The sequence below is a fragment of the Pseudomonas sp. GW821-FHT07G10 genome (genome assembly GCF_059418545.1).
In genome coordinates this window covers 1-56233 of sequence record NZ_JBWKQB010000027.1, presented here as the reverse complement: position 1 = coordinate 56233, position 56233 = coordinate 1, and the positions used below count along the sequence as shown (strand labels likewise).

Genomic DNA, 56233 nt, shown 5'->3' with positions numbered 1-56233 from the left:
TGGCCCGTCAGCAAGGTTTGCCGCAGCCCTATGCGCCGACGGTGATTGCCGCGCAGACGGAACCGGTGATGTCTTCAGCCGGGCTGGCGCTGGTGGCCGATCCGCTGCCGGCGAAGGACTGGCCGTGCGACACACTGATTATCGCTGGAGGCTGGGGCGTCTACGCGGCGGCCGAAGACGCCAGCCTGGTTGAGTGGGTACGCCAGCAGGCATCGGTATCGCGACGGGTTGCTTCGGTCTGCACCGGCGCTTTTCTACTGGCTGCCAGCGGTTGGCTCGACGGTCGGCGCGTGGTCACCCACTGGACCCGCTGTGAACAGCTTGCGCAGAAACATCCGCAACTGCGGGTCGAGCCCAACCCGATCTTCATCAATGACGGCCCGGTCTGGACCTCGGCCGGGGTGACCGCCGGTATCGACCTGGCACTCGCCCTGGTCGAAGAAGACCTCGGCCGAGCCATGGCCCTGGAAGTTGCACGGCAACTGGTGGTGTTTCTCAAACGCCCAGGTGGGCAGTCGCAATTCAGCGTGACCTTGTCCCTGCAAAAAGACGGCAATCGCTTCGACGAGCTCCACGCCTGGATCGCCGAAAACCTGGCCATGGAACTCAACATCCCGACCCTGGCGCTACAAGCCGGGATGAGTGACCGCAGCTTTGTGCGGCATTACCGGGCCGAGACGGGTCAGACTCCGGCTCGCGCGATTGAGTTGATTCGGGTGGAGACCGCGCGGCGCTTGTTGTGTGATACCGGCGTGCCGATCAAGCGGGTGGCGGCGCAGTGCGGGTTTGGCAGTGAAGAGACGCTGCGGCGCAGTTTCTTCAGGGCCATGGGTGTGACACCTCAGGCTTATCGCGAGCGGTTTTCAACGGAGGACGTCGGGCAGCAGAGTGATCATCGAGATTCTTGACACTGCACCATCGGCTTCTCTAGGATGCTGCTCATGCGCCGATTTAAACAGCTACTTGCGGGGCGCCAGGTGACTCAAAGGGTTACCGACAGAAGCTTGAAACAGGCTTCGAAATACCGCTAAAGCGCTGGTTCGGTGTTGCCTCTCACCTGCCATGCAGACTTTTGAGGCAGAGACTCGACACGATGAATGCACTTCGCCCCCTTATACGTCTGGCGCCGATCACGGCGGACCTCACCCAGCGCAATCCAAAAATCCTTCTTGGCGGTAAACATCAACCCACTTTGCTGCGCTATCTCGATGGCTGGCCGCGACGCACCGGTGGTCCATCGGCTTTTCTGATTCAGTTTGTCGAAGACGGGGAGTCGCTGGCGCGCTTTGCCAGCAACAGTTTCGATCTGGCGGTGATTCAGGCACCCAGCGCCGAGCACGCGGCAGAAGTCATCAAGCAACTGACGCGAATCGCCCGGCAAGGGTTGATTACCCGCCGCTGAGGCCAGTGGGTTCAGGCCTTGGTGCTACTGCGTTGCAGCATGGCGTTCAACGCGTCCTTGGCTTCGGTGCTGTTCAGACGTTCGATAAACAGCAGGTTTTCCCTGCGCAGGGTTTCCTCCAGTTCCTTCAGCACTGGCTGCTTAAGCAGCCGTTTGCTGTGCAACAGGGACTCGCGAGGCAGGGCCAGCAGTCGATCGGCCATCCGTTGTGCTGCGGCCAGACATTGTTCGCCGTCGTCCAGCACTTCATTGGCCAGCCCCCAAGCCACCGCCTGAGTGCCGTCCAGGCCGTCCCCCCAGAGCAGCAGTCGGGCGGCTCTGGCATGGCCGAGCATGCGCGGTAACAGCAGGCTTGCACCGAATTCAGGGCACAAGCCAAGGTTCACGAAGGGCATGCGCAGCTTGGCATTACGGGTGACCAGCACCTGATCGCAATGCAGCAGGAGGGTGGTGCCGATACCGATGGCAGCGCCGCAGACCGCGGCGATCAACGGCTTGTCCAGATGGATGACCGCGTCCATGAGACGGAACGCCGGGCTATTCAGATGGGTCGGTGGATCCTGGAGAAAGTCCTGCAGGTCGTTGCCACTGGTAAAGCACTGTTCGCCCCCGGTGATGATGACCACGGCAGTCTCGGGGGCTTCGGCGGCAGCAAACAGCAGGTCGGCCAGACGGGTGTACATGCTGTTGCTCAGGGCATTGAGCTTGTCCGGACGGTTGATGGTCAGGGTCAACAGTCCGCCGCTTTGGTTGCACTTGATCAGGTCGTTCATGGGGGTCGCCTTTGCTGGATTTCACTGTCCGGAACACCAGGGGTTCCGGCAGTTTCTTGTTGTTTTTGGCGCTTCAAAAGGTCGGCGGGGTGATTACCCAGATCACCACCGCATCGACCTCACCGGGATTGCCATAACGGTGAGGTTCCTGGCTGGAAAAACTGAAACTGTCGCCTTCATTGAGCTGAAAATAGCGCTCGCCGACCCACAGCTCAAAGTTGCCGGAGAGCAGGTATCCGGCTTCCTCGCCTTCATGGCAATAGCTCTGCTGGCTGTAAGTGCCTGGCGGAAAGCGCGAATGCAGGATCTCCAACTGACGATTGGGTTGCGGGGTCAGCAACTGGTCAACGATGCCGTCTTCGTAATGCACGCTCATTCGGCTGTTCTTGCGGACCACGTAACCACTGTCCTCGGGGGCCGTGCTGGCTTCGCTGGCGAAGAACCACTGGATGGTGACGCCCAGGCTGCGGGCGATGTTGAACAACGCCGGAATCGAGGGGTAAGCCAGGTTGCGTTCGAGCTGGCTGATATAGCCTGCCGTCAGCTCGCTCATCTCAGCCAGGGCGGTCAGGGTCATGCCCCGGCGTTTGCGCAGCCCGCGAATCCGCGTGCCCAGAAAGTGCGGCTCTGTTGCGCCGCTCTGTTTGGCGGACGCGGCGCTGGCAGGCGGCAGGTTGCTGCTGTTGCTCATTGCGTGCTCCGAACCGAGTGTTGGCTGAGCGTCTGAAACGCTCGAGCCTGCCGATGGCTCGTCAGCGAGGGCGCTGACAAAGGCCCGGAGTATAAAGCAGCCTCAGAGGTCCCAGGCAACCTTCAACCCTTCATAAATCGCTTCTTCGGCCGTGCGCGGTGCCAGGCAGTCGCCGATCCGGCGAAATTCGACTAATCCCTGCAGTTGCGCGCCCAGCGTATCCACCGGCTGATGGCCCTGGCACAGCACCAGGGTGTCGATGTCTTCGAACATGATCGGCTCTGCACTGGCGGTGTGTTGCATGTAGACGGTGCTGTCATCGCAGCCGTACAGACGGGCATAGGGCGTGATCGGAATGCCCAGCCGATGCAGCTCACCGACCAGTTGATCGCGCACGTACAGCGGCAGGTTTTCCCCGCAATGGGTGCCGTTGACCGCCAGCTGCACCTGATGCCCTGCGCGCACCAGACGTTCGGCGACGCCGGGGCCGATCCAGTCGCAACGCCAGTCGACGACGAGCACCGAACGCCCGAGCTTGACCTCGTCGCGCAGCACCTGCCAGGCATCCACCACTTGCAGTTCGCCGCCGCGTTCGAAAGCCGGCCAGTAGGGTTCGGCACCGGTTGCAACGATCACCAGATCCGGCCGTTCGCGCTCGACCAGTGCCCGGTCGACGCGGGTGTTGCGCACCACGCGTACGCCGGCCAATTCCATTTCCCGCTGCAAGTTGGTGCTGGCGCCGCCGAACTCACTGCGCCGAGGCAGCAGTTGCGCCAGCAGGACCTGCCCGCCGAGCTGCGAACTGGCTTCATAGAGCGTGACCTCATGCCCGCGCTCGGCGGCCACGGCAGCCGCCTTCATCCCGGCCGGACCGCCGCCGGCGATCATGATGCGCTTGCGTTTGACGGTCGGCTGCAGGGAGCCGAAAACCAGTTCACGGCCGGTTTCCGGGTGCTGAATGCAGGAAATCGGCAAGCCTTTGTGGAAGTGCCCGATGCACGCCTGATTGCAGGCGATGCAGGCTCGGACATCTTCGCTGCGCCCGGCGTCGGTCTTGTTCGGCATTTGCGGGTCGCAGATCAGTGCGCGGGTCATGCCGCACACATCGGCCTGACCGCGAGCAATGATCAGTTCGGCCTCCTGCGGCTGGTTGATGCGTCCAGTGACGAACAGCGGAATCGACAGGCTGGCCTTGAACGTCCCGGCCTCCTTGGCCAGATAGGCCGGTTCGATGGCCATCGGCGGCACGATATGCACCGCACCGCCCAAAGACGCCGAGGTCCCCGCGACGATGTGCACGTAATCCAGGTACTGCTGCAGTGACTTGACCGCCGCCAGCGACTCGTCTTCGGTCAGGCCCTCGGGGTCGCGTTCGTCGGCGGAGATGCGCAAGCCGATGATGAACTGCTCGTCAGTGTTCGCGCGCACCAGCGCAATGACTTCGCGCAGAAACCGCAGGCGCTGTTGCAGGTCGCCGTTGTAACCGTCGGTGCGTTGGTTGACGCGTGGGTTGATGAATTGCGCGGGCAGGTAACCATGGCTGGCGACCACTTCCACACCGTCCAGCCCGGCTTGATACAAACGTCGGGCCGCTGCGCCATAGCCGGCGACGATGTCGTCGATCATCGCCTGATCAAGCGCGCGCGGCATGACCCGAAAGCGTTCGTTGGGCACCGCCGAAGGCGAGTAGGCGACGGCCAGCAGGCCATCGCTGGACTCCATGATTTCCCGCCCTGGATGGAAGATCTGCGAGAGCACCACGGTGCCGTGGGCATGACAGGTTTCGGCCAGTTTTCGATAGCCCTCGATGCAGGCGTCGTCGGTGGCCATCAGCACATGGGAGGTGTAGCGCGCGCTGTCATGCACCCCGGCAACTTGCAGCACGATCAGGCCCACGCCGCCCTCGGCACGCGCCCGGTGATAGGCGATCAATTGCTCGTTGACCAGATTGTCGGTCGGCATCGACGTGTCGTGACCGCTGGACATGATGCGGTTTTTGAGGCGCTTGCCACGGATCTGCAGCGGTTCGAAGAGGTGCGCAAACGCTTGGTTTGAAGTCGGCATGGTGTGGTACTCCAGGCTAGCCGAGGCCGGTAAACAGGATTTTCGGCATTGTTATTATTACGCTATAGAAATTTACCCTCAGTAAAAAATCAACTTGTTTTTTTAATTGTGGTTGAGTAGCTTCAATCCGCACCCACTCCTGGGGTGAACCTCACCAAAATAAAAACGGGTCACGGCAGCGCTCGCTGAGTGATACCAGCACGAGGAACCACTGATGAAGTCGAATACGCTCAAGCACGGTTTTTATCCTTTGATTCTCACCCTCGCCATGGGCCTGGGTAGCGCTCAAGCAGAACAGGACATGGTGGTGGTCGGTTATGGCGGTGCCGGTCAAAAAGCCCAGGATGTGGCTTTCTTTCAACCCTTCAGCGCAGCGGACGGCAGCAAGCTGATCCAAAGCGAATACAACGGCGAGATGGCCAGGATCAAGGTGATGGTCGACACCGGCAACGTCGATTGGGACGTGGTGCAGATCGAAGGCCCGGACCTGATGCGCGGCTGCGATGAGGGCATGTACGAGCGACTCGACTGGAAGACCCTTGGGCGAGAAAACCAGCTGATTCCCGATGCGGCACAAGCGTGCGGTTCTGCCGCGTTGGTGTGGAGCGTGGCGATTGCTTATGACACTGACAAATTGGCGCAGGCACCGACCTCGTGGGCGGACTTTTGGGATGTAAAGAAAATCCCCGGCAAGCGCGGGCTGCGCAAACGTGCGGTGTATAACCTGGAGTTCGCCTTGCTGGCGGACGGGGTGAAAGTCGAGGACGTGTATTCGGTATTGAGCACACCCGCGGGCGTAGATCGGGCGTTCGCCAAACTGACTGAACTCAAACCCTATATCCAGTGGTGGGAAGCCGGCGCGCAACCGGCGCAATGGCTGATCTCCGGAGACGTGGTGATGACCTCAACCTACAGCGGGCGCATTGCCGCCGCCGCGCAGGGCGGCAGTCATCTGGGGCTGGTCTGGCCTGGGAGCCTGTACGGCATGGACTACTGGGCAATCATCAAAGGCTCAACACATGTGGACCAGGCCAAAAGGTTCATTGCTTTCGCCAACCAGTCCGACGCGCAGATTAAGTATGTCGAGCAGATTCCTTACGGGCCAACCAACACGCAAGCGGCGGCGCGCCTGGATCCCAAGCTGGCCCAATGGGTGCCGACCGCACCGCAGAACCTGATCGGTGCACTGTCGATGAATGTGCCGTTCTGGGTCGATCACGGTGAAGAACTCGAAGAGCGCTTCAATGCCTGGGCGAGCAAATAGGCGCAGACCTTAATGCCCGTAGCAGCTGCCGAGCTTGCGAGGCTGCTGCTACGGTTCGCGTGGCAAGCCCCCTCGCCACAGTTCGAGTTCCTGTTGTACAGTCGTTCAGCTTAGTGGCTGCAAACAACCAGCCCAACGACTGATCCCAGGAGATTAACCACAATGACTCAGGAAGCCCGCTTTTCCCGAATGGAGCCGGAGTTGCGCAAGGCCAACCTGATCGAGGCAACGCTGGTGTGCCTCAAGCGCCATGGCTTCCAGGGCGCTTCGATCCGCAAGATCTCCGCGCAGGCGGGGGTTTCAGTCGGGCTGATCAGTCATCACTATTCAGGCAAGGATGAACTGGTGGCCGAAGCCTACATGGCGGTCACCGGTCGAGTCATGAGCCTGCTACGCGAAGCCATGGAACAAGCCGCACCCAATGCGCGCGAGCGTTTGTCGGCGTTCTTTCGCGCATCGTTCTCGGCCGAAATGCTTGATCCGCAATTGCTGGATGCCTGGCTGGCGTTCTGGGGCGCGGTCAAGACCGCCGAGGCGATCAACCTCGCCCACGAGCATTCCTACGGCGAGTACCGCGCCGAGTTGCGCAAGGTGTTGAACGATCTGGCTCAGGAAGAGGGCTGGGAAGACTTCGATGCCGACCTTGCCGCTATTGGTTTGAGCGCACTGCTCGACGGCTTGTGGCTGGAGTCGGGACTCAACCCCGGCACGTTCACCCCGAATCAGGGCATCCAGATTTGCGAAGCCTGGGTCGACGGTTTGCAGGCGGGCGGTCGCCAGCGTTTCCGGCAGCAGACGGAGGGCTGTTGATCGATCGTTCAGCAATGGATACTCTCTGCCGCTGATGCAGGAAAAACTCTAATAAGAAACGCGCCTTCGGGCACAGGCAGGACAACAAGCGATGACTCCTCGGGTACTGATCGTCGACGACGATCCGCTGATTCGCGAACTCCTTCATGCCTACCTCTCGCAGGAAGGCTACGAAGTGCACTGCGCCGCAACCGCGGAACTGGCCGAAACCTTTCTGGCAACCACCCCTGTCGATCTGGTGATGCTGGACATCCGGCTGCCGGGCAAGGATGGCCTGACCCTTACCCGCGAGCTGCGTGTACGCTCGGAAGTCGGGATCATCCTGATTACCGGGCGCAACGACGAAATCGACCGCATCGTCGGCCTCGAATGCGGCGCCGATGATTACGTGATCAAACCCCTCAACCCGCGTGAACTGGTGTCTCGGGCGAAAAACCTGGTGCGCCGGGTTCGCCATGCCCAGGTGCACAAGCCGGCGACGGTGCTGCCTCGTCAGCAAGTCAAACAGTTCGCTGCCTGGGCGCTGGATACCGATCGCCGACGCTTGATCGATCAAGCCGGTGGCGAAACCCTGCTGACCCATGGTGAATACCAGTTGCTCAGTGTGTTTTTGCGCAACAGTGGCCATACCTTGAGTCGCGACCAGTTGATGGATCAGATCCGCAACCGTGAATGGGTGCCCAATGACCGCTCCATCGACGTCCTGGTGGGGCGCTTGCGGCGCAAACTGCATGACGATCCCGCCGAACCGCAATTGATCATTACCATCCATGGCGCAGGTTATTTGTTCACCGCCAGTGAGGCTGCCTGAACGGCATGTTGCGGCTGCTCTGGCTGCTGTTGGCGCTGGCGGGTACAAGCGCTGCGGCGGCCGAGCGAATTCGTTATTGCGATTATCCGGTCTACCCGCCGATTTCCTGGAGCGACGGCAAACAGGTGCGCGGCCTTGCGCCCAGCGTGGTGAAAAGCTTGTTTGGTCAGCTGGGTTATGAGGTCGACATCGTCGTGCTGGGCAACTGGAAGCGCTGCTTGCTGGACGCCGCCGAAGGCCGCGTCGACGTGGTCCTGGCCTACAGCACGGCGCAACGCGAGCAGAGCATGCGCTTCTCGACGGTGCCGGTGTTGCGCGAAGAAGTCGCGGTGTTTGTCAATCGCCAACATCCGGTGAAGTTCGAACGGCTTGAAGACCTGGGCAACTACCGTGGCGGTTTACTGTTCGGTGAAAGCTATGGGCTGGACTTCGATCGTTTCGTCGCTCAGCACGGCAATATCGAATGGGTGTCCGACAGTCGACAGAACTTCGGCAAACTGATTCGCGGCAGGATCGACTTCATCACTCAGGAGCGACGCACCGGGCAGCTGTTCGTTGAACACTTGCCGGGCGCCGCAGACATCGAGGCATTGCCCAATTCGTTGAGTGTGGACTATTTGCGGGTCGCGGTGTCACGCCGTTCCGCACTGGCCGAACGCATGCCCGATATCGACGCCCAACTGCAGCGGATGGTCGACTCCGGCGAGATCGAACGTTGGCTGAACGAAAGTGAAGCCACCTACCGAGACATGATCAACCTGCCGGCGGATGCGCAATGAAACGCACCAATCCCAGCGGCCTGTTGCGGCGTTTGCTGCTGTTCATCCTGCTGTTCAGCCTCTGTTTCACCCTCCTCGCCAGCACCGTGCAGTTGTACTTCGAGTACCGCCGTGAAATGCGTGATATCGATTCGCGCATGGAACTGATCCGGGCCGGCTACCTGGCAAGCCTGGAGCGCAGCCTCTGGGATCTCAACCAGGAGCAGTTGAATGTGCAATTACGCGGGTTGGTGGATTTTTCCGATGTGGCCCGCGTGCGTTTGAGCAGCCCTGACTTTGACCTGCTGCAAGGCAGTTCATCTGCACCGGGGGCATTGCGCATCGAGCGTTTCGAGCTGAACTATCAGCCGCCGGCCGGCCCATCGCGGCATCTGGGCGAGCTGGAAGTCAGTACCGATCTGGGGGCGGTGTATCGCCGTTTGTACGCCACCGGGCTAACCAGCCTGTTATGGATGAGCGTGTTCCTCTGCGGTCTGGCGGTTGCGCTTTCGGGGTTGTTCTACCGTTTGGTGACCAGACATCTGCAGGTCATGGCCGATTTTGCCCGGCGAATTGCCGCCGGAGACTGGCACGAGCCGTTGCGGCTGGATAAAAGCAGCACCGGTACCGAGGACGAAATCGATACCGTGGCCCACGCGCTCGATGACATGCGCCGGGCAATCCTTAGCGATATCGACCGGCGCGAAGTCGACCGTCTGGCACTGCAAGACAAACGTGACGAACTGCAGAAAATGGTCGAGCGGCGCACCGCCAGTCTGTTGCGTGCCAAGGACGATGCCGAAGCGGCCAACCTCGCCAAGTCGCGCTTCCTCGCCACCATGAGCCATGAACTGCGCACGCCGCTCAATGGCATTCTTGGCATGGCTGAACTGCTGCGCGGCGCCCGCCTCGAGGAGCGCGATAGTAAACGTCTGGAAGCTTTGTATAAGGCCGGCGAAGGTTTGCTGACGATTCTCAACGAAGTGCTGTATTTCGCCCGGCTGGAAGAAGGTGAAAGCCATCCGGAGCTCGTCGATTTCTCCGTCAGGCAACTGATCGATGAAGTGCTGACGCTGCTTGAGCCGAGGGCGTTGAGCAATGGCACTCAATTGCATTGCCGGTTTGATCCGCAGGTCGCAGATCGTTGCCACGGTGCCGAGCAGTTTTTGCGTCAGGTGTTGAGCAATCTCCTGGCCAATGCCGTCAAGTTCACCGAGGCAGGGCAGATCACCGTTGACGTCGCGCTGCTGGCTGCTGGTGATCTGATAACCGGACAGCGCCTGCGTTTCAGCGTGACCGACAACGGCATCGGCATCGCGGCAGCGGTGCAGGAAAAGATTTTCGAGCGTTTCACTCAAGCCAGCGAAGACGTGGCGCAGCGTTATGGCGGCACCGGATTGGGATTGGCGATCAGTAAACATCTGGTGGAAGTTCTTGGCGGGCGCATCGGTGTCGACAGCCAGGAGGGGCAGGGCAGCTGTTTCTGGTTCGAGTTGACCCTGCAACCGGTCGTGGGGGTTGCGAACGCCACCGCCGCCAGTGCGCCGGGCCAGGCCCTGAGCATTCTGGTGGTCGAAGACGTGGCGCTGAACCGCGATGTGGTCAGCGGCTTGCTGGAGCGGGACGGGCATCGGGTCCGTCTCGCCGAAGATGCCGAGCAAGCCCTGGAGTGCTGCCGCAAGCAATCCTTCGAGTTGATTCTGCTCGATGTGCACCTGCCGGGAATGAGCGGCGTCGAGCTGTGCAGACTGATCCGCAGCACGTCTGGGCCCAATCAACACAGCCGCATTTTCGCCCTGACCGCCAGCGTGCAGCCGACCTTGGTACGCGGTTATCTGGATGCCGGTATGCAGGGCATTCTCGCCAAACCGTTGAAACTCGAAAGTCTGCGCCAGGCATTGGCCGGTGAATCGCCCATGCCCGAGCCTGCGCTGGAACACGAGTTGATGGACTGGCAGTTGCTGCACACCCATCGCACCTTGCTCGGCGAACAAAAACTTCACGGCCTGCTGAAGGTGTTGCGCGACTCGATTGCCCAGCATCGCACGGCGCTTACGGAAGCCATCGAGGCGGGTGACTGCACGGAAGTGGCGCATCTGGCCCATCGTTTGGCCGGGAGCAGCGATTCGCTGGGGTTCCGCGCCCTGGCCGATGTCTTGCGAGCGCTGGAGGAGGCGGCACTGAGCAACGACGCATTGGCGGTCAAAGCGCTGGTGCCGCAGTTCCTTGGGTTGTTGCTGCGTTCGCAAGGGGTGCTGGCAGACGTGTTGAATGCCTGACGCACAAATTCGTTACGACTTTTTACATCTTTGATCTTTGCGTACAACGCGAACTTACATGGCTTTCCAATAATCGGGACAACCGCGCCGGACGCGGTCTTCGAAGCTTATTGGAGATAATAATAATGAACTGCCGTAAAGCTGATCTTTCCCCGCGCGATGACCTCCTGTCATCCGCCATGCACCTCGCCCAGTTTTAAGAGGTGCTGTCATGAGCGAATCTATCGAACGTAAAGGCATACAGCTGACCCGTGCCTTGAAAAGCCGACATATTTTCATGCTGTCGCTGGGCGGGGTCATCGGCACCGGGCTGTTCATGGGGTCGGGCCTCACGATCAACCAGGGAGGGCCAGTGGGCGCCATTCTGGCTTACCTGGTGGCCGGCTTTCTGATGTATCTGGTGATGGTCTGCCTCGGCGAGCTGTCGGTGGAAATGCCGGTTTCCGGATCCTTCCAGACCCACGCCACCAAGTACATCGGGCCTGCCACCGGCTTTATGATTGGCTGGGTTTACTGGATGAGCTGGGCAACCACAGTCGGTCTGGAATTCACCGCGGCGGGCATGTTGATGGTGCGCTGGTTCCCGAGTATTCCGATCTGGTACTGGTCGGCGCTGTTCGTGGTGGTGTTGTTTGGACTGAACGCCTTGGCGACCCGTGCTTTCGGTGAAGCGGAATACTGGTTCTCCGGCATCAAGGTGGCGGCAATCCTCGGCTTTATCATCGTTGGCGTGCTGGTGATTTTCGGCGCGATACCGCTGACCAGTGGTGCCCCGGCGCCGATGATGACCAATCTGATCGGTGACTCGCTGTTCCCCAACGGGCTCTCGGCGGTGTTCGCGGTGATGATGACCGTGGTGTACGCCTTCCAGGGCTGCGAAATCATGGGGGTTGCCGCTGGCGAAACCGATCAGCCGGAGAAGAGCATCCCCCGGGCCGTGCGCAATGTGGTGTTCCGCGTGCTGATCTTCTACGTGCTGGCGATTGTGGTGCTGTCGGCCATCGTGCCATGGCAGCAGGCCGGCTTGATGGAAAGCCCGTTCGTGCAGGTGTTCGACATGGTCGGCATTCCTTACGCCGCGGACCTGATGAACTTCGTGATCCTGACGGCGATTTTGTCGGTCGGTAACTCGGGCCTGTACGCTTCGACCCGTATACTTTGGGCCATGTCGAAAACCGGTATGGCGCCGAAAAGCCTCTCGCCATTGAGTTCGCGTGGCGTGCCGTTGCGCGCTCTGAGCATCACCCTGTGCTTTGCGCTGGTGTCGCTGATGACCAGCTTTGTTGCCGCCGACACCCTGTTCATGGTGCTGATGGCCGTGAGCGGCATGTCCGGCACTGTGACCTGGATCGTGATCGCCCTGGCGCAATACAAATTCCGCCGTGCGTACATCAAGGGCGGCGGCAAACTCAGCGATTTGAAATACCGTGCGCCGTGGTTCCCGTTCCTGCCGCTGCTGTGCATCGCTTTGTGCTGCTCGCTGTTCGTCTTCCTGGCCCTTGACGAGACCCAACGTCCGTCGCTGTATTGGGGCTTTGGCTTTATCGCCATCTGCTACGGCGCTTACTTCATGACCAACCGTAAACGTCAGGCTGCTCTGGCGCAGGCCCTGCCAACGGTTTAAACCAACAAACGAAAAACCAATGTAGGAGCGAGCTTGCTCGCGATGGACTTGAAGCTGACGCGTTTCATCAGGAAGCACGCGTTAACCTTAACGACCATCGCGAGCAAGCTCGCTCCTACATTTGGATCTCCTTGACCTCAAGACCCTCGCAAGCAGCCTCCGTAGTCAGTTGTTCAAAGATGTAACAACTTTTCCGCAACTCCTTCAGAACTCCATATTTTATCTATTTAAATCAATAACTTATTGATCGTATTGGGCTGTTACAGGCAGCTCGGCCGCAGGATTGCCGCCTTACTGAACAGTCGTTTAGTATTGGTGCCATGTCGTCAATCACAATAATTCGAGGACTCGTATGACTACTCAATCTTCTCTGCTCAGTCAGGTCGAAGCGGGCGTTGCCTGGATCACCCTCAACCGCGCACCGCAACGCAATGCGCTGGACATCCCGACGCTGAAAAGCCTTCACGCCTTGCTCGATCAATACAACGCGGATCCTGCTGTGCGGGTCGTCGTTTTGACCGGCACTGGCCGCAGTTTTTGCGCCGGCGCCGATCTCGCGGAATGGGCTGAAGCCGAGGCACGTGGCGCACTGGAAAGCTACGGCTGGACAGAAACCGCCCACGCCATGATGAGCCGTCTGCACAGCCTCGATAAACCCACCATCGCCGCGATCAATGGCACCGCCGTCGGCGCCGGGATGGATTTGACGCTGTGCTGCGATGTGCGTCTCGCCGCGCAGTCCGCCCGGTTCAAGGCCGGTTACACCAGCATGGCGTATTCGCCGGATGCCGGTGCCAGCTGGCATCTGCCGCGTCTGATCGGTACCGAGCAGGCCAAGCGTCTGTTGTTCCTTGATGAACTCTGGGGCGCCGATCGCGCCTTGGCGGCAGGCCTGGTCAGTGAAGTGTGTGCCGATGAGCAACTGCTGAGCGTGGCTGGCGAACTGGCCGCGCGTCTGGCCAGCGGCCCGACCTTCGCCTTCGCCCAGACCAAGAAACTGATGCGTGAAGGCGCCCAGCGCAGCTTGCCTGAACAACTGAGCGCGGAACTCGCCGCCGGTTTGCTCTGCGGTCGCAGTGAAGACGGCGCCGAAGCGTTGCGTGCGGCGATGGAAAAACGCGCGCCGGCCTTTGTCGGTAAATAGGTCGGCCAAACAGGGTCGACAACCAGGCGGGCTTTCCAGCCAACGAATAGAACGTCATCGAATACTCGGTTATCGAAGAGCAGGTAGCGCAATGAATTTCCAGCTGACCCAAGAACAAGAAATGTTGGTGGATGCGGTTCGCAGTTTTGTCGCCAAGGAACTGCTGCCCCATGAAGAAGCGGTCGATCGCGCCGATGAAGTCTCTCCGGAGCTGGCCGCACAGATTCGCGGCAAGGCTGTGGCGGCGGGTTTCTATGCCTTCAACATGCCGGAAGAAGTCGGCGGCGGCGGGCTCGACTACCTGTCCCAGGCGCTGATCGAACGCGAGCTGTCCAAGGTGTCGTGGGCGCTGCATGTGTTTGTCGCACGTCCGTCGAAAATCCTCATGGCTTGCACCGGCCAGCAGATTCAGGACTATCTGTTGCCGTGCATCCAGGGTGAAAAGATTGACTGCTTCGCCCTGACCGAACCGGGTGCCGGCTCTGACGCCAATGCCATCAAGACCCGCGCGGTGCGTGAGGGCGACGACTTTGTGTTGAACGGCAGCAAACACTTCATCAGCCATGCCGGGCACGCCGATTTCGCCATTGTCTTCGCCGTGACCGATACCTACGAACACAACGGTCGCAAGCGCAATGCCGTAACCTCGTTCCTGGTCGACCGCGACACGCCGGGCATGACCATTCGCCGCGGGCCCAAGTGCGTCAGCAACCGCGGTTATCACACCTATGAAATGTTCTTCGACGATTGCCGCGTACCCGCCTCCAAAGTGCTGGGCGAAGTCGGCAAGGGCTGGGACGTGGCCAACGCCTGGCTGACCGCCGGGCGGGTGATGGTTGCCGCCAACTGCGTCGGTCAGGCCCAGCGTGCGCTGGACGTGTCGCTGCAATGGGCGGCGGATCGCAAGCAGTTCGGTCAACCCATCGGTACCTATCAGGGGGTGTCGTTCAAGCTCGCCGACATGGCCACGCAAATCCGCGCGGCCGAACTGTTGACCCTGCACACCGCCTGGAAAATGGATCAGGGCTCCATGACTGACGGCGAAGCCGGGATGGCCAAGTTGTTCGCCAGTGAAGTGCTCGGTCGCGTGGCTGACGAGGCGGTACAGATTTTCGGGGGGATGGGCTTGATGGACGAAGGTCCGGTGGAGCGCATCTGGCGTAACGCCCGGATCGAGCGGATCTGGGAAGGCACCTCGGAGATTCAGCGCCACATCATTTCCCGCGAGCTACTGCGGCCGCTGCTGCGCTGATCGGGTCGGAGAACGGTTATGTCCCAACACATTCGCGACAACCTCAAACGCCTGCTCGCGCCGCGCCACCTGGCGTTTGTCGGCGGCCGAAGCATGGCCCGTTCGCTCAAGCGCTGCGCTGAAGGCGGCTACCAGGGCCAGATGTGGCTGGTCAACCCGCAACACGACAGCCTTGAAGGCGTGCCGTGTGTGCGCAGCGTGGCAGAACTGCCGTGCGGCCCGGACGCGGTGTTCATTGCCACCAACCGCGAACTGACCTTGACCTGCGTCGCCGAGTTGGCGGCCAAAGGTGCAGGCGGAGCGATTTGCTACGCATCGGGTTTTGCCGAGACCGGCGCTGAAGGCCAGGCCTTGCAAGATCAGCTGCTCAAGGCCGCCGGCGACATGGCCTTGCTCGGCCCCAACTGCTATGGCTTGCTCGATTACCTGCACAGTTGCGCGCTGTGGCCGGTTGCCCATGGCGGCAAGACGGTCGAGAAAGGCGTGGCGGTACTGACCCAGAGCGGCAATTTTGCCTACAACCTGTCCATGAGTGATCGCTCGTTGCCGGTGGCCTACATGGCTTCAGTCGGCAACCAGGCGCAATTGGGCATCGCCGAGCTGATGGATGTGTTGCTCGACGAGCCGCGCGTCACGGCAATCGGCTTGCACCTGGAAGGTCTGAAAAACGTTCCGGGGTTTGCCCGCGCGGCGCACAAGGCGCTGGAGAAGGGCATTCCGATCATCGCGCTGAAAACCGGTGTGTCGCAGCTCGGTGCTGAATTGGCCCTCAGCCATACCAGTTCGCTGGCCGGTTCCGATGCGCTGTACGACAGCCTGTTCGATCGCCTGGGGGTGATTCGCGTCAGTGGTCCGGTGAGTTTTGTCGAGACCCTGAAAGCCGCGGCTTGTGGCAATTTGCCGGCTGGTAAGAGTCTGATCGCGCTGGCCTGTTCCGGTGGTGATGCCGGGCTGATCGCCGACTATGCCGAACGCAACGATTTGAGCCTGCCCACACTCGACGAAAGCCAGCGGCTCGAGCTGGATCAAGTGCTGCCCAGCTACGCCAACCTGGTCAATCCGCTGGATTTCACCACGGCGATCTGGGGCAACCGCGAAGCGCTGGACAAGATGCTCGACAGCGCCTTGCGCACCGAAGCAGACGCCGCCATGTTGGTGCTCGATTACCCTTCTGAGGCGACCGGCGAGCGCAAGGAATGTGATCTGCTGCTGGAACTGTATTGCGCGGCGTTGACCCGTCACGGCAAGACCGGTTTCGTCACTTCAGCCTTTCCCGAGCTGCTTGCGGCCAGCGCCCGCGAGCGTTTGCATGCCCATGGCGTGGCGGCGTTGCAAGGCGTGGAAGATGCTTTGGCGGCGTGGGGACGGATTGCCGGTTATCAGCACAATCGTCAGGTATTGCTTGCGCGCGGAGAGTCGGCGTTGGTGCCGATTTGTCCACAGGCGCTGGAAGGTGAGGGGCAGTTGCTGGATGAATGGCAGTCCAAACAAGCCTTGCGCGCCTTTGGCCTGCCGACGCCGCAAGGCCTGCTGAGTACCCCAAGCGACGCGCTGACAGCGGCGAATTCCCTGGGTTATCCACTGGTGCTCAAGGCTGTCAGTGCCCAATTGCCGCACAAGACTGAAGCCGGTGCGGTGGCGCTGAACCTGCGCGATGCGCAGGCATTGAGCGACGCGCTGGAACAGATGCGCGCACGGATTGCCGACTACGCACCGGGGGTGCCGTTCGATCAAGTACTGCTGGAGCGCATGGCAACGCCGCCGTTGGCCGAATTGATCGTCGGTATCAAGCGTGAAACCCACTTCGGGCTGGCGCTGGTCATCGGTACTGGCGGGATTCTGGTGGAACTGCTCAAGGACAGCCGCAGCCTGCTGTTGCCGACCACCGACGGCGCCATTCGCGCTGCGTTGTCGAGCCTGCGCAGCGCACCATTGCTGCAAGGTTTTCGCGGTCGTGAAGCGGCGGATCTGGATGCGTTGGTCGCAGCGATCCGTGCTGTGGCGGACTACGCCTGTGAAAACACGGTGCAGTTGCTCGAACTCGATGTGAACCCATTATTGGTCGGTGCCCAAGGCACGACTGCGGTCGATGCGTTGATTCGCCTCGGTCAAGCGTGAGGATATGAACATGCAAAGCAAAACCTTGACCGGCGGCCAGACTCTGGTGCGCCTGCTGGCCAACTACGGCGTCGACACGGTGTTCGGCATTCCCGGCGTGCATACGCTGGAGCTGTATCGCGGCTTGCCCGGCAGCGGCATTCGTCATGTGCTGACCCGTCATGAGCAAGGGGCCGGTTTCATGGCCGACGGCTATGCGCGTGTCAGCGGCAAACCGGGCGTGTGCTTCATCATTACCGGTCCCGGTGTGACCAATGCCGCGACCGCTATCGGTCAGGCTTACGCCGACTCGATCCCGATGCTGGTGATTTCCAGCGTCAACCATACGGCCAGTCTTGGCAAAGGTTGGGGCTGCCTGCACGAAACCCAGGATCAGCGCGCCATGACGGCGCCGATCACGGCGTTTTCGGCGGTCGCCTTGAGTGCCGAGGATTTGCCCGAACTGATCGCCCGCGCTTATGCGGTATTCGACAGCGAGCGGCCGCGCCCGGTGCATATTTCGGTGCCACTGGATGTGCTGGCCGCGCCGGTGACGCGTGACTGGAGCCATGAAGTGGTGCGCCGTCCAGGGCGCGGCGTACCGGCTGCCGAGGTGCTGGATCAGGCGGTAGCGAAACTGCAGGCGGCGCGCCGCCCGATGATCATCGCCGGTGGCGGTGCGCTGAATGCAGCACAGACGCTTGAGGCGTTGAGCACGCGGCTGGCGGCGCCGTTTTTCAGCAGCGTCGCAGGGAAAGGTTTGTTAGCGCCGAATGCGCCACTGAATGCCGGCTCCACCTTGTGCGTGGAACCTGGCTGGAAGCTGATCGCCGAAGCTGATGTGGTGCTCGCGGTCGGTACCGAAATGGCCGACACCGATTACTGGCGCGAGCGTTTGCCGCTGAATGCCGAGCTGTTACGGGTGGATATCGACTCGCGCAAGTTCAACGATTTTTACCCGTGCGCGGTGGCCTTGCAGGGCGATGCTCAAGAAACCGTGGCCGCCTTGCTGGCGCGTCTGTCCGAGCCCGCACGCGACGCCAGCGCCGCCATCCAAGCGGTCGACATGTTGCGTAAGGCGGTCAAGGCCGGGCACGGAGCCTTGCAGTCGATCCATCAGGCGATCCTCGACCGGGTCTCGGCCGAACTGCCGGACAACGCGTTTATCAGCAGCGACATGACCCAGCTGGCCTACACCGGCAATTACGCCTTCAGTAGCAATGCGCCGCGCAGCTGGCTGCACCCGACCGGCTACGGCACTTTGGGTTACGGCTTGCCGGCGGGTATCGGGGCCAAGTTTGGTGCGCCGAACCGACCTGGTCTGGTGTTGGTCGGCGACGGCGGTTTTCTCTACACCGCGCAAGAGCTGGCAACCGCCGTGGAAGAGCTGGACAGCCCGCTGGTGGTGCTGCTGTGGAACAACGATGCCTTGGGGCAGATCCGCGACGACATGATCGGGCTGGATATCGAGCCTGTTGGCGTGCTGCCGCGTAACCCGGATTTCGCCGCGCTGGGCCGTGCCTTCGGATGCACCGTGACGCAACCGCAGAACCTGGATCAATTGCAAGCCGAACTGCGTGCCGGTTTCAACCGAAACGGTGTGACGCTCATCGAACTCAAGCACGCCTGTGCTCTGGTCGGTTAAAAACATACACAGGGAATACATCACCATGCGCTTTTCCGATCTGACCCAACGTATCGCCGGTGACGGCGCGGCTGCCTGGGAAATTCATTACCGTGCCCTGGCGCTTCAGGAACAGGGCAAAGACATTTTGCTGCTATCGGTGGGCGACCCGGATTTCGATACGCCGGTGCCGATCGTACAAGCGGCCATCGACAGCCTGCTGGCGGGCAATACCCATTACGCCGAGGTGCGCGGCAAGCGTGCCTTGCGAGAAAGCATTGCCAAACGCCATCGGCAACGCAGCGGCCAACAGGTCGATGCCGATCAGGTCGTTGTGCTGGCCGGTGCGCAGTGTGCGTTGTTCAGCGTCGCGCAATGCGTGCTCAATCCCGGCGATGAAGTGATCGTTGCCGAGCCGATGTACGTCACCTATGAAGCGGTCTTCGGTGCCTGCGGCGCGGTGGTGATTCCGGTGCCGGTGCGCTCCGAGAACGGCTTTCGCGTGTTGCCCGAAGACGTCGCCGCGCGCATTACACCGCGCACTCGGGCGTTGGCGCTCAACAGTCCGCACAATCCGTCTGGCGCCAGTTTGCCGCGCAAAACCTGGCAGGCGCTGGCCGAACTGTGCATCGCTCATGATCTGTGGCTGATTTCCGATGAGGTCTACAGCGAGTTGCTGTTCGAGGGTGAACATATCAGCCCGGCCAGTTTGCCGGGCATGGCCGAGCGTACCGCGACGCTCAACAGTCTGTCCAAGTCCCACGCCATGACCGGCTGGCGCGTCGGCTGGGTGGTCGCGCCGCAGTCACTCGCCGAGCATCTGGAAAACCTTGCGCTGTGCATGCTCTATGGCTCTCCGGATTTCATTCAGGACGCCGCGGTAGTCGCGCTGGAAACCCAACTGCCGGAGCTGGAAGCCATGCGCCTGGCTTATCGCCAGCGCCGGGATCTGGTCTGCGAATGCCTGGCGGACTGCCCCGGCGTTCGCGCATTGAAACCCGATGGCGGGATGTTTGTGATGGTCGATATCCGCGAAACCGGGCTCAGCGCTCAGGCCTTCGCCGACCGCCTGCTGGATCGGCACGGTGTCTCGGTACTGGCCGGTGAAGCGTTCGGGCCCAGCGCCGCCGGGCATATTCGCCTGGGGCTGGTGCTGGACGCCGGGCCATTGCGTGATGCTTGCAGGCGGATCGCTCGCTGTGCCAATGAATTGATGGAGATACTGGTTGATGCGTGAATACACGGCTCTTTTTATTGACGGCGCCTGGCAGACGCCTTCTGGTCAGGGCATGGCCGAGGTGATCAACCCGGCCACCGAACAGGTCGCAGGCGTGGTGCCATTGGGTGACGAGCGTGATGTCGAACGCGCCGTGGCTGCGGCACGGAAGGCCTTCGGTCCGTGGTCGCGGACCTCGTCCAGCGTGCGTGCAGCCTATATCCGCGGATTGGCCGATCAGCTGCGAGCGCGGGCAGACGAGATGGCGGATGTGGTTACCGCCGAACTGGGCATGCCGGTGCAGTGGTGCCGCTCGGTGCAAGTCGACGGGCCGATTGCCGGACTTGAGCAGTACATCGAAATCGCCGGGTTGATGGATGAGGTGCGCGAGGTCGGTAACTCATTGGTGATCCGCGAGCCGGTCGGCGTCTGCGCCTTCATCAATCCGTGGAATTACCCGCTGCATCAGTTGATCGGCAAACTCGCGCCGGCGCTGGCGGCCGGTTGCACGGTGGTGGTCAAACCGAGTCAGGAAACCCCGCTGCATGCTTTCTTGCTGGCCGAAATGATCGAAGCCATTGGCCTGCCGGCCGGGGTGTTCAATCTGGTTAGCGGGCCGGGTTCGAAGGTTGGTGAAGCGTTGGCCAAACACCCGGACGTGGACATGGTGTCGTTCACCGGCTCCACCGGCGCTGGCGTTCGTGTGACGCAGGCGGCAGCGCCTTCGGTCAAACGGGTCTGTCTGGAACTGGGCGGCAAGTCGCCGTTGCTGATCGGCGAAGATGCCGATCTGGCAGCAGCCGTGCGTTATGGTGTGCAGGACGTGATGATCAACTCCGGGCAGACCTGCACCGCGTTGACCCGTATGTTGCTGCCCGCCAGCCGCTACGTCGAGGCGTTGGAACTGGCCCTTGCCGAGACACTAAGCCTGCGTATGGGCGATCCGCTTGACCCGCAGAGTTTCCTGGGGCCGATGTGCTCGGCGGCGCAACGACGCACCGTGCGTGACTACATTCGAATCGGTCAGCAAGAGGGCGCGCGCCTGCTGTGTGGCGGCGAAACGGCTGACGGGTTCGAGCGCGGTTTTTACGTCAAGCCAACGCTGTTTGCTGATGTCGACAACCGGATGCGCATCGCTCAGGAAGAAATCTTCGGCCCGGTGCTGTGCCTGATTCCCTATACGGACGAAGCACACGCGATACAAATGGCCAACGACTCGCCGTTCGGTCTGTCCAGCGGTGTATGGGCAGGCAGCACTGAACGCGCACTCGGGTTGGGCCGGCAAATGCGTGCCGGGCAGTGCTTTATCAACGGCGGGGCGTTCAACTATCAGGCACCGTTTGGTGGCTACAAACAGTCGGGCAACGGCCGCGAGTGGGGTGAAGAAGGGCTGGCCGAGTTTGTTGAAGTGAAGGCGATGCAAGTGTGATTTCGCCATGACCGTTGCCCAGCCTTCGCCTTCCAGGTTTGAAAACGTCCAAGGAACTCCTATGAATGTATTGATCGTCCACGCCCATCCGGAGCCCAACTCCTTTACTGCCGCCTTGCGCGAACAGGCGGTAGAAACCCTGAAAGCCCAGGGGCATCAGGTGCAGGTCAGTGATTTGTATGCCATGAACTGGAACCCGGTGGCCAGCGCCGATGACTTCTCCTCGCGGGAGAATCCGGACTATCTGGTCTATGCGCTGGAGCAGCGTCTGGGGGTCAAAAGCCAGTCGCTGGCAGCGGATATCCAGCAGGAACTGGACAAGCTGCTGTGGGCCGATCTGCTGATTCTGAACTTCCCGATTTTCTGGTTCTCGGCGCCAGCGATGCTTAAAGGCTGGATCGACCGGGTATTGGTTTCCGGCGTCTGCTATGGCGGCAAACGCTTCTACGATCGGGGCGGGCTCAGCGGCAAGAAGGCACTGGTGACGGTGACGCTGGGCGGCCGTGAGCACATGTTCGGCGACGGTGCGATTCATGGCCCGCTGCAAGACATGTTGCGACCGATCCTGCGTGGCACGCTGGCCTACGTCGGGTTCGATGTGCTGGAGCCGTTCGTGGCCTGGCATGTGCCGTACATCAGCGACGACGCGCGCAAGGAGTTCCTGCATAGCTATCAGCAGCGCCTGGAAAACATCGCCCAGGACCAACCTATCGAGTTCCCGCGCTTGTCGCAGTTCGATGAGGCGCTTTATCCGTTGGTCGAGAAAGCTTGAGCGGGTAATCAGGACGAAGAAATTGCTGCGAGCCCCGGGTTTTCAGCGAACTTCTGAGTGGTAAGCTGGCATCCGCGCCAGGAAAAGCGAGCAACCCATTGAGCACGAAAATCATCACGAAGGAAGGACATGAGGCCCTTAAAAAGGAGCTGGATTACCTTTGGCGAGAGAAGCGTCCCGACACCACCCGGAAAGTCACGTGGGCGGCTTCCTTGGGCGATAGAAGCGAGAACGCAGACTACCAATACAACAAGAAGCTGCTGAGGGAGATAGACCGCCGCGTCCGTTACATCCGCAAGCGCCTGGAAGATATGCGGGTGGTGGAGTATTCACCTGAACAGGAGGGGCGCGTTTTCTTCGGCGCCTGGGTTGAGATTGAAAATGAAAAGGGTGAAACCAAGCGTTTTCGAATAGTCGGCTACGACGAGATTTACGAACGCATGGATTACATCTCCATCGATTCGCCCATGGCCCGTGCGTTGCTGAAGAAGGAAGTCGGAGACGACGTTGTCGTTCCTACACCCCATGGAGACATGGAGTGGTGGGTGAACAAAATCGAATATGTGAAATAGGTTGTCGCACGGGCCGCAGCTCAGGAGCGCGGCCCGAGCCAGTCAACCCTCGCGCAGGACCGTCAGGGGGCTGGCGTTCAAGGCCCGTCGGGTACCGAACACCCCGGCACCACCCACCAGTAGCGCGCCGATTACCGGCAACAGCAGCAGCCACGGATGCGGGTGCCAGGCCAGATCGAAAGTGTAGCGGTACAGCACCAGGCTCACCAACTCCGACCCCAATGCTGCCAGCATGCCGCTGACCGCGCCCAGCAGACCGAACTCGATACGCCGCGCCTTGACCAGCAGTTGTCGCTCCGCGCCGAGGGCCCGCAGCAGGGCGCCTTGACGAATGCGTTCATCGAGGGTCGCCTGCAAACCGGAAAACAGCACCGCCATCCCCGCGGCGAGAACAAACAACAGCACATACTCCACCGCCAGCGTGACCTGGGCGAGGATGCTGCGCAGCTGCGCGAGCAAGGCTTCGACCTGAAGAATGGTCACCGCCGGGAAGGCGCGCGCGAGATCGATGATCTGTTGGTCGTGACCGGCGGACAGATAGAAGCTGGTCAGGTAGGTCGCCGGCAGATCCTTCAAGGTCCCAGGCTGGAAGATCATGAAGAAGTTCGGCTGAAAGTTATCCCAGTTGATCGTACGCAGGCTGGTGACCTGAGCTTCGCGATTGACCCCGCCCACAGTGAAGATCAGATGGTCGCCTAGTTTGAGCTTCAGGCTTTCAGCCACTTTGGCTTCGACCGAAACACCCGGTATGTCACCGGAAGGCTGTTCAGACCACCACGAGCCCTGCGTAAGGACGTTGCCTGGTGGCAAATTGGCAGCCCAGGTCAGGCTCAGATCGCGCTGGATGGCCCGATCACCTTCGGAATCCTTGCTGGCGATTGCCCGCACCGGTTCGCCATTGATGCTGATCAGCCTTCCCGGAACCACCGGATACAGCGGTGCCGATTGTGCGGATAACTCAATCAAACGGCTGGTGAAGGCCTCTTTATCGGCGGGCAGGATATTCAGCGCGAAATAGTTGGGGGCGTCTTTGGGCAGCTGGTTTTGCCAGGTGTCCAGCAACTCACCGCGCAGCAGTGCAATCAGCGCCATCGACAGCAGAATCAAGCCGAACGCCAGCGATTGACCCGCAGCAGCCAGCGGATGGCGTAGCAACTGGCCTAATCCCAGACGCCACGGCAGGGAGGCACGCACCAGCAATCGGCGCAGGCTTTGCAGCACTAGCAACAACAGGCCGCCGAGCACCAGTGCGGCAATTACCCCGCCGCCGAGCAGGGCGAAGGTCAGCACCAGGTCCAGGCTCAAGCGCCACATGATCAGCGCAAGGGCCGCCAATGCCGTGCCATAGACCATCCAGGTGCTTGAGGGGATGGGCAGCATGTCCCGGCGCAACACTCGCAGCGGTGGAACACGCCCCAGGGCGGCCAATGGCGGCAGAGCGAACCCGGCCAAGGCCACCAGCCCGGTGCCGATCCCGGCGATCGCCGGCAGCAGGCCACCGGGCGGTACATCGGTCGGTAGCAGGTCATGCAACAGATAGAACAAGCCCAGCTGTGCGAGCCAGCCGAGCAGGGCACCACTGAGGCTGGCCAGCAGGCCGAGTACGGCCAACTGCACGCTGAACAACTGCATGGTTTCCCGGCGAGACAAACCCAGGCAGCGCAGCAATGCGCTGGCGTCGAAGCGTCGGGTGGCGAAGCGGGTAGCGCTAAGTGCGACCGCCACGCCGGAAAGTAACACCGCCACCAGGCTGGCCATGTTCAAGTAACGTTCGGCCTTGCCCAGGGCGCCGCCGATCTGCCGGTTGCCATCGCGCGCGTCCTGCAATCGCTGGTTGGCGGCCAGGCCGGGTTTGATCAACTGTCGATAGCTTTCCAGGGCGGGCGCTGTGCCGCGCCAGAGTTCACGGTAGCTGACCCGGCTACCGGGTTGCACCACGCCAGTGGCCTCAAGGTCTGCCAGATTGATCAGTACCCTGGGCGTCAGGCTGTAGAAGTTGCCGGCGCGATCCGGCTCGTAGGTCAGCACCCGGGTCAGGCGCAGGTTTTTCATGCCGACATCGATGCTGTCGCCGATCTTCAGATTCAGCGCCGGCAACAGGCGGGCCTCGACCCAGGCTTCACCGGGTTTCGGGCTGCCCCCGGGTTCTTCCGGGGCGTAAGGGGCGACGGCGCTTTTAAGCTCGCCGCGCAACGGATAGGTGTTGTCGACGGCTTTGATACTGGAAAGCTGAATGCCGTTATCCGTGGCGATGACGCTGGAAAATTCAACCACCCGGGCATGTTCGAGGCCCAGCTCGATGCCGCTTTGAATCTGTTCGGGGCGCGCTGGCGAGCTCCCCTCGAGCAGCAAGTCGGCCCCCAGAAACTCGGTCGCGCGCAACAGCATGGCGCCATTCAGACGAGCGCCGAAATAGCCGATGGCGGTACTCGCCGCCACGGCGACCAGAATGGCGAAGAACAGCACCCGCAGCTCACCTGCACGGGCATCGCGCAGCAATTGGCGGATGGCAAGGCTGAACAGGCGCAATAGCGGCAAGTGTGCCATCAAGGCTCCAGTGGGGCGACCAGCAGGCCGGCTTCAAGGCGGATCAGGCGCCGGCAGCGATGTGCCAGGCGTTCATCGTGAGTCACCAGTACGAGGGTCGTGCCACTTTCTTTATTGAGTTCAAAGAGCAGGTCACTGATGCGCTCGCCGGTGTGGCTGTCGAGGTTGCCGGTAGGTTCATCGGCGAACAGTACAGTGGGCTGCGCAGCAAACGCGCGGGCAATCGCGACCCGTTGCTGTTCGCCGCCGGAGAGCTGGCGTGGTGAGTGACTGAGTCGCTGACCCAGGCCAACCCGCTCAAGCAGTTCTCTGGCGCGCTCGCGGGCGTCCTTGCGGCCGTCCAGCTCCAGCGGCAGCATGACGTTTTCCAGAGCGTTGAGGCTGTCGAGCAACTGGAATGATTGAAAGACGAAACCGACATGCTCGGCCCTGATCCGTGCGCGTTGATCTTCGTCGAGGGTGCTCAGGGCTTGACCGGCGAGCACGACTTCACCGCTGCTGGGCAGGTCGAGACCGGCCAGCAGGCCGAGCAGGGTAGATTTACCGGAACCGGAGGCACCGACAATCGCCAGGCTATCGCCCGTGTTCAGTTCCAGGCTGAGTTCGTGCAGGATGGTCAGTTCACCTTCCGAGCTGGGAACCACTTTGCTAAGGTTGCGCGCTGTGAGAATGCTTGCGCCCATGGAGAGTCCGATGCGTGTGTGGTTTTTAAGTGCTGGCCTGGCCTTGATGTGCATGGCCCAGAGCGCAGCGGCGGGTACTGTCCTGATCGTTGGCGATAGTATCAGCGCGGCTTTCGGCCTGGATACCCGCCAGGGGTGGGTGTCCCTGCTCGAGCAACGGCTCAAGAGCGAAGGCTTCACCGATAAGGTAGTCAATGCATCCATCAGTGGCGATACCAGTGCCGGCGGCCAGGCGCGCCTGCCAGCGCTGCTTGCAGAGCATAAGCCTGAGTTGGTAATCCTTGAATTGGGCGGCAATGACGGCCTGCGCGGTCAGCCTCCCGCTCAATTGCAACAAAATCTTGCATCGATGATCGACAGCTCCCGTGCCAGCGGTGCCAAGGTGCTCTTGCTGGGCATGCAGTTGCCACCCAACTACGGTGTGCGTTACACCAAGGCCTTTGCCGAGGTTTACAGCAACCTTGCCGAGGAGAAAAAAATCCCGCTGGTACCGTTTTTTCTCGAAGGGGTGGGCGGGATTCCCGAGCTGATGCAGGCGGATGGCATACATCCCGCGGCAGTGGCCCAGGGCAAGTTGCTGGAAAATGTCTGGCCGACGCTAAAACCGCTGCTTTGACACTTTTCTACTGGCAGTCTTTCGGCTAATGTGGCGCCCCGATTTGGAGCCCCCGATGCCGCGTCCCGCCTGGTCCCTGTTTGCCTATCAACTGATCGAGCCTGATGAACAGCTGGATCTGTTCGCCTGCCAGGAAGTCCGGGTGCATCTGGTGACGCGTCAATTGGAGTTGGGCGGCTCGGCCGACCGTACGCTGTGCGGCACCTTGTTGCCGGCTCAGCCGCGCTGGTCGAGCGTCGACCGGACGATCTTCCAGGACCAGCGCCTGTGTTCGCTATGTCGGGCAATCCTCGAATCACAGAAACGCGGTACGTCGCCGATCTGGCCGGAGTTGCGCTTCGAGCTGTAAGAGGCGAAAAGATCGGCGGCCCGAACCTTGCGGTAGCTCCTGCACCAATTGTGTGCAAACTGGAGCTCGTCGCCCCGCCTCCCGAAGGTGGGGGCGGCGGTGTACAATCCCTCCCTTACCCGTTGATCATGCGAAGGATTTTCCGGATGTTGCCGCGTTTTCCTGCCGTCACCCGTTACCTGTCTCTTGCCGCCCTGTGTGTGGCGGGGCCCGTTGCAGCATTGGAGCTGCCTTTACCACCGCCGGGCGAAGATGTCGTCGGTCAGGTGCAAGTGGTCAAGGCCAAGTATGAAGATACCTTTGCCGATCTGGGCACGACCTACGACCTGGGCTATCTGGAAATGGTTGCGGCCAACCCGGGTGTCGATCCATGGTTGCCGGGTGCGGGCACTGAGGTCGTGCTGCCCACGCGCTTCATTTTGCCGCCGGGCCCGCGTGAAGGCATCGTGATCAACCTGGCTGAATATCGCATGTACTACTACCCCAAAGGCCGGAATGTGGTTTACACCTTCCCGCTGGGTATCGGTCGTGAAGGCTGGGGCTCGCCGATCGCCCACACCAGTATTATCGCGAAGACCCCGAATCCGACCTGGACTCCTCCCGCTTCGATCAAGGCCGAGCACGCTGCTGATGGCGACCCGTTGCCGAATGTGGTGCCAGCAGGCCCGGATAACCCGCTGGGGCCGTTCAAGTTCACTCTGGGGACTCCGGGTTACCTGATCCACGGTTCGAACAAGAAATTCGGCATTGGCATGCGTACCAGCCATGGCTGCTTCCGGATGTACAACAACAACGTCCTGGAAATGGCCGGCATGGTGCCGGTGGGTACGTCGGTACGCATACTCAACGATCCGTACAAGTTCGGTATCAGTGGCGGCAAGGTCTATCTTGAAGCGCATACGCCACTGGATGACAAAGGCAATCCGTCAGTAGTCGACAAGCACACCGCGGTGATCAACGCCTTGCTCAAGCGTCAGGACCTGGCCAATAACCTGCGCATGAACTGGGATGTGGTGCGCGACGTGGTAGCCGCTGAAGATGGCATGCCGGTAGAAATCGCAGTACCGAACAATGCGCCGCTGGTGTCCAGTATACCGATCGATCTGCAACAGTAATCGCTCTAAAAAACCGCCGAGGCTTCACAGCTTCGGCGGTTTTTTATTGCCGTCAGAAAATCCGGGCAATAAAAAAGCCGATCCAAGAATGGATCGGCTTGATAACAATCCCGAGGGATTATTACTTGCGGCTAGCTTTGTCCAGCATGCGCAGAGCACGCTCGTTAGCTTCGTCAGCAGTCTGTTGTGCTTTTTGAGCAGCAGCCAGAGCTTCATCAGCTTTACGATACGCTTCGTCTGCACGAGCTTGGGAGCGAGCAGCTGCGTCTTCAGTAGCGGTCAGACGTGCTTCGGTTTCTTTGGATACGCTGCTGCAACCGGTAGCCAGAACTGCGGCCAGAGCCAGAGCAGAGAATTTCAGAACGTTGTTCATCGGGTTCCCCTTCAAGGACTTTCTATTAAATAGCCATCTCATCAGAGTGAGGAAATAGCCGGCGTACATACTACCCATTACTTGTAGTAAGTAAACTGACGTAGCGCAAGAAGCAAAAAATATTCTAGGCCTTGAATATTTTTCGAGCAACTATTCATCAGTCTGTAGAAAAAGTATGCAGCTGTGAGGCCCGTGCTGGGCGAGCTGCTTCATAGTGGATCATGAGTGCTCGCTACCGCCTGGGGCTGTTTCGGAGTGTGGGTGAAAGTCGGTCTATATTGATCGGTCTACACTTGTGTTCAGAAATTGCGGAGCGGCTCACGTATCTTTGTCCATGTTGAGGTGACTTTAAGACAGGGCGCTCGTCATAAAGTCTCAATATCCGGCAATGCACAGGCTATCGACCAGGGGGTGTTCGGTCGGGCCACCTCTACGTGATACAGAGCTGCGCCAGCGGGAGCTACACGATGACGAGCGCGCCTTGAGCATTTACGATAATGGCGCCTACTATTTGAAACGTGCTCGGCTGTGCGGGATCGGTAAGCTCTTCTCGGTGTCCAGACAGGCACGGGGTGGCGTAGTAGATGTTTCTTCGCCGGAAAAACATCGGTAAGGTAGTGGTCAGAATCCAAGACCCGCGAGGAGTAGTGATGAGCGAGGCGTTGTCCATCCACCATGACCAGGCTGGTCATCAGTTCGAGACCAATGTGGACGGTCATCGTGCCTACCTGACCTATATGGACCTGGGTAAGCAAACCCTGGACATCTATCGGACGTTCGTGCCCAACGCACTGCGTGGCCGCGGTATAGCTGCCGCGCTGACCGAGCAGGCGCTCGAGTACGCTGACCGCATGGGCTACACGGTCATTCCGTCGTGCTCCTATGTGGAGCGCTACATGGAGCGTCACCAACGGCACGCCGCGAAACTCTGATCAGGTACAGCGATAAAACCCGGTTATTGCCCTGCAATGCTGCTTGATCAAGCGGTGCAGCTTGCGATCCACTGGATGCCGGGTCTTTGACCTCTTAAGCGCCCCGGACCTTACTGGTCCGGGGCGTTTTGCTGTGGAAAACCTTCTGCGCTGGCGCGTGACTATCCCATCTGTCTGGATGTCGGTGACGATGCGCTGGCCATGTCAGCCGAGGGGCGGGTGTTGTGTTTCAAATGGTTAGGGCGGGCGATTTCAAGGCCTTATCGTCCCTTGCCAGCAGCGTGCCTGTGCTTAACTGTTTTCAGAAAAAAACAGTCAGGGATCGTCTATTCATGGATTTGAAAATTGATCGGCAGGCGCTCGTGCCGGTTGTGCAGCAAATCGTCAACGCATTGGCTGCGTGGATCTATCAGGGCAACGTGCAATCCGGTACGCGTCTGCCTCCTGTCAGGCAATTGGCCCGGGACAATCTGCTCAGCCAGTCCAGCGTCATCGAAGCCTATGAGCGGATGGTTGCTCAGGGGTTGCTGGTATCACGGCAGGGTTCCGGGTTCTTCGTCGCCGAACAGGTGTCTGTGCTCCAGCCCCGGAATAAAGCTCAGTGGTATGAAAATGTCGAGGCGGGGTGGAGTCGCTTCACCGGCAGCCCTTCGGGTGAGTTGAGGTTGGGGTGCGGGTGGTTGCCTGAAAGCTGGCGAGAAAGCGATGACCTCAGTTACGCGATTCGCCAGCTCATTCGCACCGACATGAGCGCGTTATTCAACTACAGCACACCGTTGGGTTTGCCTCTCTTGCGCCAGCAACTGCAAAAGCATCTGAAGCGGATCAACATCTGTGTGGATGAGGAGCAAATCCTGACCACCCATGGCGCCAGTCATGCCCTCGATCTGGTGGTGCGCACGCTGCTCAAACCGGGCGATTGTGTGGTGATCGAACCCCCGGGCCTCTCCAATCTCCATCGTTTGCTGAGGCTTCATGGGATTACGCTGCTTGAGGTTCCCAGAGTGCGTAGCGGGCCGGACCTCGATGAGCTCGACAGCGTGCTGGAGAAACATAAACCTCGCGCATTGTTCATCAATAGTCTGTACCACAACCCGACCGGCAGCAGCCTGACTCCATTGGTGGCGCAGCGATTGCTGCAATTGGCGACCCACCATGACTTCTTCATTGTCGAAGACGACGTCTATGCCGATTTCCAGAATGGCGCTTGCACGCGCCTGGCGGCCCTGGATGCCAATGAGCGGGTCATTTACATCGCCAGTTTCTCGAAAACCCTCAGCAGCTCGCTACGGCTCGGCTATATCAGCGCCAGCGTTACCATCATCGCCAGGCTGGCCGAGGTAAAGATGATTACCAGCCTCGGAGCTTCGCGATTTTGTGAGGCGGTGGTGGCCAGCCTGTTGGCCACCGGTGCCTATCGCAAGATGGCGCAACGCCTGCGTCAGCGTTTGAACAAAGACAGGCTTGTCACTCTGCAAGCGCTGGAGGATGCCGAATGGGAAGTGTTCGGCAGACCTGCCAGTGGCATGTTCATTTGGGCTCGGCCCGTGTTGTCCGACTATGCTCGGGTGCGCGAACAGGCTGGCAAACTTGGTGTAGTGCTTTGTCCTGGCGGTGGGTTCAATCCAGACGGTGCTCCAGGAAAATGGCTGCGTATCAATGTGGCCTACGCCAACGACCCGCGGGCCTTGGCATTTTTCCGCGCCACGACTCTGTCGGATCGACCTCTACCATCCTGAAAACGACCTTGGCGTAGCTTTTTGCCATTATTCAGACGCCGGAGACTTGTGCTCAAGGGCAGCCCATTGCGAATCTGCACAAACAGAAAATGGCCTTTATGCCATTCGGTGTTGGAAGGGGACTACGCGCAATGATTACGGCCGCTCAAGGACGTTTTGCCAACCTTGGTATGGCGAAAAAACTGGGTATCGGGTTTTTTCTGGTATTGCTTCTGACGGCTTTGGTGGCAGCCATAGGCGTGTGGTCCCTACAGGTGATCAGTCATCGCTTCGATGGTCTCAAACAAATGTCATCGCTCAACAGTGGCCTGCTTAAAGTGCGCTTGCTGGAGCAGAACTATGCGCTGCATGGCGACTCGAAAACCGCCGATGCCTTGCATGAGGGCGTTGACGGTCTGATCGCGCTGGCGACGCAACTCAAGGCGCAGTCGGCGGCCAACGTCCCGGTGATGAACGATGTCGAACAGGCGCTTGGGGCTTATCGCAAAGCCTTCGATGAGTTCGTCGAGCTGACCCAGGCCAAGGATCTCGCGCTGGAAATGGCCAGTTGGTCGGTTTCCAGTGTCGCCAATAACCTCGATGTACTTCAGGCCGGTCTTGCCGATGATGGTGCCTACACACTGAAGCAATCCCAAGGCAAGGAGGGTGCAGAGTTTATCGCGCAAGCCAATCAGGTCAGTCAGGTATCCAGACTGATGCTGCAGGCGATGAACGAAGCTCGCATGCGTCTGGATCAGAGCCGCAAGGGCGAAGATGAGAGTGGGGAGCAAGGCAAGATCGAGCAGGCTGATCAGGCGTTGACCCAGGCCGAGCAGCTCAAGGCAACGGTCAAGGATGCGGGGTATCAGACAGTCCTCAACGAAGTGGCCGGGCATATTGCCAGCTTCAGCGAAAAGCTTACCGAATACACCGGTTTGCTGGTGCAGGAGAAAAAGGTCTACCAGCAACTGCATGAGCGTGCCGCGCAAGTGGTCGAGCGGGTCGATCAGGCCTATGCAGCCGAAGATCAGTCGATGCAGGTGGAGCTTAAAAAGAACTCGGTGCTGATCATCGGTTCCTCGGCATTGGCGCTGCTGGTCGGGTTGATTGCCGCGTGGGTGATTACCCGTCTGATCGTTGCGCCGCTGCGTAGCGTGATTCATGTCGCTCAACAAATAGCGGCGGGGGATCTCAGTGCGACGGTGGAGGTCACGCGTCGTGACGAAATTGGCCAGTTGATGCTCGCGATGCAGCAGATGGGTGCCGGGCTTAGCAATATCGTCAGTGGATTGCAAGCGGGTATCGAGCAGTTGGCGAGTTCGGCTCATTCGCTGTCGGCGGTGACCGAACAGACCAATCTCGAAGTCAGCAGCCAAAAAGAAGAGACCGAGCAGGTCGCTACGGCGATGAACCAGATGACTGCCACTGTGCATGACGTGGCGCGCAACGCCGAAGAAGCAGCCCAGGCTGCACAGAAGGCCGACGACAAAGTTGAAAGCGGTCAGCAGGTTGTCCGTCAGAGCATGCAGCGTATAGAGCAGCTCGCGGACTCCGCCACCTCGGCCAGTACCAGCATTGAAAGTCTCAGTGCGCAAATACAAAACATCGGTACGGTGCTTGGTGTCATCAAAAGCGTGGCCGAGCAAACCAACCTGTTGGCGCTCAACGCAGCTATCGAAGCGGCACGCGCGGGAGAACAGGGCAGAGGCTTTGCGGTGGTTGCCGACGAGGTGCGGGCTTTGGCCAAACGAACCCAGCAATCCACGGAGGAAATCGAACGACTGGTGAGCGCTTTGCGTTCAGCCGCGCATTCGTCGGTGCAGCAAATTCAGAGCAGTGGCGAGCTGGTCAAACTGGCCGTCAGCGATGCGTTGCAGACCGAAAGCGCTCTGGGCAGCATTGCTGTTGCGGTGTCATTGATTCAGCAGATGAACCAGCAAATCGCCGCTGCGGCCGAACAGCAAAGTTCGGTGGCCGAAGAGATCAACCGCAGTGTCACCAGCATCCGCGCCAGTGCCGATCAATCGTCTTTGGCAATGCAGGGTAACGCCGCCTCCAGCATCGAGCTGGCGCAGCTGGGGGCAGAGCTGAAGGGGATGGTTGGGCATTTCCGGTTGTAGTAGGAGCAGCCGGTCGACGCTCGATTGCTCGCGATGGACGTTAACGATAACGCGTGTTTGCTGGATAAACGCGTCGCCCTTGAGTCCATCGTCGGAACGCCGCCCGGACCAATCGAGCGTCGACCGGCTGCTTCTACAATGGAAGCATCTCTTAGTCGTAAATCGCTTTCTTCTTCCAGTCAGCGTCGGCTTCCACTGTCTTCAGGCCTTCGGTCAACTCGTTGACGTCACCTTCTACCGGCTCAATGTTGGTCAGTACCATCGAGTTGGCGCGCGCCAGGAGTTTTTCCAGGTACTTGAGCTGCTCGTTATAGACCACCGGTTCCGGCTGCTTGCGCAGGTACTGCACGCCGCGTTCGAACGCCAGGCGCGCCTGACCAGGTTGATCCTGTTGTAGGGCATGCTGCCCCAGGTTGTTGAAGAACTCGATATGCAGCAACACCAGGATATGACGAACTTCTCTGATCCAGTGCTTGGCCTCATTGGCTGGCAGGAAACCGTCCTGTGCTGCCCGAGTAACCTGGCCGTGCAGCGCCTCTAATAGAAAGCGCACATCCTTGGCTTTGGCTTCGGTCTGGATCGGTGCCGGCGGATTGTTGACCGGAATCGATTCGCCCTGGGCGACCATGGCGTTGAGTTCGGTTACCCGCGCCTTGGTAGATGCGTCGGATTTGTTCAGGTTCAACAGGCGCTGAGTGACATTGAGCTCCAGTCGGGTCAGCAGCAGCTTGAGTGCCGGTGTCATCAACTGGCCGGGGAAGGTCTCGGTGATTTCGCCGCAACGGCGCAGGCGGTCGTTGAGTTCGACCTTGGTGCGCGCCTTTTCCAGCTTATTGTTTTCCACCACATGGTTCATGTAGCCAATGGCGATCAGTATTACGATCCCGGCTACTACTAGCAGGGTGATCATGAGTGGTGTCACCGTTAAGACCTCTTTATAGGGTTTGCGTGCGAGTGTAGTGGCTTAGCATTTGAGCGCATAGGGCAGTGCGACGAGTTGAAACGCGCTGTCGCGCCGCTATTAACGGTAGTTGCTGGATGAATGCACATTGCCATCATTTGCTGCGTTGGACTATAACGTCTTGTCGGGTGCCAGAATATAGGCGCCAAAGCCTGGGCGGGGAAAAGGCTGAAACAGCCCCCAAAACCATGGCGAAGTCATTGATTTAAATAAATTTATATCTGGGGGTTGACGACCTCCCAATCCATCCATAGAATGCGCGCCACTTACAGCGTAAAGCACACAGCGAAACGCAGTAAGTAGTGAATGTTGTAGGTGTGTCCCCTTCGTCTAGTGGCCTAGGACACCGCCCTTTCACGGCGGTAACAGGGGTTCGAGTCCCCTAGGGGACGCCAATGCGGGAATAGCTCAGTTGGTAGAGCACGACCTTGCCAAGGTCGGGGTCGCGAGTTCGAGTCTCGTTTCCCGCTCCATTTTTAAGCAGCTTTGCTCTAGGGCAGGGCTGGTGAAACCAGAACCAAGTCTTCGGACAAGGTTTTGGACACTGGAACATACACCATATGTTCCGGGCAGCGTCCCCTTCGTCTAGTGGCCTAGGACACCGCCCTTTCACGGCGGTAACAGGGGTTCGAGTCCCCTAGGGGACGCCATTTGCGGGAATAGCTCAGTTGGTAGAGCACGACCTTGCCAAGGTCGGGGTCGCGAGTTCGAGTCTCGTTTCCCGCTCCATTTATACAAAAACGCCGCTCTCTGAGCGGCGTTTTTGTTTGTGCGTCTTTTGTATCCAGCCTGAACGCGACAATGTCAAAAAGGCCCGCCAGTCATGCTGAGCGGGCCTTTTGCATTGAGAGTCCAATCACATCGACAGGATCAGTCGCCCAGCGAACAAAATCAGGATCACACCCATGGTCCGTTCAAACCAGTGACCCATGCGCATGAACTGCAACCGCACGCGGGCGCTGGAAAAGAACAGCGCAACAATGATGAACCACAGCGCATTTACAAAACACATCCAGACTCCGTAGAGCGCCTGAATCTTCAGTGGTGTCGAAGCGCTGATGACAGTCGTGAAGATCGCCAGGAAGAACAGCGTAGCCTTGGGGTTGGTGGCATTGGTCAGGAATCCGGTGATGAAGGCTTTGGGTAAAGTCTGACGTTCCATTTGCTCCGACCTGGCATTCCTGCCTTCAACAGCGGTTTTCGGTTTACTGCGCAGCAGGCTCACCCCCAGATACAGGATGTAGGCGCCGCCGACGATCCTGGCGACGCTCAGCAACCACGGTGTGGTGTGCATCAGCGCGCCAACCCCGAGCAAGGTGTAAAGCACATGCACCGAAATCCCTACGCCGATCCCGATGGCTGTGTACAACCCGACCACTCGACCGTAGCGCACGCTCTGACGGATGGTGACTGCGAAGTCCGGCCCAGGGGCGACCACCGCCAGAAAGTGGATCGTAGCCAGTGCGAGAAACTCGCCCAGGTAGTTCGAAAGCATTTCAACTCCAGTCAGTAATGGGTGAGGCATTGCCCCGATAGCCGACAAAAAAACAGGCTCGACTCTTTACGCGAATGGCGAGTGTTTCTTCATTGGCGAGTTTTTTATGCGCGTCGTATCGAGACGCTCGACGTCAAGCATTACGTCTGGAGCGATATCGCCAATGGATCAGTCCACGCTGTAGTGAACTGAAAGCGTTCCCTTCTTTTGCGAAAGGGTAGCGATCTTGACTGAGCCTAATTCCAGTAGGCGACGTACATGGGTGCCGCCGCAGCCATATGCCGGCAGCTCGCCGAAACCGATTTCGCGAGTGCCCTCGCGCAGGGAAATCAGCCGCGGCAGGTCATCTGCGATCCATTGATTCAATGCAATCTGCAGGGGGTCGACATCAAAGTCCTGTGGCCTTTCTCCCGGCTTGAAGGTAATTCGTCCCTCGCCGGGCCAGTGGTGGGCTTTGATCGGAATCCAGCCGAGTGATTCGGCAAAGTGGCCGATCAAATGGCCGGCCGAATGCATCCGGGTGTTGATCTGACGACGCGGCTCATCCACCCGTACTTGCGTCATGCCCGGCGTTACCGGATGGGTGACGTAATGCACGATCCGGTGCGGTTCCTGGGTGACGCGCAGTACCTGGCTTTCGCCGATCCAGCCGGTATCGAAGGGCTGGCCACCGCCTTGGGGGTGGAAGGGCGTTGCGCGCAAGGTGACGGAAAATTCGTTCTCGTGGGGCGTGCAATCCAGGACTTCCACATTGGCTTCGAGGTCATCGCTATGGAAAAACAGGCGAAGTGTCATATCTCATGCTCTTGTTGAAATTTCTATTTTTATTATATGGATGCTGGAATTGCGTGATAATCCATTCAAACATCAATGGACTTTTGCGTTGTGAGCATAAATCTTCCACTGCCTTTGCTGGGTGAAATGGCGATTTTCGTCAAAGTTGTCGAGACCGGCAGTTTCTCGGAAGCCGCCCGGCAACTGGGTTCGTCGCCTTCAGCGGTAAGTCGCAGCATCTCGCGACTGGAGAAGGTGCTGGCCATCCGGCTGCTGCAGCGCACCACGCGCAAATTGCGACTTAGCGACGGTGGCGAAGAGGTCTTCAAGCGCTGCCAGGAGATGGTCAGTGCGGCCAGGTCGGTGATGGAAATCAGCGGCCAGTACACCCATGAGGCCGAGGGGCTGGTGCGAGTGAGTGTGCCCAAGGCGGTAGGGCGATTTGTTATTCATCCGCACATGCCGGAGTTTTTGCGTCGCTATCCGAAGGTCGATGTGGAGTTGTTACTCGAAGACCGCAACGTGGACCTGATCGACGATAACGTAGACCTCGCTATTCGCATCACGGATCGACCGCCGGCCGGTCTGGTGGGGCGTCAGTTGCTGAGTATCGAGCACTTGTTGTGTGCGACGCCGCAGTATCTGGCCGAGCACGGGACGCCTACCCATCCCCATGACCTGCTCAACCACAGTTGTATTTATCTGGGTGAGACGCCGAGTGATGCGCGCTGGAAGTTCAGGCAGGGAACCAAAGCGGTAACCGTGGGGGTGCGTGGACGCTATGCGGCTAACCATACCGGTGTGCGGCTGGAGGCGGTGCTCCAGCATATCGGGATTGGCAGCTTGCCGTACTTCACCGCGCGTTATGCGCTGGAGCAGGGGCTGATCGTGCAGGTGCTGCCGGACTGGACCTTTCTCGCCTCGTATCACGGCGGAGCATGGCTTCTTCATTCGCCGACGCGTTATTTGCCGCCGAAGCTGCGGGTGTTCATCGACTATCTGGTGGCGTGCCTGGAGAAGGAGCCGACGCTGAGCAAGCCGGGGAAGTCGAGTGTTCCCAGCAAAGCTGCACTGGCGGATGAGCATGCGCAGAGCGATGGGTTGCTTTGATCTTGCTTACGCTGCAGTTCATCAGCAAATAAAAAGGCCCGCCGGTTTAACCGCGCGGGCCTTTTGCGTTTGGGCGTTGAATCAGTGCTTGACGTCCTGGTTCGACATCGACAGCAGCTGTTTTTCCTGGTTCCAGTCGAACGGCTCGTCGTTCTGTTCGGCTTCATAGCGACGATCTTCGAGGGCCTGGTACAGGTCGATCTCGTCGTCGGGCATGAAGTGCAGGCAGTCGCCGGCGAAGTACCACAGCAGATCGCGTGGCACCAGATGGGCAATCTGCGGATAACGCGCGATGACCTGGCAGAGAATGTCTTGCCCCAGGTATTGGCTTTCGATCGGGTCGACCGGCAGTTGCAGCATCAGTTCGTCGAAGCGTTCGAGGAAAAGTTCGTGGCTTTCTTCCGGAACCTGTTCGGCTTCACCCAAGGCGACCAGGATGCTGCGCAAGTGTGCGAGCAGGGCGAGAGTGTGGTCGAGCATAACGGGAGTCCTCTAGAGCTAAAGCAAAACGGGCGCGCAAGTATATAACTCCGACACCCGCTTTTCATAATTGAACAGCTATACGGACTGGTCTAACGGGTTTTCCCCGCGCTGAGCGTCAGTTCATCTTTGGCAAAGTCATCGACATCGATAACCTTGCGCCGTGCCGCCTCTGCTTCATGCAAGGTCTGGACTTCAACCGGTTGCAAGACGCCAGCCTCCAGCGCGGCGTCGATGGCATTCTCCCCGGCGGCAGGTTTGAGCTGACCGCTTTTGAGCGCCGTCTGGAGTTTTTTCTGCAGCGGCTGGGCAGCGCTCAGCAAGTCGCAGGCATGCTGCAGGGCGCCGACCGGATCCTCTGTCGATTGCGGGCGATAGCAGCCCCCCAGTAACTCTTCAAGGGTTGGATCGCCTTTGGCGCGACAGATGACCGCCGCGACTTCAGCTCCCATCTTGTCTGACGGCCCTTTGTGCCGACGACCGAGCGGGAATACCAGCACCCGCAGCAGGCAGCCGAGTACCTTGCTCGGGAAGTTGGTGAGCAGTTCGTCCAATGCGCGTTCGGACTGGCCGAGGCTTTCTTCCATGGCCCAGACGAACAGCGGATGCAGATGTTCCGGTGAGTCGAGGTCGTGATAACGCTTGAGTGCGGCAGAGGCCAGATACAGGTTGCTGAGCACATCACCGAGGCGCGCGGACAGGCGTTCGCGGCGTTTCAGTTCGCCGCCCAGCAGCATCATGCTGAAGTCGGCGAGCATGGCGAAAGCTGCGGCCTGTCGGTTGAGGGCGCGGAAGTAGCGCTGGCTGAGCTTGTCCCCTGGCATGTGTTCGAAACGCCCAAGGCCAAGGTTCAACACCAAGGTACTGGCGGCGTTGCTCACGGCAAAACCGATGTGTTTGAGCAGCAGGCCGTCGAATTCGATCAGGGCCTGTTGTTTGTCTTCGCGGCCGGCGAGGGCCATTTCTTTGAGCACGAATGGATGGCAGCGAATCGCACCCTGGCCAAAGATCATCAGATTCCGGGAGAGGATGTTCGCGCCTTCCACGGTGATGAAGATCGGTGCGCCTTGCCAGCTACGGCCGAGGTAGTTGTTCGGGCCCATGATGATGGCTTTGCCGCCGTGGACGTCCATGGCGTGGCTAATGCATTCGCGACCGCGTTCGGTAAGGTGGTATTTGAGAATGGCCGAGAGTACCGAGGGTTTCTCGCCGAGGTCTACCGCGTTGGCGGTGAGCATCCGTGCGGCGTCCATCAGCCAGGCATTGCCGCCGATCCGGGCCATTGCTTCCTGAATCCCTTCGAAGGCCGCCAGTGGTACGTTGAACTGCTCGCGAACCTGCGCATACTGGCCGGTCACCAGGCTGGTGAACTTGGCCGCACCGGTGCCGACGGCCGGTAGCGAAATCGAGCGCCCGACCGACAGGCAGTTCATCAGCATCATCCAGCCTTTGCCGAGCATTTCCTGGCCGCCAATGAGGAACTCCAGCGGCACGAAGACATCCTTGCCGGAGTTCGGGCCGTTCATGAACGAGGCACCCAGCGGCAGGTGACGACGGCCGATTTCTACACCAGCCGTGTCGGTCGGAATCAACGCGAGGCTGATCCCCAGGTCTTCATTTTCGCTCAGCAGGTGGTCCGGGTCATAAGCCTTGAAGGCCAGGCCGAGCAAGGTGGCAACCGGGCCGAGGGTGATGTAACGCTTTTCCCAGTTCAGGCGCAGGCCGAGGGTTTCTTTACCCTCCCATTCACCTTTGCAAATGACCCCGGTGTCGGGCATTGCTCCTGCGTCGGAACCTGCCAGCGGGCCAGTCAGGGCAAAGCAGGGGATATCGTCGCCACGGGCGAGGCGGGGCAGATAATGGTTACGCTGTTCGTCGGTGCCGTAATGCAGCAGCAGGTCGGCCGGGCCGAGGGAGTTAGGCACCATCACGGTGGACGCCAGGTCGCCGCTGCGGGTTGCCAGTTTCATCGCAACCTGGGAGTGGGCATAGGCCGAGAAGCCTTTACCGCCGAACTCCTTGGGAATGATCAGGGCAAAAAAACCGTGCTGCTTGATGTGATCCCAGGCTTCTGGCGGCAGGTCCATGGACTGGCTGATCTGCCAGTCGCTGACCATGGCGCAGAGCTCTTCGGTCGGGCCATCGATGAATGCCTGTTCCTCTTCACTCAGTTGCGCTTTTGGGTAGGCCAGCAGTTTGTTCCAGTCCGGGCGACCACTGAACAGCTCGCCGTCCCACCAGACTGTGCCGGCATCAATGGCGTCGCGTTCGGTTTGCGACATTGGCGGCAAGGTTTTTTGAAACCAGCTCAATAGCGGCGCCGTGAAGTATTTACGTCGCAGGTCCGGCAACAACAAGGGCGCGGCCACCGCCGCAAATATCACCCAGAAAATCAGTAACAGCCAGCCTGGTGCACGGCTGAAGGCGCCCATCGCCAGCAGGTAGGCAGCGATCATGCCCAAGGCGGGCAAGGGCGTGGTGCGGCGATGTGCCAAATAGGCGATCCCGACCACCAGAACCAGTATCCACAACAGCAGCATATTCAATCCTCCGTGAAACCAGGGGCAAAACCATCCTGAGAGCTTAGACGGCATCCACGAAACAGGGTGCTAAGAGCGATGTGTTTGAATCTGTAGGAAACATCGGGTGAACTTCGTAAGTTGTCTCGATAGCGGACTGTTGAATTCCTGCGTTAACAGAGCGGCAAGCTCTGATATTTGGCCGAAACGTCGTTATCTCTGTACCAGGGCTATCGCTAGACTCGTGGCTTCCCCAGGAGATTGTTCTCATGCACGAGTATCTGAGTCCCGGCCGCTTCATCGATAGTGACCATCCATCGGTGGTGGAGTTCGCCGAAACGCATCGCGGCAAGAGTCGTGACCGGCTCGAACAGGCGATCAATCTCTATTACGCCGTGCGCGATGCCGTGCGCTACAACCCTTATACCTTCAGCCGTGACCCGCAGACCTTGCGCGGCAGTTATGCGCTGGCGACCGGTGAAAGCTACTGCGTGCCCAAGGCGACCTTGCTCGCCGGATGCGCCCGGCATTGCGCAATTGCTGCACGGATCGGTCTGGCCGATGTGCGTAATCATCTGTCGACGCCACGCTTGCTTGCGCTGCTCAGAAGCGATGTGTTTGCCATGCACGGTTACACCGAGCTGTATTTGCAGGGCCGTTGGGTCAAGGCCACCCCGGCGTTCAATCAGCAACTCTGTGAGTTGTTCGATGTGGCACCGCTTGAGTTCGACGGAGTCAATGACAGCGTGTTCCACCCGTTCAATCGTCAGGGGCAACAATCGATGGAGTATCTGGTGGACCATGGGCAGTTCACGGATGTGCCTGAAGTTTTCTTCTTCGAGCATCTGGAAAAATGTTATCCGCATTTGTTCAGCGATCAGTTGTCAGCCCGGTCGGGTGATATGCAGACCGATTTGAGTCGCGCCTGATCCGGCGTAGACTGCCCCGGCATTCATCCATCAAGGGGCAGTCATGCTGAAGATCTGGGGTCGGAAAAACTCGTCGAATGTCAGAAAGGCACTCTGGTGCGCCGAAGAGCTCGGTCTGACCTACGAAGCGCTGGACGCGGGCGGTGCCTTTGGTGTGGTCGATACACCTGAATACCGGGCCATGAACCCCAATGGCCGAATTCCGGTAATCGAAGATGACGGCTTCGTGCTCTGGGAATCCAACACCATCGTGCGTTATCTGTGCGCCAGGCATGCCGCCGATTCGGCCTGGTATCCGGTGGATGTGCGGGCGCGGGCAGCTGCTGAAAAATGGATGGACTGGACCACCTCGACCTTGGCCGAACCGTTCCGTCATCTGTTCTGGGGCGTATTGCGCACCCCGGCGGATCAACAGGATTGGGTCAAGATCAACGCTGCACAGAAGACCTGTGCCGAGTTGCTTTCGATGGTCGATCAGGCGCTGGCCGAGCATCCATATTTGTCCGGTGATGAAATCGGCATGGGTGATATTCCGCTGGGCAGTTTTATTTACGCCTGGTTTGAAATGCCCATCGAGCGCCCGCAGATGCGCCACCTGGAGGCCTGGTATGAGCGCCTGAAGCAGCGCCCGGCTTATCAGAAAGCCGTCATGACTGCGTTGACTTAATACCGACTATCAATACACATGACTGTACTTGTGCGGCGTCGACAAGCACCATTGGCCTGGTTCGCCGCCGTTGCATTCTGTGCGGTCCGCCCTTATTTGTAACTTTCTTCCCTTCTTGGTGCGTAAATCCGATATGAGTTCCGCTCTGTCCATCCGGCAGCTAACCAAAACCTACGGCAACGGTTTCCAGGCCCTGAGTGGTATCGATCTGGATGTCGCCGAAGGTGATTTTTTCGCCTTGCTCGGCCCCAACGGCGCTGGCAAATCCACCACCATCGGCATTCTCTCCACCCTGGTGAACAAGACCAGCGGCACGGTGAATATCTTTGGGCATGATCTCGATCGTGAGCCCGCCACGCTCAAGCGTTGCATTGGCGTGGTACCGCAAGAGTTCAACTTCAACCAGTTCGAAAAGACCTTCGACATTGTCGTGACTCAGGCTGGCTACTACGGCATCCCGCCGAAAATTGCCAAGGAGCGGGCCGAGCAATACCTGACCCAGCTAGGCCTGTGGGACAAGCGTGATGTACCGTCGCGCTCCTTGTCCGGCGGCATGAAGCGTCGATTGATGATCGCCCGCGCGCTGGTGCATGAACCTCGTCTGCTGATCCTCGACGAACCGACTGCCGGGGTGGATATCGAGCTGCGTCGCTCGATGTGGACCTTCCTCACCGAGCTGAATCAGAAAGGCATCACCATCATCCTCACCACTCATTACCTGGAAGAGGCTGAGCAGCTGTGCCGCAATATCGGCATCATCGACCATGGCACCATTGTCGAGAACACCAGCATGCGGCAGTTGCTCAGCCAATTGCATGTCGAGACCTTCCTGCTCGATCTGAAAACCGACATGAAGGTCGCGCCGCAGCTGATCGGCTATCCGAACCGCCTGGTCGACAGTCACACCCTGGAAGTCCAGGTTGATAAATCAGTTGGCATCACTGCGCTGTTCGGTCAACTGGCCGCGCAACACATCGAAGTGCTGAGCCTGCGCAATAAAACCAATCGCCTTGAGGAGTTGTTCGTGTCCCTGGTGGAGAAAAATCTGGCGAAGGTGGCGGTATGAGTTCAGAGCTGCAGCCCAACCTCGTTGCGCTCAATACCATCGTCTATCGTGAAGTCCGGCGCTTTACCCGGATCTGGCCGCAAACCCTGCTGCCGCCGGCGATCACTATGGTTTTGTACTTCGTGATCTTTGGCAACCTGATCGGTCGGCAGATTGGTGATATGGGTGGTTTCACCTATATGGAATACATCGTGCCCGGGCTGATCATGATGTCGGTGATCACCAACTCCTACGGTAACGTGGTATCGAGTTTCTTTGGCAGCAAGTTCCAGCGCTCCATCGAAGAACTGATGGTTTCGCCGGTTTCGCCGCACACCATTCTGATTGGCTACACCTTGGGTGGCGTGTTGCGCGGGCTGATGGTCGGGGTGATCGTGACGCTGCTGTCGTTGTTCTTCACCGATCTGCAGGTGCATCACTTGGGCGTGACCATTCTGGTGGTGGTGCTGACGGCGACGATTTTCTCGCTATTGGGCTTCATCAACGCCGTGTTTGCACGCAACTTCGATGATATCTCGATTATCCCGACGTTCGTGTTGACGCCGCTGACCTATCTGGGCGGGGTGTTCTACTCGATCACTTTGTTGCCGCCGTTCTGGCAGACCGTGTCGCTGGTCAACCCGGTGCTGCATATGGTCAACGCCTTCCGCTATGGCATCCTTGGGGTGTCGGATATCAAGATCAGCGTGGCCATCGCCTTTATGCTGGTCGCGACAGTGGTGTTGTATATCGGTTGCGCACGGCTGCTGGTCAGCGGTCGCGGTATGCGCCAGTAACCTGCGAAAGCCTCGCCACGGTTGTTGCCAGGCAGCATACCCTGATCAACCTCCCAAAACAGAAACGGCACCCAAGGGTGCCGTTTTTGCATTTTTACAGTCGACTTTTCTTGCGCCGCGTCCATTGCCGGCTGACCCACCAGCGCCAGTAGAGCATGGTCAGGCAATAGGCGAGGGCGCCGAAGACCAGCCCAGTGACCACTGAGCCCAGCAGGAAAGGCTGCCATAGCGTCGACAACTCGCCGCTGATCCACTCCCAGGACAGCTCGTCCGGCAGGCTTCGGGCCGGTACGTTCATTAGCCAGGCGCCGGTCTGGTAGGTGCAGAAAAATACCGCGGGCATGGTAATCGGGTTGGTCAACCAGACCAGGCTGACGGCAATCGGCATATTGCCGCGCACGGTTATCGCCAGAATCGCCGCCACCAGCATCTGCAATGGAATGGGCAGAAACGCGGCGAAAAATCCCACCGCCATCGCGCGTGCTACCGAGTGGCGATTGAGGTGCCAAAGATTCGGGTCGTGCAGCAACGTGCCAAGAAAGCGTAAGGATTTGTGTTCCCGGATGCTGGTCGGGTCTGGCATGTAACGTTTGAATAGGCGCCGGGGCATAGGGCATCTCGGTCGGTTCAAGCGGCAAGTATGCCCGGATTCTACGGATGGAAAATTCAGACTTTGTGACAATTAATAAAGCTGCGCCCGTGCGGCTCGGCTATTCCGAGAGAAAGGATTCTCATGGACGGACTTATGCGCACAGGGATGTTTGCGCTCGCGTTGGGTCTGTTGACCCTGCGTTTCTTGCCGGCGCTGCCGCCGATCTGGCTATTGCTGCTATTGCCCGTGCCAGGATTGATGCTTTTGCCGTTTCGGACTTATCCACTGGCATTTTTTCTGTTCGGCTTCAGTTGGGCGTGTGCGGGCGCGCACTGGGCTTTGAATGATCGCCTGGCGCTCAGTCTCGATGGGCAAACTCGCTGGCTCGAAGGGCGCGTGGTGGGCTTGCCGCAGAACGCCGATGGTGTGGTGCGTTTCGAGCTTGAGGGTGGGCAATCGCGGCGGACCCCATTGCCGAAGTTGATGCGGCTGGCCTGGTACGGCGGGCCGCCGGTCCACAGCGGAGAACGCTGGCGACTGGCTGTCAAGCTCAAACGCCCCGGCGGCTTGCTCAATCCCCATGCTTTCGATTACGACGCCTGGTTGCTGGCGCAACGAATCGGCGCCACAGGCACGGTCAAGGACGGGCAGTTGCTCGCAAGTGCCCAGTGGGCGTGGCGCGACGACATCCGGCAGCGACTCTTGAGCGTCGACGCCCAAGGCCGGGCCGGTGCGTTGGCAGCCTTGGTGCTGGGTGATGGCGCCGGGCTGACATCCACCGATTGGCGGATCCTGCAAGACACCGGCACGGTGCATTTGCTGGTGATTTCCGGGCAGCACATTGGTCTGCTGGCCGGGTCGATTTATATGCTGATCGCCGGGCTGGCGCGGTATGGATTGTGGCCAACACGTTTGCCTTGGCTACCGTGGGCCTGCGCGATGGCCTTCGGCGCGGCGCTGGGTTACGGCTTGCTGGCGGGGTTCGAAGTGCCGGTACGCAGAGCGTGCGTGATGATCGGGCTGGTCCTGCTCTGGCGGCTGCGCTTTCGACATCTGGGGGCCTGGTGGCCGTTGTTGCTGGCGCTGAATGTGGTCCTGTTGCTTGAGCCGCTGGCGAGTTTGCAGCCGGGATTCTGGCTGTCGTTTGCGGCAGTGGCGGTGTTGATTTTTACGTTCAGCGGGCGCTTGGGCGCCTGGAGTGGGTGGCAAACCTGGACCCGTGCCCAGTGGCTGATTGCTATTGGTTTGTGTCCGGTGTTGCTGATTCTTGGTTTGCCCATCAGCATCAGTGGGCCACTGGCCAATTTGTTCGCCGTGCCTTGGGTCAGCCTGGTGGTTTTGCCTGCGGCCTTGTTGGGTACCTTGCTCTTGCCGCTGCCGTATCTCGGTGAAGGGTTGCTGTGGCTGGCGGGCGGCTTGATCGACTGGCTGTTTCAGGGGCTGGCGCTGGTGGCGGGGTATGCGCCTGCATGGGTGCCCGCAGCGATTCCTCTCTGGGTCTGGGGGATAAGCGTTATCGGTGCTTTTCTACTGTTATTGCCCAAAGGACTGCCGTTGCGGCTGTTGGGTTGGCCGATGCTGTTGTTGGTGGTTTTTGCGCCGCTCAGAACGGTCCCCCAAGGCGAGGCCGAAATCTGGCAACTGGATGTCGGGCAGGGGTTGGCCATTATCGTGCGCACTCGTCATCACACTCTGTTGTATGACGCCGGGCCTCGTTTCGGTGATTTCGATCTCGGAGAACGGGTGGTGCTGCCTTCATTGCGCAAGCTGGGCGTGCGAGGACTGGACCTGATGCTGCTCAGTCACGCCGATGCCGATCATGCCGGTGGCGCTCGTTCGGTTCTGCGAGGGCTGCCGGTGGCGCGCGTGGTGAGTGGCGACCCTGATGCGTTGCCTGCCGAGCTGCAAGCGCAGTCGTGCGAGAGTGGCAAGAGGTGGGAATGGGACGGGGTGAGTTTCGAACTCTGGCAATGGTCATCCGCGACCGACAGTAATCAGAAATCCTGCGTAGTGCAGGTCGAAGCCAACGGCGAACGCCTGCTACTGACCGGCGATATCGACGCCCAGGCCGAGCGCGCACTGCTGGACAGTCCTTTGGCCGTTGTTACTGACTGGCTACAGGCGCCGCACCATGGCAGTCGCAGTTCGTCTTCCATGGCATTTCTCAATACTCTTTCGCCCTCGGCGGTGCTGATCTCGCGCGGGCGCGGAAACTCGTTCGGTCATCCTCACCCGCAAGTAATGGCGCGTTACCGCAAACTGGGCATGATTGCTTATGACAGTGCCGAACAAGGAGCCTTGCGCGTTCAGTTGGGAAGCTTCAAGCCGCCCGAGGCAATACGCCAGCAACGACGCTTCTGGCGTGATCCGGACGGGAGTAAATAACCGCGAGTTATTAAAGCCGGACGACAGGCAACATCACGGTCTTCGGTGCGTCGAGGCCCTATGTTAGAGTGGCGCACTTTTTCGAGGGGACTGTCACTGTGTGGGAATTGGTCAAATCCGGCGGCTGGATGATGTTGCCGATCATTCTGAGTTCCATCGCTGCGCTGGCCATCATTGCCGAGCGTTTGTGGACCCTGCGAGCCAGCCGCGTCACCCCGGATAATTTGCTCGGGCAGGTCTGGGTCTGGATCAAGGACAAGCAACTCAATAAAGAAAAGCTCAAGGAACTGCGCGCCAACTCCCCATTGGGCGAGATCATGGCCGCGGGCCTGGCCAATTCAAAACATGGCCGCGAGATCATGAAAGAGTGCATCGAAGAAGCCGCCGCGCGGGTGATTCATGAACTTGAACGCTACCTCAACGCACTGGGCACCATCGCCGCTATGGCGCCATTGTTGGGGCTGCTGGGTACGGTATTGGGCATGATCGATATTTTCAGCGCATTCATGGGCTCGGGCATGACCACCAACGCCGCGGTATTGGCCGGTGGTATCTCCAAAGCATTGATCACCACGGCAGCAGGCCTGATGGTCGGTATTCCATCGGTGTTCTTCCACCGATTCCTGCAACGCCGGGTCGATGAGCTGGTGGTGGGCATGGAGCAGGAAGCGATCAAACTGGTCGAGGTCGTGCAGGGCGACCGTGATGTTGATCTGGTCGAGGGCAGAGCGTGAAATTCCGCCGCAAACAGCGGGAAACAATCGATATCAACCTCGCGTCGCTGATCGACGTGGTGTTTATCCTGTTGCTGTTTTTCGTCGTGACCACCACTTTTACCCGTGAAACCCAGTTGCGCGTTGAGCTGCCGGAAGCTGTCAGCGGTTCGCCGGCCGAGGACCAGCAAGCCAAGCAGCTGGATATCGCCATCAGCGCCGACGGTGTGTTCACGGTGAATAACCAATTGCTGCCCAAGAACGATCTGGCCAGCCTGATGGAGGCGCTGCAGAAAGAGTCCGCAGGCGATACCCACCTGCCTTTGTCGATCAGCGCTGATGGCAAAACCCAACACCAAGCCGTGATCACCGCCATGGATGCTGCCGGCAAGCTCGGTTTCAGCCATCTGCGAATGACCACCGTCGAGGCGGCACCGGCTCACTGATGGCACTTTCCGATCGTTTGCTTGCCGCCTGGTATAACGGCCATCCTGCGCTGAAGGTGCTGCAGCCGTTGGAGTGGCTGTATCGACGTGTGGTGCTGCGCAAGCGTGAACGCTTTCTGGCCGGAGAGGGTGAGATCTACCAACCCCCGGTGCCGTTGGTCGTGGTCGGCAATATCACAGTGGGCGGCACCGGCAAGACGCCGCTGATTCTTTGGTTGATCAAGCATTGCCAGCGCAGCGGTCTGCGGGTGGGCGTGGTCAGCCGCGGTTATGGCGCCAAACCACCGCAGCTGCCGTGGCGAGTCGAGGCCGGGCAACGTGCTGATGTCGCCGGCGACGAGCCGCTATTGATCGTTCAGCGCAGCGGTGTGCCGCTGATGATCGACCCCGATCGCAGCCGTGCCGTGCAGGCGTTACTGGCCGCCGAGCCTCTGGATCTGATTCTCTCTGACGACGGCATGCAGCACTACCGCATGGCCCGTGACCTTGAACTGGTGCTGATTGATGCGGCCCGCGGTTTGGGTAACGGTCGTTGCCTGCCCGCCGGGCCGTTGCGCGAGCCGATCGAGCGCCTGCAGAGCGTCGATGCGCTGCTCTACAACGGTGCTACGGCGGATCGCGACGATGGCTTCGGATTCAGACTTGAACCCACCACACTGGTCAATCTGTCGAGCGGCGAGCGACGCCCGCTCGACCACTTCCCGGCAGGGCAGGCCGTGCACGCAGTAGCCGGTATCGGCAATCCACAACGTTTCTTCAGCACTCTTGAAACGCTACACTGGCGGCCAGTCCCGCATGCTTTTGCTGACCACGCAGAGTACAGCGCGCAGGCTTTGAATTTTATGCCGTCATTGCCGCTGGTCATGACCGAGAAGGATGCGGTGAAGTGCCGCGCTTTCGCGGCAGATGACTGGTGGTACCTGGCGGTCGATGCGGTGCCTTCACCGGCCTTCGTGGCCTGGTTCGATACGCAGTTGATGCGCTTGTTGCCTGCTCGTCTTTTGCCTTAAACGCTTTTATCCAGGGAATTCTCATGGACACCAAATTGCTCGACATCCTTGCCTGCCCGGTCTGCAAAGGTCCGCTGAAGCTCAGTGCCGATAAAACCGAGCTGATCAGCAAAGGCGCCGGTCTGGCCTATCCGATTCGTGATGGCATTCCAGTAATGCTCGAAAGTGAAGCCCGCACCCTCAGCGCTGACGAGCGACTGGATAAATGACCACAGTCTTCACCGTCGTCATTCCGGCCCGTTACGCCTCCACACGTCTACCCGGTAAGCCGCTGCAAATGATCGCCGGCAAGCCGATGATCCAGCACGTCTGGGAACAGGCCTGCAAGAGCAGCGCCCAGCGGGTGGTGGTGGCCACCGATGATGCGCGCATCGTCGAAGCCTGCAAGGCATTCGGTGCCGAAGTGGTGTTGACCCGCGAGGATCATAACTCCGGTACCGATCGTCTGGCTGAGGTGGCCACGAAGCTGGGGCTGGCCGCGGACGCCATCGTGGTCAACGTGCAGGGTGATGAACCCATGATTCCGCCAACGGTGATCGATCAGGTTGCAGCCAATCTGGCAGCCCATCCCGAAGCGCGTATGTCGACGCTGGCCGAACCGATAGAAGACGTTGAAACCCTGTTCAATACCAATGTGGTCAAAGTCGTCAGCGACCTCAATGGCCTGGCGCTGACCTTCAGCCGCGCCACTTTGCCTTGGGCACGGGATGACTTCGCCAGGAGCCAGGAGCAATTGCCGGCCGGCGTGCCTTACCGTCGACATATCGGGATCTACGCCTACCGTGCCGGTTTCCTCCATGACTTCGTCAGTTGGGGCCCGTGCTGGCTGGAAAACACTGAGTGCCTGGAGCAGTTGCGCGCACTCTGGCATGGCGTGCGGATTCACGTTGACGATGCTCTGGAAGCACCGCCGGCGGGTGTCGATACCGCGCAAGACCTTGAGCGCGTTCGGCGCCTGCTGGAGGCTTGATGCGGGTTCTGTTTGTCTGCCTGGGCAATATTTGTCGCTCGCCCACGGCCGAAGGCGTGCTGCGCCGCAAGTTGCGTGAGGCCGGGCTGGCGGATCAGGTGGAAGTTGCCTCCGCCGGCACCGCCGACTGGCATGTCGGCAAGGCGCCGGACAAACGCAGCCAAGCGGCCGCGAAGTCGCGTGGCTACGATTTGTCCGCCCAGCGTGCCCAACAAGTGAGCCGTGCCGACTTCGCCACCTATGACCTGATTCTGGCGATGGACCAGAGCAATCTGCGCAACCTCAAAGCCCTGCAGCCGGCCAGCAGCAGGGCTGAGCTGGACCTGTTCCTGCGTCGCTATGAATCCCCCGTGGATGAAGTGCCGGATCCCTATTACGACAGTGATCAGGGTTTCGAGCAGGTGCTGGACTTGATCGAGCGTGCCAGTGATTTGCTGGTGATCGAATTGAAGGGGCGGTTATGACCTTGCAACTGCAAACGCAGGTTTCTCTCAAACCGTTCAACACCTTTGGCGTCGATGTCCGTGCGCAGGTGTTCGCCGAGGCTCATAGCGACGCCGATGTCTACCAAGGGTTGGCTTATGCGGCTGAACACGCATTACCTCTGCTGGTGATCGGCGGCGGCAGCAATCTGTTGCTCACCGCAGATATTCAGGCGCTGGTGCTGCGCATGGCCACGCGAGGTATTCGCCTGTTGAGTGACGACGGCAGCACGGTTGTCGTTGAGGCTGAGGCGGGTGAAACCTGGCACCCGTTCGTGCAATGGACCCTGGAGCAGGGTTTCTCCGGTCTGGAGAACCTCAGTCTCATCCCCGGTACGGTCGGTGCCGCGCCGATGCAGAACATCGGTGCCTACGGTGTCGAGATCAAGGACGTGTTTGCCGGGTTGACCGCGGTGGACCGTCAGACTGGCGAGCTGCGGGATTTCAGCCGGCAGGAGTGCAAATTCGCCTACCGCGACAGCCTGTTCAAGCAGGAGGCCGGGCGCTGGTTGATTCTGCGGGTGCGCTTGGCCTTGAGTCGCGTCGAGCATCTGCACCTCGAATACGGCCCGATTCGCCAGCGCTTGACTGAACAGGGCATCAGCCATCCGACCGCCAGCGATGTCAGTCAGGCCATTTGCAGTATTCGCGGCGAGAAGCTTCCTGATCCGGCGGTGCTCGGTAATGCCGGCAGCTTTTTCAAGAACCCGTTGGTGGCAGCGGCTTTGGTCGCTGAGCTTAAAAGCGAATACCCCGATCTGGTGGCTTATCCACAAGCTGACGGGCAAATGAAACTGGCGGCTGGCTGGTTGATCGAGCGAGCTGGCTGGAAGGGTTTTCGAGAGGCTGATGCCGGTGTGCATCGGTTGCAGGCCTTGGTACTGGTCAATTACGGCGCGGCGACCGGGCTGGAGCTTTTGCACCTCGCGCAACGAATCCAGAAAGACATTGCCGAACGTTTCAGGGTCCAGCTGGAAATGGAACCCAATCAGTATTGAGCTACGCTTGAAGTCTGAATCCAGAGCCCTGCAAACCTTTCGTGTGTGCAGGGCTTTTTTGTTAATGCTGGTTTAACTTGGCCTCCTGACGATGTATCTCTTTGTTCCATCTCTTTGCTTCCAGGTAAGACCCGATGAAAACCCGGCTGTTTTCATCAGAGAGCCGATTAGCCTGAGTTGATCTGCGTGCACCAGTACGCTGCATCACGCGGCAGATTGCTCGACCCCATAACCAAGAATATATGCGGGCGCGCCCATGATTACCCTGAAACTCAATGGTAAGGATCACCAGTTGGATGTCACTGAGGATATGCCGCTGCTCTGGGCTATTCGCGACGTGGCGGGTTACAGCGGCACCAAGTTCGGCTGCGGCATGGGCCTGTGCGGTGCCTGCACCATCCATATCGATGGCTCACCGGCGCGCAGTTGCATTACGCCAATCGGCTCGGTGACCGGCCAGCACATCAGCACCATCGACAATCTCCACAGCGACCCGGTCGGGCAAGTGGTTCAGCGAGCCTGGCTGGAGACGGCGGTCGCGCAATGCGGGTTCTGCCAGGGTGGGCAAATCATGTCTGCCACGGCCTTGCTCAAGGTCAATCCCAATCCCAGCGACGAACAGATCGAGGAGGCGATGGTCGGTAATATTTGCCGCTGTGGCACGTATAACCGGATCAAAACCGCCATCCGTCAGGCAGCCACTCATCTGCGGGAGGCCAAGGCATGAGCCAGTTGCCGAATGACTTTGCCCTGAGCAACCTCAGCCGTCGTGGCTTTCTCAAAGGTGTCGGTGCCGCGAGCGCGCTGGTGCTGGCAGCCAGTTGGGGTTGGCAGGACGCGTTTGCCGAAGAGAAGAAGTTCGGCGCCGACGGCATGCCCAATGGCTGGATCGATGATCCCAAGGTCTATGTCAGCATTGCCGCCGATGGCAGTGTGACAGTGGTTTGCAACCGCTCGGAAATGGGCCAGGGCGTGCGCACCAGCCTCAGCATGGTGGTCGCTGACGAACTGGACGCTGATTGGGCGTTGGTGAAGGTCCAGCAGGCGCCGGGCGATGAAGTGCGCTTCGGCAACCAGGACACCGACGGTTCACGCAGCATGCGTCATTGGTACGAGCCGATGCGCCGCTGCGGTGCCGCCGCCCGGACCATGCTTGAACAAGCCGCGGCCGATCAATGGAAAGTACCGGTGGCCGAGTGCCATGCGCAATTGCACAAAGTGATTCACCAACCCAGTGGTCGTGAACTGGGTTACGGCGCTCTGGCGGCTGCTGCCAGTGCGCTGGCGGTGCCGACGCGTGACAGTCTGCGCCTCAAGCAGCCTTCGGAATTTCGCTACATCGGCAAAGAGGCCGCGCGCGCCATAGACGGTGTGGACATTGTCAACGGTCGTGCCGTTTATGGCGCCGACGTGCATTTCGAAGGCATGCTGTTTGCCACCGTGGCACGGCCAGCTGTCTATGGCGGCAAGGTCAAATCCTTCGATGGACGTGCGGCGATGAAAGTCCCGGGCGTGATCAAGGTCATGCAAATCGAAAGCCGTCCGCTGCCATCGGAGTTTCAGCCGTTGGGCGGTGTTGCGGTGATAGCCAGCAACACGTGGGCTGCAATAAAGGGCCGCGAGGCGCTGAAGATCGAGTGGGATGATGGCGTCAATGCCGGTTACGACTCGATTGCCTATCGTAAGGAGTTGGAAGCCGCAGCCTTGAAACCGGGCAAAGTGGTGAGGAACATCGGCAACATCGACGAGGCTATGGATAGCGCTGACAGCAGCCTGGAAGCGGCTTACTACTTGCCGCATCTGGCGCAATCACCGATGGAACCGATGGTCGCCATCGCTCGCTTCAACGCCGGCCGCTGCGAGGCCTGGGCGCCGAGTCAGGCACCGCAAGTGACGCGCGAGCGCATCGCTGAGCGCCTGGGCATTCCCTTCGAAAAAGTCGCGGTCAACGTCACGCTGCTTGGCGGCGGCTTCGGTCGCAAATCCAAACCCGACTTCATCCTCGAAGCGGCGATCCTGGCCAAGGCTTTTCCGGGCAAAGCGATGCGGGTGCAATGGACCCGGGAGGACGACATTCACTGTTCCTACTTCCACACCGCATCGGCCGAGTACCTCAAGGCCGGCCTGAACAAGGACGGCATGCCGTCCGGCTGGCTACACCGCACCGTGGCACCGAGCATCACCGCGCTGTTCGCTCCGGGCATGAACCACGAAGGCGCGTTCGAACTGGGCATGGGCTTTACCAACATGGCCTATGCCATTCCCAATGTGCGCCTGGAAAACCCTGAAGCGGCCGCCCATACCCGGGTTGGCTGGTATCGTTCGGTGTCGAACATTCCCCATGGCTTTGCCATTCAGAGCTTTGTCGACGAACTGGCGCATCTGGCCGGGCAGGATCCGCTGAAATACCAACTCAAGCTGCTTGGCCCGGATCGCCAGATTGATCCGCGCACCTTGAGCGAAGAGTGGAATTATGGTGAATCCCCCGAGCATTATCCGATCGATACCGCGCGTTTGCGCGGCGTCCTGGAAACCGCGGCCAAGGCTGCCGGTTGGGGCCGTCAATTGCCCAAAGGACGTGGTTTGGGTCTGGCGGTGCATTACAGCTTTGTTACCTACGTGGCGGCGGTGATTGAGGTCGAAGTCAAAGACGACGGCTCGCTGATTGTGCACAAGGCTGATATCGCGGTGGATTGTGGTCCGCAGATCAACCCTGAGCGGATTCGCTCACAGTTTGAAGGCGCTTGTGTGATGGGCCTGGGCAACGCCGTGCTGGGGGAGATCAGTTTCAAGGACGGCAAGGTCCAGCAGGACAATTTCCACATGTACGAGGTGGCGCGCATGGACCTTGCACCGAAGGAAGTCGCCGTGCATCTGGTTACGCCTGTGGGTAACGTGCCATTGGGCGGCGTCGGTGAGCCGGGCGTGCCGCCGATCGCTCCGGCACTGTGCAATGCGATCTTTGCCGCGACAGGAAAGCGTATTCGCAGTCTGCCGGTTCGCTACCAGTTGCAAGGCTGGCAGCAGGCCAAAGCCTGATGGACAGTGTCGACCTGAATGTTTTACGCAGCGTGCTGCAATGGCGTCGCGCCGGGCAGAGAGTGGTGCTCTACAGTGTGGTCCAGACCTGGGGCAGTGCGCCCCGGCCCCCAGGCGCGATGCTGGCCTTGCGTGAAGACGGCGTGGTAATCGGTTCTGTCTCCGGTGGCTGTATCGAGGACGACCTGATTGCCCGCTTGCACGATGGCCGTTTGCCAGCGGATGGGCCGTCAGTCCAGTTGGTGACCTACGGTGTCAGCCGCGAGGAGGCCGCGCGTTTTGGTTTGCCGTGCGGTGGCACTTTGCGGCTGACCGAAGAGCGAGTCGGTGATCCGGCCTGGGTGGCTGAGTTGTTGGCGCGTTGCGAGGCTCATGAGATTGTCGCGCGGGAGTTGAATCTGCTCACCGGCGAGGTCGTTCTCCACGCGGCAGGCAAGAGCGATGTGTTGAGCTTTGACGGCAAGACGTTGCGCGCAATCTACGGTCCGCGTTGGCGGCTGCTGTTGATCGGCGCTGGTCAGCTGTCCCGTTATGTCGCAGAGATGGCGCGGCTGCTGGATTTCGAGGTGCTGATCTGTGATCCACGCAAAGAGTTTGTCTATGGCTGGGAAGAGCAGCACGGCCGCTTCGTGCCAGGCATGCCGGATGACGCTGTGCTGAGCATCGAAACCGACGAGCGCACGGCGATTGTCGCCTTGACCCATGATCCGCGTCTGGACGATATGGCACTGCTCACGGCACTCAATTCTCAAGCGTTTTATGTCGGTGCGCTGGGGTCGCGGGTCAATAGCCAGAAGCGTCGGGAAAACCTCGCTGTGCTTGGGCTGACCGAACACGCTATAGACCGCTTGCATGGTCCGATTGGTTTGCATATTGGCAGTCACACACCTGCGGAGATTGCTTTGTCGCTGATGTCGGAGATTGTTGCGATCAAAAACGGCGTTGATCTGCCGCAGAAGCAGTCCTTGGGCGAGGCTGTGGTTTGAAGGCCCCGGTATGCGCCATCGTGCTTGCCGCAGGGCAGGGCAATCGCTACCGGCAAGTTGCCGGTGCTGAACAGGATAAGTTGCTGGCATTGTGCGAAGGTCGTGACGGTGTCGTTCGACCGGTCATTGAGCAGGTGTTGTTGAGCCTGCCTCCTGGCCTGGGTGAGCGGCTGCTGGTGACGACAGCTAATCGACCTGGAGTGATTCGGCTGGCGCAGGCTTATGGCTGCCAGGTGTTGCTGCTGGACGCTGCTGGCATGGGTGACAGCATCGCGGCAGGCGTTGCGGCCAGTCCCGATTCGGGTGGCTGGCTGGTGGTGTTAGGGGATATGCCATTTATCTTGTCGTCGAGTATCCAGCGAGTGGTGGAGGGGGTTCAGGACGAAGCCATCAGTGTTCCGGTGCATGGCGCTGAATATGGTCATCCGGTGGGGTTTGGGCGCTCGTTTGGCGCCGCCTTGATGAGTCTGTCCGGTGATCGTGGGGCGAAACCCTTGTTTACCTCGGCCAGGGTGCTGGAAGTGCCGGTGGACGATCCTGGTGTGTTGTGGGATGTGGATGTGCCGGCGGCGTTGGTTTTTACTTAAACTCCGAATCTCCGTTGGTGATTAAACTGCCTTCGCGGGCAAGCCCGGCTCCTACAGGGGCGCGCGGTCTCCTGTAGGAGCCGGGCTTGCCCGCGATGAACGAATACACGGAATGCCTGAAACACCGCATCACTGATGTCTAGTCCTGAAATAGGTTTACACCTGTTTCACTCTAACGCCCGATGCACCGCATCGGGCGTTTTGTATTTTAAA

At 59.7% G+C, this 56233-nt stretch carries 51 protein-coding genes, 4 tRNA genes and 1 pseudogene (1 of these 56 cut by a window edge); 44 read left to right on the top strand and 12 right to left on the bottom strand.

Translation table 11 applies throughout. The annotated features are described in order from the left end of the window. Positions 1 to 908: the 3' portion of a GlxA family transcriptional regulator gene (locus AC07O1_RS24365; RefSeq protein ID WP_495090417.1), read on the top strand. 100 nt of this gene lie to the left of the window's left edge; only the last 908 of its 1008 coding nucleotides appear in the window; its start codon lies beyond the left edge, outside the window; it ends in the stop codon at positions 906 to 908. A gap of 185 nt (positions 909 to 1093) precedes the next feature. Beyond that, on the top strand, positions 1094 to 1402 hold the full coding sequence (locus AC07O1_RS24360) for a class I SAM-dependent methyltransferase (RefSeq protein ID WP_494994051.1): 309 nt from the start codon (positions 1094 to 1096) through the stop codon (positions 1400 to 1402). Positions 1403 to 1413: 11 nt separating this feature from the next. Here the strand turns inward: AC07O1_RS24360 and AC07O1_RS24355 are convergent, their stop codons facing one another. From AC07O1_RS24355 to AC07O1_RS24345, 3 genes are all read right to left on the bottom strand, one after another. Then, complete coding sequence (locus AC07O1_RS24355; RefSeq protein ID WP_495090416.1) at positions 1414 to 2175, bottom strand: enoyl-CoA hydratase; 762 nt, start codon at positions 2173 to 2175, stop codon at positions 1414 to 1416. A gap of 73 nt (positions 2176 to 2248) precedes the next feature. Then, positions 2249 to 2866 carry a helix-turn-helix domain-containing protein gene (locus AC07O1_RS24350; protein ID WP_494994049.1) on the bottom strand — a complete coding sequence of 206 codons (618 nt, stop codon included), beginning with the start codon at positions 2864 to 2866 and terminating at the stop codon, positions 2249 to 2251. Positions 2867 to 2968: 102 nt separating this feature from the next. Continuing rightward, a complete protein-coding gene (locus tag AC07O1_RS24345; protein WP_495090415.1) occupies positions 2969 to 4930 on the bottom strand; it encodes an oxidoreductase in 1962 nt (653 codons plus the stop codon). Positions 4931 to 5144: 214 nt separating this feature from the next. Between AC07O1_RS24345 and AC07O1_RS24340 the strand changes: the two genes are divergently transcribed. From AC07O1_RS24340 to greB, 14 genes are all read left to right on the top strand, one after another. Further along, a complete protein-coding gene (locus AC07O1_RS24340; RefSeq protein ID WP_495090414.1) occupies positions 5145 to 6194 on the top strand; it encodes an ABC transporter substrate-binding protein in 1050 nt (349 codons plus the stop codon). Between the two features lie 162 nt (positions 6195 to 6356). Next, positions 6357 to 7004: a TetR family transcriptional regulator C-terminal domain-containing protein gene (locus tag AC07O1_RS24335; RefSeq protein ID WP_495090413.1), complete on the top strand. Its 648-nt coding sequence runs from the start codon at positions 6357 to 6359 to the stop codon at positions 7002 to 7004. Positions 7005 to 7095: 91 nt separating this feature from the next. Further along, positions 7096 to 7815: a response regulator gene (locus AC07O1_RS24330; RefSeq protein ID WP_494994045.1), complete on the top strand. Its 720-nt coding sequence runs from the start codon at positions 7096 to 7098 to the stop codon at positions 7813 to 7815. A gap of 5 nt (positions 7816 to 7820) precedes the next feature. After that, positions 7821 to 8594, top strand: a complete 774-nt coding sequence (locus AC07O1_RS24325) for a substrate-binding periplasmic protein (RefSeq protein WP_494994044.1) — start codon at positions 7821 to 7823, stop codon at positions 8592 to 8594. Continuing rightward, positions 8591 to 10852 (top strand): ATP-binding protein, encoded by a 2262-nt coding sequence (locus tag AC07O1_RS24320; RefSeq protein WP_495090412.1) that lies wholly within the window; start codon positions 8591 to 8593, stop codon positions 10850 to 10852. Before AC07O1_RS24325 ends, AC07O1_RS24320 begins: the two co-directional genes overlap by 4 nt. Positions 10853 to 11063: 211 nt before the next feature. Beyond that, positions 11064 to 12476: an amino acid permease gene (locus AC07O1_RS24315; protein WP_495090411.1), complete on the top strand. Its 1413-nt coding sequence runs from the start codon at positions 11064 to 11066 to the stop codon at positions 12474 to 12476. A 352-nt stretch (positions 12477 to 12828) separates the two neighbouring features. After that, on the top strand, positions 12829 to 13620 hold the full coding sequence (locus tag AC07O1_RS24310; protein ID WP_495090410.1) for an enoyl-CoA hydratase/isomerase family protein: 792 nt from the start codon (positions 12829 to 12831) through the stop codon (positions 13618 to 13620). Positions 13621 to 13711: 91 nt separating this feature from the next. Beyond that, the gene (locus AC07O1_RS24305) at positions 13712 to 14872 is read left to right on the top strand and encodes an acyl-CoA dehydrogenase family protein (RefSeq protein ID WP_494994040.1); all 1161 of its coding nucleotides are present in this window, start codon (positions 13712 to 13714) and stop codon (positions 14870 to 14872) included. An 18-nt stretch (positions 14873 to 14890) separates the two neighbouring features. After that, positions 14891 to 16990, top strand: a complete 2100-nt coding sequence (locus tag AC07O1_RS24300) for an acetate--CoA ligase family protein (RefSeq protein ID WP_495090409.1) — start codon at positions 14891 to 14893, stop codon at positions 16988 to 16990. 10 nt (positions 16991 to 17000) lie between these two features. Beyond that, a complete protein-coding gene (locus AC07O1_RS24295) occupies positions 17001 to 18614 on the top strand; it encodes a 5-guanidino-2-oxopentanoate decarboxylase (RefSeq protein WP_494994038.1) in 1614 nt (537 codons plus the stop codon). Between the two features lie 25 nt (positions 18615 to 18639). After that, positions 18640 to 19830 (top strand): pyridoxal phosphate-dependent aminotransferase, encoded by a 1191-nt coding sequence (locus tag AC07O1_RS24290; RefSeq protein WP_495090408.1) that lies wholly within the window; start codon positions 18640 to 18642, stop codon positions 19828 to 19830. Next, on the top strand, positions 19823 to 21238 hold the full coding sequence (locus AC07O1_RS24285) for an aldehyde dehydrogenase family protein (protein ID WP_495090407.1): 1416 nt from the start codon (positions 19823 to 19825) through the stop codon (positions 21236 to 21238). Before AC07O1_RS24290 ends, AC07O1_RS24285 begins: the two co-directional genes overlap by 8 nt. Before the next feature lie 61 nt (positions 21239 to 21299). Further along, entirely contained in the window at positions 21300 to 22010 is a 711-nt protein-coding gene (locus AC07O1_RS24280) for an NAD(P)H-dependent oxidoreductase (protein ID WP_495090406.1), read from the top strand. Positions 22011 to 22108: 98 nt separating this feature from the next. Then, positions 22109 to 22582, top strand: a complete 474-nt coding sequence (greB, locus tag AC07O1_RS24275) for a transcription elongation factor GreB (protein WP_494994034.1) — start codon at positions 22109 to 22111, stop codon at positions 22580 to 22582. 42 nt (positions 22583 to 22624) lie between these two features. Here greB and AC07O1_RS24270 read toward each other — a convergent pair whose 3' ends face one another. Together AC07O1_RS24270 and AC07O1_RS24265 are read right to left on the bottom strand one after the other, a co-directional pair. Continuing rightward, on the bottom strand, positions 22625 to 25129 hold the full coding sequence (locus tag AC07O1_RS24270) for an ABC transporter permease (RefSeq protein WP_495090405.1): 2505 nt from the start codon (positions 25127 to 25129) through the stop codon (positions 22625 to 22627). Further along, entirely contained in the window at positions 25129 to 25812 is a 684-nt protein-coding gene (locus AC07O1_RS24265; protein WP_495090404.1) for an ABC transporter ATP-binding protein, read from the bottom strand. Before AC07O1_RS24265 ends, AC07O1_RS24270 begins: the two co-directional genes overlap by 1 nt. Positions 25813 to 25822: 10 nt before the next feature. Here AC07O1_RS24265 and AC07O1_RS24260 point away from each other — a divergent pair, with 10 nt between their 5' ends. The 3 genes from AC07O1_RS24260 (at position 25823) to AC07O1_RS24250 (ending at position 27892) form a co-directional block, all read left to right on the top strand. After that, complete coding sequence (locus tag AC07O1_RS24260; protein WP_495090403.1) at positions 25823 to 26428, top strand: arylesterase; 606 nt, start codon at positions 25823 to 25825, stop codon at positions 26426 to 26428. Positions 26429 to 26483: 55 nt separating this feature from the next. Further along, positions 26484 to 26777 carry a hypothetical protein gene (locus tag AC07O1_RS24255; RefSeq protein ID WP_494994030.1) on the top strand — a complete coding sequence of 98 codons (294 nt, stop codon included), beginning with the start codon at positions 26484 to 26486 and terminating at the stop codon, positions 26775 to 26777. 146 nt (positions 26778 to 26923) lie between these two features. Next, entirely contained in the window at positions 26924 to 27892 is a 969-nt protein-coding gene (locus tag AC07O1_RS24250; RefSeq protein WP_494994029.1) for a L,D-transpeptidase family protein, read from the top strand. A 121-nt stretch (positions 27893 to 28013) separates the two neighbouring features. On the opposite strand, the gene oprI is transcribed toward AC07O1_RS24250, so the two are convergent. Next, positions 28014 to 28265: an outer membrane lipoprotei OprI gene (gene oprI, locus AC07O1_RS24245; RefSeq protein ID WP_002553018.1), complete on the bottom strand. Its 252-nt coding sequence runs from the start codon at positions 28263 to 28265 to the stop codon at positions 28014 to 28016. 650 nt (positions 28266 to 28915) lie between these two features. Between oprI and AC07O1_RS24240 the strand changes: the two genes are divergently transcribed. From AC07O1_RS24240 to AC07O1_RS24225, 4 genes and pseudogenes are all read left to right on the top strand, one after another. Beyond that, the gene (locus AC07O1_RS24240; RefSeq protein WP_007931380.1) at positions 28916 to 29197 is read left to right on the top strand and encodes a GNAT family N-acetyltransferase; all 282 of its coding nucleotides are present in this window, start codon (positions 28916 to 28918) and stop codon (positions 29195 to 29197) included. A 332-nt stretch (positions 29198 to 29529) separates the two neighbouring features. Beyond that, entirely contained in the window at positions 29530 to 30936 is a 1407-nt protein-coding gene (locus tag AC07O1_RS24235; protein WP_495090402.1) for an aminotransferase-like domain-containing protein, read from the top strand. A gap of 89 nt (positions 30937 to 31025) precedes the next feature. Then, a pseudogene (locus AC07O1_RS24230) lies at positions 31026 to 32174 on the top strand (HAMP domain-containing protein); the annotation flags it as partial. After that, complete coding sequence (locus AC07O1_RS24225; RefSeq protein ID WP_494994082.1) at positions 32154 to 33035, top strand: methyl-accepting chemotaxis protein; 882 nt, start codon at positions 32154 to 32156, stop codon at positions 33033 to 33035. The pseudogene AC07O1_RS24230 and the gene AC07O1_RS24225, both read left to right, overlap by 21 nt. Before the next feature lie 151 nt (positions 33036 to 33186). Here AC07O1_RS24225 and AC07O1_RS24220 read toward each other — a convergent pair whose 3' ends face one another. Beyond that, entirely contained in the window at positions 33187 to 33957 is a 771-nt protein-coding gene (locus AC07O1_RS24220; protein WP_495090401.1) for a hypothetical protein, read from the bottom strand. Between the two features lie 358 nt (positions 33958 to 34315). Between AC07O1_RS24220 and AC07O1_RS24215 the strand changes: the two genes are divergently transcribed. The 4 genes from AC07O1_RS24215 (at position 34316) to AC07O1_RS24200 (ending at position 34725) form a co-directional block, all read left to right on the top strand. Next, positions 34316 to 34391, top strand: a tRNA-Glu gene (locus tag AC07O1_RS24215). A gap of 2 nt (positions 34392 to 34393) precedes the next feature. Further along, a tRNA-Gly gene (locus tag AC07O1_RS24210) sits at positions 34394 to 34469 on the top strand. A gap of 101 nt (positions 34470 to 34570) precedes the next feature. Next, positions 34571 to 34646 (top strand) — tRNA-Glu (locus AC07O1_RS24205). 3 nt (positions 34647 to 34649) lie between these two features. Next, positions 34650 to 34725, top strand: a tRNA-Gly gene (locus AC07O1_RS24200). Positions 34726 to 34852: 127 nt separating this feature from the next. Here the strand turns inward: AC07O1_RS24200 and AC07O1_RS24195 are convergent. Continuing rightward, positions 34853 to 35491, bottom strand: coding sequence for a LysE family translocator (locus AC07O1_RS24195; RefSeq protein WP_495090400.1), 639 nt, complete (start codon positions 35489 to 35491; stop codon positions 34853 to 34855). A 168-nt stretch (positions 35492 to 35659) separates the two neighbouring features. Continuing rightward, positions 35660 to 36286, bottom strand: coding sequence for an alanyl-tRNA editing protein (locus tag AC07O1_RS24190; protein WP_495090399.1), 627 nt, complete (start codon positions 36284 to 36286; stop codon positions 35660 to 35662). 90 nt (positions 36287 to 36376) lie between these two features. Here AC07O1_RS24190 and AC07O1_RS24185 point away from each other — a divergent pair, with 90 nt between their 5' ends. Further along, complete coding sequence (locus AC07O1_RS24185; RefSeq protein WP_495090398.1) at positions 36377 to 37375, top strand: LysR family transcriptional regulator; 999 nt, start codon at positions 36377 to 36379, stop codon at positions 37373 to 37375. Between the two features lie 81 nt (positions 37376 to 37456). On the opposite strand, the gene AC07O1_RS24180 is transcribed toward AC07O1_RS24185, so the two are convergent. Then, positions 37457 to 37855 carry a PA2817 family protein gene (locus tag AC07O1_RS24180; RefSeq protein WP_494994024.1) on the bottom strand — a complete coding sequence of 133 codons (399 nt, stop codon included), beginning with the start codon at positions 37853 to 37855 and terminating at the stop codon, positions 37457 to 37459. A 92-nt stretch (positions 37856 to 37947) separates the two neighbouring features. Further along, positions 37948 to 40395 carry an acyl-CoA dehydrogenase gene (locus tag AC07O1_RS24175; RefSeq protein WP_495090397.1) on the bottom strand — a complete coding sequence of 816 codons (2448 nt, stop codon included), beginning with the start codon at positions 40393 to 40395 and terminating at the stop codon, positions 37948 to 37950. A 248-nt stretch (positions 40396 to 40643) separates the two neighbouring features. On the opposite strand from AC07O1_RS24175, the gene AC07O1_RS24170 reads away from it, so the two are divergent. The 4 genes from AC07O1_RS24170 (at position 40644) to AC07O1_RS24155 (ending at position 43812) form a co-directional block, all read left to right on the top strand. After that, positions 40644 to 41303 (top strand): transglutaminase-like domain-containing protein, encoded by a 660-nt coding sequence (locus AC07O1_RS24170; RefSeq protein ID WP_495090396.1) that lies wholly within the window; start codon positions 40644 to 40646, stop codon positions 41301 to 41303. Between the two features lie 43 nt (positions 41304 to 41346). Next, positions 41347 to 41970: a glutathione S-transferase family protein gene (locus AC07O1_RS24165; protein ID WP_495090395.1), complete on the top strand. Its 624-nt coding sequence runs from the start codon at positions 41347 to 41349 to the stop codon at positions 41968 to 41970. Positions 41971 to 42103: 133 nt separating this feature from the next. Then, entirely contained in the window at positions 42104 to 43036 is a 933-nt protein-coding gene (locus AC07O1_RS24160) for an ABC transporter ATP-binding protein (protein WP_495010729.1), read from the top strand. Continuing rightward, positions 43033 to 43812: an ABC transporter permease gene (locus AC07O1_RS24155; protein WP_494994019.1), complete on the top strand. Its 780-nt coding sequence runs from the start codon at positions 43033 to 43035 to the stop codon at positions 43810 to 43812. Before AC07O1_RS24160 ends, AC07O1_RS24155 begins: the two co-directional genes overlap by 4 nt. A gap of 94 nt (positions 43813 to 43906) precedes the next feature. Here the strand turns inward: AC07O1_RS24155 and AC07O1_RS24150 are convergent, their stop codons facing one another. After that, positions 43907 to 44422: a DUF2062 domain-containing protein gene (locus tag AC07O1_RS24150; RefSeq protein ID WP_494994018.1), complete on the bottom strand. Its 516-nt coding sequence runs from the start codon at positions 44420 to 44422 to the stop codon at positions 43907 to 43909. Between the two features lie 135 nt (positions 44423 to 44557). Here AC07O1_RS24150 and AC07O1_RS24145 point away from each other — a divergent pair, with 135 nt between their 5' ends. The 12 genes from AC07O1_RS24145 to AC07O1_RS24090 all read left to right on the top strand — a co-directional run bounded on the left by AC07O1_RS24145 (position 44558) and on the right by AC07O1_RS24090 (position 56020). Further along, complete coding sequence (locus AC07O1_RS24145; protein WP_495090432.1) at positions 44558 to 46789, top strand: DNA internalization-related competence protein ComEC/Rec2; 2232 nt, start codon at positions 44558 to 44560, stop codon at positions 46787 to 46789. Between the two features lie 98 nt (positions 46790 to 46887). After that, positions 46888 to 47523 carry a MotA/TolQ/ExbB proton channel family protein gene (locus AC07O1_RS24140; RefSeq protein ID WP_495010727.1) on the top strand — a complete coding sequence of 212 codons (636 nt, stop codon included), beginning with the start codon at positions 46888 to 46890 and terminating at the stop codon, positions 47521 to 47523. Next, entirely contained in the window at positions 47520 to 47948 is a 429-nt protein-coding gene (locus tag AC07O1_RS24135; protein WP_494994016.1) for an ExbD/TolR family protein, read from the top strand. Before AC07O1_RS24140 ends, AC07O1_RS24135 begins: the two co-directional genes overlap by 4 nt. After that, positions 47948 to 48958, top strand: a complete 1011-nt coding sequence (gene lpxK / locus AC07O1_RS24130; protein ID WP_495090394.1) for a tetraacyldisaccharide 4'-kinase — start codon at positions 47948 to 47950, stop codon at positions 48956 to 48958. Before AC07O1_RS24135 ends, lpxK begins: the two co-directional genes overlap by 1 nt. A 23-nt stretch (positions 48959 to 48981) precedes the next feature. After that, entirely contained in the window at positions 48982 to 49167 is a 186-nt protein-coding gene (locus tag AC07O1_RS24125) for a Trm112 family protein (RefSeq protein WP_494994014.1), read from the top strand. After that, positions 49164 to 49928 carry a 3-deoxy-manno-octulosonate cytidylyltransferase gene (kdsB, locus tag AC07O1_RS24120; protein ID WP_495090393.1) on the top strand — a complete coding sequence of 255 codons (765 nt, stop codon included), beginning with the start codon at positions 49164 to 49166 and terminating at the stop codon, positions 49926 to 49928. Before AC07O1_RS24125 ends, kdsB begins: the two co-directional genes overlap by 4 nt. Continuing rightward, positions 49928 to 50392 carry a low molecular weight protein-tyrosine-phosphatase gene (locus AC07O1_RS24115; protein ID WP_495090392.1) on the top strand — a complete coding sequence of 155 codons (465 nt, stop codon included), beginning with the start codon at positions 49928 to 49930 and terminating at the stop codon, positions 50390 to 50392. The genes kdsB and AC07O1_RS24115 overlap by 1 nt, the downstream gene beginning before the upstream one ends. Next, positions 50389 to 51408 (top strand): UDP-N-acetylmuramate dehydrogenase, encoded by a 1020-nt coding sequence (gene murB / locus AC07O1_RS24110; RefSeq protein ID WP_495090391.1) that lies wholly within the window; start codon positions 50389 to 50391, stop codon positions 51406 to 51408. Before AC07O1_RS24115 ends, murB begins: the two co-directional genes overlap by 4 nt. Positions 51409 to 51664: 256 nt before the next feature. Next, positions 51665 to 52135 carry a (2Fe-2S)-binding protein gene (locus AC07O1_RS24105; protein ID WP_495090390.1) on the top strand — a complete coding sequence of 157 codons (471 nt, stop codon included), beginning with the start codon at positions 51665 to 51667 and terminating at the stop codon, positions 52133 to 52135. Further along, the gene (locus tag AC07O1_RS24100; protein WP_495090389.1) at positions 52132 to 54447 is read left to right on the top strand and encodes a xanthine dehydrogenase family protein molybdopterin-binding subunit; all 2316 of its coding nucleotides are present in this window, start codon (positions 52132 to 52134) and stop codon (positions 54445 to 54447) included. Before AC07O1_RS24105 ends, AC07O1_RS24100 begins: the two co-directional genes overlap by 4 nt. Further along, positions 54447 to 55433, top strand: coding sequence for an XdhC family protein (locus AC07O1_RS24095; RefSeq protein ID WP_495090388.1), 987 nt, complete (start codon positions 54447 to 54449; stop codon positions 55431 to 55433). The genes AC07O1_RS24100 and AC07O1_RS24095 overlap by 1 nt, the downstream gene beginning before the upstream one ends. Beyond that, the gene (locus AC07O1_RS24090) at positions 55430 to 56020 is read left to right on the top strand and encodes a nucleotidyltransferase family protein (protein WP_495090387.1); all 591 of its coding nucleotides are present in this window, start codon (positions 55430 to 55432) and stop codon (positions 56018 to 56020) included. Before AC07O1_RS24095 ends, AC07O1_RS24090 begins: the two co-directional genes overlap by 4 nt. Positions 56021 to 56233 lie beyond the last annotated feature (213 nt).

Coding starts and splice junctions, on each gene's coding strand:
- AC07O1_RS24255 (WP_494994030.1), top strand. CDS start 26,484: ATGCCGCGTCCCGCCTGGTCCCTGTTTGCCTATCAACTGATCGAGCCT.
- AC07O1_RS24155 (WP_494994019.1), top strand. CDS start 43,033: ATGAGTTCAGAGCTGCAGCCCAACCTCGTTGCGCTCAATACCATCGTC.
- AC07O1_RS24195 (WP_495090400.1), bottom strand. CDS start 35,491: ATGCTTTCGAACTACCTGGGCGAGTTTCTCGCACTGGCTACGATCCAC.
- AC07O1_RS24160 (WP_495010729.1), top strand. CDS start 42,104: ATGAGTTCCGCTCTGTCCATCCGGCAGCTAACCAAAACCTACGGCAAC.
- AC07O1_RS24280 (WP_495090406.1), top strand. CDS start 21,300: ATGAATGTATTGATCGTCCACGCCCATCCGGAGCCCAACTCCTTTACT.
- AC07O1_RS24095 (WP_495090388.1), top strand. CDS start 54,447: ATGGACAGTGTCGACCTGAATGTTTTACGCAGCGTGCTGCAATGGCGT.
- AC07O1_RS24330 (WP_494994045.1), top strand. CDS start 7,096: ATGACTCCTCGGGTACTGATCGTCGACGACGATCCGCTGATTCGCGAA.
- AC07O1_RS24125 (WP_494994014.1), top strand. CDS start 48,982: ATGGACACCAAATTGCTCGACATCCTTGCCTGCCCGGTCTGCAAAGGT.
- AC07O1_RS24325 (WP_494994044.1), top strand. CDS start 7,821: ATGTTGCGGCTGCTCTGGCTGCTGTTGGCGCTGGCGGGTACAAGCGCT.
- AC07O1_RS24170 (WP_495090396.1), top strand. CDS start 40,644: ATGCACGAGTATCTGAGTCCCGGCCGCTTCATCGATAGTGACCATCCA.
- AC07O1_RS24145 (WP_495090432.1), top strand. CDS start 44,558: ATGCGCACAGGGATGTTTGCGCTCGCGTTGGGTCTGTTGACCCTGCGT.
- AC07O1_RS24290 (WP_495090408.1), top strand. CDS start 18,640: ATGCGCTTTTCCGATCTGACCCAACGTATCGCCGGTGACGGCGCGGCT.
- kdsB (WP_495090393.1), top strand. CDS start 49,164: ATGACCACAGTCTTCACCGTCGTCATTCCGGCCCGTTACGCCTCCACA.
- AC07O1_RS24265 (WP_495090404.1), bottom strand. CDS start 25,812: ATGGGCGCAAGCATTCTCACAGCGCGCAACCTTAGCAAAGTGGTTCCC.
- AC07O1_RS24235 (WP_495090402.1), top strand. CDS start 29,530: ATGGATTTGAAAATTGATCGGCAGGCGCTCGTGCCGGTTGTGCAGCAA.
- AC07O1_RS24355 (WP_495090416.1), bottom strand. CDS start 2,175: ATGAACGACCTGATCAAGTGCAACCAAAGCGGCGGACTGTTGACCCTG.
- AC07O1_RS24260 (WP_495090403.1), top strand. CDS start 25,823: ATGCGTGTGTGGTTTTTAAGTGCTGGCCTGGCCTTGATGTGCATGGCC.
- AC07O1_RS24285 (WP_495090407.1), top strand. CDS start 19,823: ATGCGTGAATACACGGCTCTTTTTATTGACGGCGCCTGGCAGACGCCT.
- AC07O1_RS24250 (WP_494994029.1), top strand. CDS start 26,924: ATGTTGCCGCGTTTTCCTGCCGTCACCCGTTACCTGTCTCTTGCCGCC.
- AC07O1_RS24300 (WP_495090409.1), top strand. CDS start 14,891: ATGTCCCAACACATTCGCGACAACCTCAAACGCCTGCTCGCGCCGCGC.
- AC07O1_RS24190 (WP_495090399.1), bottom strand. CDS start 36,286: ATGACACTTCGCCTGTTTTTCCATAGCGATGACCTCGAAGCCAATGTG.
- AC07O1_RS24305 (WP_494994040.1), top strand. CDS start 13,712: ATGAATTTCCAGCTGACCCAAGAACAAGAAATGTTGGTGGATGCGGTT.
- AC07O1_RS24335 (WP_495090413.1), top strand. CDS start 6,357: ATGACTCAGGAAGCCCGCTTTTCCCGAATGGAGCCGGAGTTGCGCAAG.
- AC07O1_RS24295 (WP_494994038.1), top strand. CDS start 17,001: ATGCAAAGCAAAACCTTGACCGGCGGCCAGACTCTGGTGCGCCTGCTG.
- AC07O1_RS24165 (WP_495090395.1), top strand. CDS start 41,347: ATGCTGAAGATCTGGGGTCGGAAAAACTCGTCGAATGTCAGAAAGGCA.
- lpxK (WP_495090394.1), top strand. CDS start 47,948: ATGGCACTTTCCGATCGTTTGCTTGCCGCCTGGTATAACGGCCATCCT.
- AC07O1_RS24100 (WP_495090389.1), top strand. CDS start 52,132: ATGAGCCAGTTGCCGAATGACTTTGCCCTGAGCAACCTCAGCCGTCGT.
- oprI (WP_002553018.1), bottom strand. CDS start 28,265: ATGAACAACGTTCTGAAATTCTCTGCTCTGGCTCTGGCCGCAGTTCTG.
- AC07O1_RS24345 (WP_495090415.1), bottom strand. CDS start 4,930: ATGCCGACTTCAAACCAAGCGTTTGCGCACCTCTTCGAACCGCTGCAG.
- murB (WP_495090391.1), top strand. CDS start 50,389: ATGACCTTGCAACTGCAAACGCAGGTTTCTCTCAAACCGTTCAACACC.
- AC07O1_RS24340 (WP_495090414.1), top strand. CDS start 5,145: ATGAAGTCGAATACGCTCAAGCACGGTTTTTATCCTTTGATTCTCACC.
- AC07O1_RS24315 (WP_495090411.1), top strand. CDS start 11,064: ATGAGCGAATCTATCGAACGTAAAGGCATACAGCTGACCCGTGCCTTG.
- AC07O1_RS24115 (WP_495090392.1), top strand. CDS start 49,928: ATGCGGGTTCTGTTTGTCTGCCTGGGCAATATTTGTCGCTCGCCCACG.
- AC07O1_RS24240 (WP_007931380.1), top strand. CDS start 28,916: ATGAGCGAGGCGTTGTCCATCCACCATGACCAGGCTGGTCATCAGTTC.
- AC07O1_RS24180 (WP_494994024.1), bottom strand. CDS start 37,855: ATGCTCGACCACACTCTCGCCCTGCTCGCACACTTGCGCAGCATCCTG.
- AC07O1_RS24270 (WP_495090405.1), bottom strand. CDS start 25,129: ATGGCACACTTGCCGCTATTGCGCCTGTTCAGCCTTGCCATCCGCCAA.
- AC07O1_RS24150 (WP_494994018.1), bottom strand. CDS start 44,422: ATGCCCCGGCGCCTATTCAAACGTTACATGCCAGACCCGACCAGCATC.
- AC07O1_RS24350 (WP_494994049.1), bottom strand. CDS start 2,866: ATGAGCAACAGCAGCAACCTGCCGCCTGCCAGCGCCGCGTCCGCCAAA.
- AC07O1_RS24310 (WP_495090410.1), top strand. CDS start 12,829: ATGACTACTCAATCTTCTCTGCTCAGTCAGGTCGAAGCGGGCGTTGCC.
- AC07O1_RS24225 (WP_494994082.1), top strand. CDS start 32,154: ATGCTCGCGATGCAGCAGATGGGTGCCGGGCTTAGCAATATCGTCAGT.
- AC07O1_RS24320 (WP_495090412.1), top strand. CDS start 8,591: ATGAAACGCACCAATCCCAGCGGCCTGTTGCGGCGTTTGCTGCTGTTC.
- AC07O1_RS24175 (WP_495090397.1), bottom strand. CDS start 40,395: ATGCTGCTGTTGTGGATACTGGTTCTGGTGGTCGGGATCGCCTATTTG.
- AC07O1_RS24360 (WP_494994051.1), top strand. CDS start 1,094: ATGAATGCACTTCGCCCCCTTATACGTCTGGCGCCGATCACGGCGGAC.
- AC07O1_RS24105 (WP_495090390.1), top strand. CDS start 51,665: ATGATTACCCTGAAACTCAATGGTAAGGATCACCAGTTGGATGTCACT.